We start from the raw sequence: 55,577 nt of genomic DNA, 5'->3' as shown, positions 1-55,577 counted from the left end.
AGGGCCATGCAGAGAGAGACACAAGGAATGGCTATTTCCGTCGGCAAGATCGCGCTGGAGGCGCCGGTGATCCTGGCGCCGATGTCCGGCGTCACCGATCAGCCGTTCCGCCGCCTGGTGAAGGGTTTCGGCGCCGGGCTGGTGGTGTCCGAGATGATCGCCAGCACCGCGATGATCCGCCAGATGCGGGAGTCGGTGAAGGAGTCGCGCAAGATGTCCGGCGACTGCGCGGCCGAGTTCCCGCTGTCGGTGCAACTCGCCGGCAGCGATCCTGAGATCATGGCCGAAGCGGCCCGGCTGAACGCCGACCGCGGCGCCGCCATCATCGACATCAATTTCGGCTGCCCGGCCAAGAAGGTCACCAACAAGGCCTGCGGCTCGGCCATCATGCAGGACGAGGTCTTGGCCGGCCGCATCATGGCCGCGGTGGTCGAGGCGGTCGACATTCCGGTGACGGTGAAAATGCGCACCGGCTGGAACAGCGCCAACCGCAACGCCCCGGCGATCGCCCGCGTGGCCGAGGCCTGCGGCGTGCGGCTGCTCACCGTGCATGGCCGCACCCGCTGCCAGAAGTACGCCGGCGAAGCGGACTGGGCTTTCGTGCGCGAAGTGAAGGACGCGGTCTCGCTGCCGGTGGTGGTGAACGGCGACATCGTCACCGTGGAAGGCGCCGCCGAGGCGCTCAGCCGGTCAGGCGCCGACGGCGTGATGATCGGGCGCGGTGCCTACGGCCGGCCGTGGTTCCTGCGCCAGGTGATCGACTACCTGAAGGATGGCGGCCGCACGGCGGAACCGCCGCTGGCACGGCGCATCGAGGTGATGCTGGAGCACTACGAGGACCTGCTGGCGCTGTACGGCAGCCGGCACGGCGTGCGCATCGCGCGCAAGCATCTCGGCTGGTACGCCAAGGGGATCGACGGGGCAGCGGCGTTCCGTGCCGAGGTGAACCGCGAGGACGATCCGGCCCGCGTTAAAAAAATGATCCAGGCGCTGTTTGCGCCCGGACAGCAAAAGGTGGCGGCATGATGGCGAAGGTATCCGACATTTTCGCGCGGCGGCTGACTCGCGGCGGGACGCCCGACCAGGCCTCGATCCTGGCGGCGATTTCCGTGCCGCTGTTCGTCGTCGACGAGGACGACAGTCTCACCTTCGTCAACCAGGCGGCCGAGCAGTTCTTCGATTCCTCGACCACCAACCTGGTCGGCAAGCCGCTGAGCGATATCCTGCCCGACGACAACCCGATCTTCGGCCTGATCCACCAGGTGCGCGCCGGCAGCTATTCGGTGTCGGAGTACGGCGTCACCATCTCCAGCCCCAAGATCGGCTCGCACTTCGTGTCGATTGAGGCGGCGGCCCTGAACGACCGGCCCGGCAGCGTGGTGATCTCGATCCACGAGCGCTCCATCGCGCGCAAGATCGACCACCAGCTGGTGCACCGCAACGCCGCCCGCTCGGTCACCGCGATGGCGGCGATGCTGGCGCACGAGGTGAAGAACCCGCTCTCGGGCATCCGCGGCGCCGCGCAGCTGCTGGAGCAAAACGCCAGCCCGGAAGATCACCAGCTCACCAACCTGATCTGCGAGGAGGCCGACCGCATCGTCGCGCTGGTCGACCGCATGGAGATGTTCTCAGACACCGCGCCGCTGTCGCGCGAGCCGGTCAATATCCACGTGGTGCTGGAGCGCGTGCGCCGTCTCGCCGAAAACGGCTTCGCCAAGCACGTCCACTTCGTCGAGAGCTACGATCCGTCGCTGCCGCCGGTCTACGGCAACCGCGACCTGCTGATCCAGGCGATCCTCAATCTGGTGAAGAACGCCGCCGAGGCGGTGCCGAAGGAGGGTGGTGAGATCACCCTCTCGACGCGCTATCAGCAGGGCGTGCGTCTTGCCATTCCCGGCAGCGGCAGCCGGGTCGACCTGCCGCTCGCGGTGCTGATCCAGGACAACGGCCCCGGCATCCCCGAGGACCTGCAGCCGCATCTCTTCGATCCCTTCGTCAGCACCAAGGCCGGCGGCAGCGGACTGGGTCTGGCGCTGGTCGCCAAGATCATCGGCGACCACGGCGGCGTCATCGAGTTCGACAGCCAGCCGAGGCGCACGCTGTTCCGCGTCATGCTGCCGATGGCGCCGCGCGAAGAGGGCGACGTCATCGATGCCGACGAGATGGCCGAAGAGCTGACCCCGGCATGAGCGGCGCGACGATCCTGATCGCCGACGACGACCGCGCGATCCGTACGGTGCTGACCCAGGCGCTGGGGCGCCAGGGCCACGTGGTACGCACCACCGGCAACGCCGCGACGCTGTGGCAGTGGGTGAAGGAAGGCGAGGGCGACCTGGTCATCACCGACGTGGTGATGCCGGACGAGAACGGTCTGGACCTCATCCCCCGCATCAAGAAGCTGCGGCCCAACCTGCGCATCCTGGTGATGTCGGCGCAGAACACCCTGCTGACGGCGGTCAAGGCGACCGAGCGCGGCGCCTTCGAATACCTGCCCAAGCCCTTCGACCTGCGCGAGCTGATCTCCGTCGTCGACCGCGCCCTCTCGGAGCCCGCCGGCGCCGAGGCCAAGGCTCATGCCGTCGACGCGGACGGCGAGGAGCAGCTGCCGTTGATCGGCCGCTCCCAGGCGATGCAGGAGATCTACCGGGTGCTGGCGCGGCTCATGCCGACCGATCTCACGGTCATGATCTACGGCGAGTCGGGCACCGGCAAGGAGCTGGTGGCGCGCGCCCTGCACGACTACGGCAAGCGCCGGCGCGGCACCTTCGTCGCCGTCAACATGGCGGCGATCCCGCGCGAGCTGATCGAAAGCGAGCTGTTCGGACACGAAAAAGGCGCCTTCACCGGTGCCACGGTGCGTTCGTCCGGCCGCTTCGAGCAAGCCGCCGGCGGCACCCTGTTCCTGGACGAGATCGGCGACATGCCGCTGGAAGCGCAGACCCGCCTGCTGCGCGTCCTGCAGGAGGGCGAGTACACCACCGTCGGCGGCCGCACCGCGATCCGCGCCGACGTGCGCATCATCGCCGCGACCCACCGCGACCTGCGCCAGATGGTGCGCCAGGGCCTGTTCCGCGAGGACCTCTACTACCGCCTCAGCGTGGTGCCGATCCGCCTGCCTCCCTTGCGTGAGCGCACCGAGGATATCCCGGAGCTGGTGCGCCATTTCTTCGCCGAGGCGCAGGATGAAGGCCTCTCCGGCAAGACCCTGGACGGCGAGGCGATGGACGCCCTGAAGACCTACCACTGGCCGGGCAACGTGCGCGAACTGGAGAACCTGGTCCGCCGCCTGGCGGTGCTCTACAGCCAGGAGACCATCGACCGCGAGGTGATCGAGAGCGAGCTCAGCGAGGGCAAGGCGGCCGAGAAGGCCGTGGCGGCCCCCGCCGAGTCGCTGGGCGCCGCCGTGGAGCATCATCTGCGCTCCTACTTCGCCGCCCACGAGGACGGCTTGCCGGCCTCCGGTCTCTACGACCGGATCCTGCGGGAAGTCGAGCGCCCCTTGATCGAGCTGTCGCTTTCCGCCACAAGGGGCAACCAGATCCGCGCGGCAAAGCTCCTTGGCCTCAACCGAAATACCCTCAGGAAAAAAATACGGGACCTGGACATCCAGGTGATTCGCGGCCTTAAATAGCCTGTGGCAAATATACAACAGACCGGTGAGGGCGTCGCGCCTGCGCGTGGCGACCCCATGGCCGACGAAACGACGCCCGACGCTGCGCCAGATGGTGCGCCAGACGCGGCGCCGGAAGGCGCTGACCGCTTCGCCCGGCTGATGCACTGGCTGCGGCAGATCAAGATCGAGCGGACCATCGCCCTGGTGCTGCTCGCCGCCGGTCTCTCCTGCGGCATCGCCACCTTCGTCGCCATGACCGGCAACCTGTCGGTGGCGAGCAATGCCAGGCATATCCTGCTGCTGCTGCTGGCCGACCTGATCATCAGTCTCGGCCTCGCCGCGCTGATCGCCCGCCGCCTGGCCATCCTCAGGATCGAACGCAAGAAGGGCAGGGCGGGCTCGCGCCTGCACGGCCGGCTCGTGGCCCTGTTCTCCGTCGTCGCGGTGGCACCGACCATCCTGGTCGCCGCGTTCTCCGTCATCATGTTCGACCTCGGCCTCGAGTTCTGGTTCAGCGAGCGGGTGTCCACCGCCATCAAGAATTCGCGTGCCGTCGCCGCCGCCTATCTGGACGAGCACCAGCGCACCATCGCCGCGGACGCCTTCGCCATAGCCCAGGTGCTGAACCGCGGCGGACCGTCGCTGGTCTACAATCCCGCGCTCTTCAACAGCGTGATGACGCGCCAGGCCGGCCAGCGCTACCTCACTGAGGCCGCCGTCTACGAGAGCTCCGGGCGCATGCTGGCGCGCGCCTCCAACTTCCTGCTGGCCTTCAATCCCGACATCCCGGACTGGGCCTTCGATCGCGCCCGCACCGAGGGCATGGCGATCATGACCTCGGAGGACGAGGACCGTGTGCGGGCCCTGGTGCGGCTGGATCTCGCGGCCGACGCCTATCTCTATATCGGCCGCCTGGTCGATCCGCGCGTGCTGGGCCACATGGAGAGCACGCGCTGGGCGGTCCAGCGCTACGAGGATCTGGAAGGCAATCGCTTCAGCCTGCAGATCACCTTCGCGCTGATATTCCTGGTGGTGGCGCTGCTGCTGCTCCTGGTGGCGGTGTGGATCGGCCTCGCCTTTGCCAACCAGATGACCGGGCCGATCGGCAGCCTGATCGCCGCGGCGGAACGGGTCGGCAAGGGCGATCTGAAAGCGCGCGTGCTGGGCCAGCCCCGGCGCGACGAGATCGGCAACCTGTCGCGCGCCTTCAACAAGATGACCAGCCAGCTGGAGCGCCAGCAGGACGCCCTGCTGGAGGCCAACGAACAGCTCGACTACCGCAACCGCTTCATCGAAGCGGTGCTCGGCGGGGTATCCGCGGGGGTGATCGGCCTCGACGCGACAGGGCGCATCGACCTGGTCAATCGTCTGGCCTGCGACTTCCTGGGCGAGAACGCAAAGGCGCTGCACGGCCGCAGCCTGAGCGAGGTGATGCCGGAGGTCGGCGACCTGCTGGAGCGGGCGCGCCGACGGCCCCGCAAACGCACCGAGCAGCAGCTGTCGATCCCGGATTCCGGCGGCAACGAGCGCGTCCTGCTGGTGCGCATCTCCACCGAACTGGAAGACGGCGCCATCATGGGCTTCGTCGTCACCTTCGACGAAATCACCCAGCTGCTGGCCGCGCAGCGCAAAGCGGCATGGTCGGACATCGCCCGCCGCATCGCGCATGAAATCAAGAATCCGCTGACGCCGATCCAACTCGCCGCCGAACGGCTGAAGCGCAAGTACGTCGGCCAGATCACCACCGACGCCGAAACCTTCCAGGTCTGCACCGACACCATCGTCCGCCACGTCGGCGACATCGGCCGCATGGTGGACGAGTTTTCCGCCTTCGCGCGCATGCCGGCGCCGGTGATGCGCAAAGAGAATTTGGGCAAGCTGGTCGAGCAGGCGATGTTCCTGCAGCGCACGGCACAGACCAACGTTCAGTTTACCTACAAACCGCCCAAGGAGCCGATGGTGCTGGCCTGTGACGGCCGCCAGGTCGGCCAGGCGCTGACCAACCTGCTGAAGAACGCCATCGAATCCATCGAGGGCCGCCAGCAGCGCGACGGCGAGGGGACACCGGCGGGGGCGATAGACGTCGCGCTGCGCAACAAAGGCGGCAATTGCGTTATCGAAATTTCCGACAACGGCAAGGGTCTGCCCGAGGCCAACCGCCACCGGCTGACCGAGCCCTATGTCACCACCCGCGAGCGCGGCACTGGACTCGGCCTCGCAATTGTGAAGAAGATCATGGAGGATCACGGCGGTGATCTAATTCTTCGCGATCGGGAAGGGGGTGGCGCCGTGGTCAGTCTGGTGTTCCCCTTGCGTGACGAAGCGGCCGACAGCGAGCCTGCGGACCAGAAGATGGAGACCGCGGTCGAAAGCCCGGCCGTGGAGAGAGCTGCGGGAAATGGGTAACGAAATTCTCATCGTCGATGACGAAGTCGACATCCGGATGCTGATTACCGGCGTCCTGCAGGATGAAGGCTACGAAACATGCGACGCCGGCGACAGCGACAGCGCCCTCGCGCTGCTGCGCCAGCGCCAGCCCAGCCTGGTGGTGCTCGACATTTGGCTGGAGAACTCGGCGCTCGACGGCATGGAGTTGCTGAGCGTCATCAAGCAGGAGTTTCCCAGCACGCCGGTGGTCATGATCTCCGGCCACGGCAATATCGAGACCGCCGTCAACGCCATCAAGCTCGGCGCCTACGACTTCATCGAAAAGCCTTTCAAGTCGGACCGCCTGCTGCTGGTCGTACAGCGTGCCATCGAGGCTGCGCGGCTGCGCAGCGAGAACGAGGAACTGCGCCTGCGCGTCGGCCAATCGTCCGACTTCATCGGCTCGTCGCACTGGTATCACCAGGTCAGCCAGGCGATCCGCAAGGTGGCGCCGACCGGCAGCCGCGTGCTGATCACCGGTCCCGCGGGTGCCGGCAAGGAGGTCATCGCGCGCCAGCTGCACAACTGCTCGCACCGCGCCCTGGCGCCCTTCGTGGCCTTGAATTGCGCGACCATGCATCCGGACCGCCTGGAGCCGGAATTGTTCGGTGTCGAGCCGGGGCAGGGCGACGGTGAGAACACCGCTAAGATTGGCACCTTCGAGCGCGCCCACGGCGGAACCCTGTTCCTCGACGAGGTCGCCGACATGCCGATGGAGACTCAGGGCAAGATCGTGCGGGTTCTGCAGGAACAGACCTTCCAGCGGGTCGGTGGCGACAAGCGGATCGCCGTGGACGTGCGGGTGATCGCGGCGACCAACCGCGACCTGCCATCCCTGATCGGCGAGAACCGCTTCCGCGAAGACCTCTTCTACCGCCTCAATGTGGTGCCCATCGAGGTGCCGTCGCTGCGCGAGCGGCGCGAGGACATCCCGGAACTGGTCGCCTATTTCATGGACCGCGCAGCGGAGAATGCCGGCCTGCCGGCCCGCACGCTGAGCGACGATGCCCTGGCGGCGCTGCGCGCCTACGAGTGGCCGGGCAACGTGCGCCAGCTGCGCAACGTCATCGAATGGGTCCTCATCATGGCGCCGGGCCTGCCCAGGGATGCCGTGCGCCCGGATATGCTGCCGCCGGAAATCGGCGCCTCCGCGCCGGCCTCGCTGCCCGGCGAAACGGGCGAGGAAATCATGTCCCTCCCGCTGCGCGAGGCCCGCGAAGTCTTCGAGCGCAAGTACCTGGAGGCGCAGGTCATGCGTTTCGGCGGCAACATCTCTCGCACCGCGTCCTTCGTCGGCATGGAACGCTCCGCCCTGCACCGCAAGCTGCGCTCGCTGGGCGTCGGCACGGTGGAGCGCGCCTGAATGAGCGGCAGCCGGGTCATCGGAGTCATCTAGGCAATGAAAGTCATTATCTGCGGTGCCGGCCAGGTCGGCTTCAACATCGCGCGCTATCTGGCGAGCGAAAACGCCGACGTCACCGTCATCGACCAATCGCGTGAGTTGATCGAGAAGATCACCGACTCTCTGGATGTGAAGGGGCTGGTCGGCTTCGCCTCGCATCCGGACGTGCTGGAAAGCGCCGGTGCAGGCGACGCCGAAATGGTCATCGCCGTGACCTACGCCGACGAAGTGAACATGGTCGCCTGCCAGATCTGCCATTCGATCTTCGAGGTGCCGACCAAGATCGCCCGCGTGCGCCACCAGAGCTACCTGGAGCCCATGTGGTCGGATCTGTTCAGCCGCGAGCACATGCCGATCGACGTCATCATCTCGCCGGAGATCGAGGTGGCGCGGGCCATTGAGCGGCGCCTGCAGCTGCCCGGCGCCTTCGACGTGCAGCCGCTGGCCGACGGCAAGGTGAGCCTGATCGGCCTGCATTGCAGCGAGGACACCCCGGTCATCAATACGCCGCTGCGCCAGCTGACGGCGCTGTTTCCGGACCTCCACATCGTGGTCATCGGCATCTCGCGCGACGGCAAGGGCTTCGTGCCGACACCGGATGACGACATGCGCGCCGGCGACGACGTCTACCTGGTTGCCGATACCAGCCACCTGCAGCGGACCATGGCCGCCTTCGGTCACGAGGAGAAGGAGGCGCGCCGCGTCATCATCGTCGGCGGCGGCAACATCGGCCTCAACCTGGCGCACGCGGTTGAGAAAAACCATCCGCAGGTGAACCTCAAGGTGATCGAGGTCGACAAGCGCCGGGCCGAGATCGTGGCCCAGGCGCTGCAGCGCACCGTGGTGATCCACGGCGATGCCCTCGACACCGAGATCCTGGAGGAGGCCAATGCCTCCATCGCCGAGACGGTGATCGCCGTCTCCAACGACGACGAGGTGAACATCCTCACCTCGCTGCTGGCCAAGCGCTATGGCTGCAAGCGGGCGGTGACCCTGATCAACAAGACCTCTTACGGGCCACTGGTCGGCACCCTGGGCATCGACACCGTGGTCAGCCCGCGCGCCATCACGGTCTCCAAGATTCTGCAGCACGTGCGCCGCGGCCGCATCCGCTCGGTCCACTCGCTCAGCGAGGATTTCGGCGAGGTGATCGAGGCCGAAGCGCTGGAGACCTCCAGCCTGGTCGGCGTGCCGATCCGCGAGGCGCGCCTGCCGGACGGCGTCATCGTGGGCGCCATCGTGCGCGGCGACGAGGTCATCATCCCGCGCGGCGATACCGTCACCCGGCCGAACGACCTGGTGGTCATCTTCGCGCGTTCGGAGGCGGTCAAGAAGGTCGAGAAGCTCTTTGCGGTAAAGCTCGAGTTTTTCTAGGATCGCACCGGCTTTCTTCAACCCTGCCCGAGTCGAAAGGAGAGGCTGCGGATGCCCCGTCAAGCCTACGTCAACGGCCGCTACCTGCCGCATCGCGACGCCGCCGTGCACATCGAGGACCGCGGCTACCAGTTCGCCGACGGCGTCTACGAGGTGGTGCCGGTGTTCAACGGGATTCTGGTGGACGAGGACCTGCACCTTGACCGCCTGGACCGCTCGCTCAGGGAGCTGCGCATCGTCGAGCCGATGTCGCGTCCCGCGCTGAAGCTGGTGTCACGCGAGCTGATGCGGCGTAACGGCCTGACCAACGGCTTCGTCTACATGCAGATCACCCGCGGGGTGGCGCCGCGCGACCACAAGTTCCCCAAAGGCGCCAAGCCGGCCCTGGTGATGACGACCCGCCAGGTGAAGCCGCACAGCCAGCAACTGCTGGACGAGGGGCTGAAGGTCATCACCGTGCCGGACCAGCGCTGGGACCGCTGCGACATCAAGTCGGTCTCCCTGCTGCCCAACATCCTCGGCAAGCAAGCCGCGGTGGAGGCGGGGGCCTACGAGGCCTGGCAGGTCGACGCCGACGGCATGGTGACCGAAGGCACCTCGACCAACGCCTGGATCGTGACGCCGGACAACAGGGTGGTCACCCGCGACGCCACCCATTCGATCCTCAACGGCATCACCCGCATCACGCTGCTGGAACTGATCCGCAAGGAAGGCTACGAGCTGGAGGAGCGCTGCTTCTCGGTCGACGAAGCGAAGAATGCCAAGGAGGCTTTCCTCACCTCCAGCACCTCCTTCGTATTGCCGATCACCCAGCTGGACGGCAAGCCGATCGGCAACGGCCACCCCGGCATCCTGACCGGCAAGCTGCGCCAGCACTACATGGACTACATGCAGAACCTGAAGAAAAGCGCATGAGCCTGCCGGCCCCGAAAGCCATCCTGTTCGACTGGGACAACACCCTGGTCGACAGCTGGGCCGTCATCCACCACGCCATGACGGCGACCTTCCACGCCATGGGCCAGCGGCCCTGGACCCTGGAGGAGACCCGTCAGAACGTACGCCAGTCGGCGCGCGATTCCTTCCCCCGGCTGTTTGGCGAACGGGCCGACGAAGCGACGAAGGTGTTCTACCGCACCTACGAGGCCGACCACCTGAGCCAGCTTCGCGCCCTGCCGGGTGCCGGGGAGATGCTGGCGGCGCTGGCCGCCGCCGACGACCTGCTGCTCGGCGTGGTCAGCAACAAGCGCGGCGATATCCTGCGGCTGGAGTCGGCCGAGCTGGGCTGGGACCGCTTCTTCAGCACGGTGGTCGGCGCCACCGATGCCGCCTGCGACAAACCGTCGCCGGAGGTGGTGGATTTCGCCCTGAGGGGCAGCGGCATCGCCGCCGGTCCGGCGGTGTGGTTCGTTGGCGACACCGACATCGACATCCTCTGCGCCCGCAACGCCGGCTGCACGGCGATCCTGCTGCGGGCCGAGGCCCCGGGGGCCGAAGAGTTCGACGGGCGGCCGCTTGGCGGCCACGTGGCCGACTGCGCGGCCTTCAGTGAACTCACGCTCAAAGTCCTGGCGCAAAGCGCCGGCTCAAAGCCCTTGAAAACCGAGGGGTTGAACCGCAAATAGGAGACTTCGCGTGAGCGAAGCCCGTGCCGCCCGTGGGGCTGCCGGTACCCCTACAGGATGGTTTTTCATTTCACGCAAGCCGTGTTAGGAAGGTCCGTCTGGGTTCCGCGCTTGTGCGGTGCCGCATTTCCGCCGGAGTGATGAAAAGGGCGGGCAGCGGCTGCCGCGGCAAGGCGTGCAAGGGCCAGAAACAAGATCAGACGATCGCTGTTTAAGAACAAGAACAAGGTGCGAAAATGGCCGCTGAAAAGAACCAAAGCGTTCAAGATGTATTCCTCAACCACATCCGGAAGAACAAGGTCCCGGTGACCGTTTTCCTGGTGAACGGCGTAAAGCTGCAGGGGATCGTGACTTGGTTTGACAATTTTTCCGTTCTGCTGCGCCGCGACGCGCATTCGCAGCTGGTGTACAAGCACGCCATTTCGACCGTGATGCCGGCCACCCCGGTCCAGCTCTTCGATCCCACCAAGGAAGAAGAAGCCGCCGAAGGCTGATCTTGCCGGCGGTCGCGGCAAGGCTGATTTCCCAGGCAGTGAAGGCCTGAATGCAAAGGGGCGGCGCCCCGGCGCCGCCGCCGACCCCGAAGCCCAGGGACCCCATCGTCCACGGACCGCGACCGACCGCAAAGATCATGACCGAACGCGCTTTCGTCCTGCATCCCGACATGCTGCATCCCGGCCTGCGTGCCCCCGCGGCGCGCCTGGCCGAGGCCGTCGGCCTGACCGCCGCCATCGAGGTCGAGGTGATGGGCAGCGAGGTCGTGCCGGTCAAGAAGGCCAAGCCGGCGACCCTGATGGGCGGCGGTGCGGTGGAGCGCCTGGCCGAGGAGTTCCGGCTGCTGGAAATTGACGTGGTGATGGTCGACGCGGCGCTGACGCCGGTCCAGCAGCGCAACCTCGAGCGCGCCTGGAACTGCAAGGTCATCGACCGCACCGGCCTGATCCTCGAGATCTTCGGCGCCCGCGCGCGCACCAAGGAAGGCAAGCTGCAGGTCGAACTGGCGGCGCTCACCTACCAGCGCTCCCGCCTGGTGCGGTCTTGGACCCACCTGGAGCGCCAGCGCGGCGGCTTCGGCTTCATGGGCGGCCCGGGCGAAAGCCAGCTGGAGATCGACCGCCGGCTGATCACCGAGCGCATCGTCAGGCTGAAGAAGGAACTGGACCAGGTCCAGCGCACCCGCGGCCTGCACCGCGGCGCGCGTCAGCGCGTGCCTTATCCCGTGGTCGCCCTGGTCGGCTACACGAACGCCGGCAAGTCGACGCTGTTCAACCGCCTGACGGAGGCCAAGGTGCTGGCCCGCGACCAGCTGTTCGCGACCCTCGACCCGACCATGCGGCGGGCCGTGCTGCCCTCGGGGCAGACCATCATCCTGTCCGACACCGTCGGGTTCATCTCCGACCTGCCGACCGATCTGGTGGCCGCCTTCCGGGCGACCTTGGAAGAGGTCATCGAGGCCGACCTCATCCTCCACGTGCGCGACGCCGCCCACACGGACAGCCTGGCCCAGCAGGCCGACGTTCAGGCGGTGCTGGCCGATCTCGGCATCTCGGAAGCCGCCGGGCACGTGCTGGAGGTCCTGAACAAGGCCGACCTGCTGGATGCCGCCGCCCGCGCCCACCTTGCCCAGCGCATCGCCGAGCAGGGCAACGGGGCGCTGTGCTCGGCGCTGACGGGCGCCGGCTGCGACGACGTCCTGGCGCTGATCGACCGCCACCTGGCGGCCCGGCGCCGCCAGGTCACCGTCGCCCTCAAGCTGGCCGAGGGGGCGCCGCTCGCCTGGCTCTACGACCACGGCGAGGTGCTGGCCCGGCGCGACGAGGGGCTGGCCACCGAGGTCGACGTCCGCATCGCCCAGCAGGATCTGGAGCGCTTCCTTAAGAAATTTGGCGCAAGCGTTGAAAACGCGGAGAATCTGGCCCTTCTGGTCAGCGAAGCGCCCGCCGTGCCGGAAAACCTCGTCTCCGGCGGTTGACTCCGCTTTGCCAGCCTTCTATATGCTGCGCTAGCACTCGCCGCTGGTGAGTGCTAATACCGGTCCCGCGGGTTCTTCCGGCGGGTCGGGGCTGACTGGCAGGCTCATGAGAGCCTTGAGTGAGCTTTCATCCGAACCAACAAACCAGACAGGGTAGATTCCATGAAATTCAGGCCGCTGCACGACCGTGTCGTGGTTGAACCGCTGGAGGAAGAAGAAAAGACCGCCGGCGGAATCATCATTCCCGACACTGCCAAGGAAAAGCCCATGCAAGGCAAGGTTCTTGCCGTGGGTCCGGGCTCCCGGGGCGAGGACGGCAAGCTGACCGCTCTGGACGTCAAGAAGGGCGACAAGGTCCTCTATGGCAAGTGGTCGGGCACCGAAGTGAAGCTGGATGGCAAGACCATGCTGATCATGCGTGAGTCGGACATCATGGGCGTTCTGCAATAAGGAAGAGAACCAGATATGGCTGCGAAAGACGTTAAGTTTGGCGCCGATGCCCGCACGCGTATGCTGCGGGGCGTCGACATTCTGGCCGATGCCGTGAAGGTTACCCTCGGCCCCAAGGGCCGCAACGTGGTGATCGACAAGTCCTTCGGTGCCCCGCGCACCACCAAGGACGGTGTCACGGTGGCCAAGGAGATCGAGCTCTCCGACAAGTTCGAGAACATGGGCGCCCAGATGGTGCGCGAAGTGGCCTCGAAGACCAACGACATCGCCGGTGACGGCACCACCACCGCGACGGTGCTGGCCCAGTCGATCGTCCGCGAGGGCGCCAAGGCGGTTGCCGCCGGCATGAACCCGATGGACCTGAAGCGTGGCGTCGACCTGGCCGTCGAGGCCGTGGTCGCCGAGCTGAAGAAGAAGTCCAAGAAGATCTCCACCACCGGCGAGGTTGCCCAGGTCGGCACCATCTCCGCCAACGGCGAGGCCGAGATCGGCTCGATGATCGCCGAGGCCATGGAGCGCGTCGGCAAGGAAGGCGTCATCACGGTGGAAGAGGCGAAGTCCCTCGAGACCGAGCTGGACGTGGTCGAGGGCATGCAGTTCGACCGCGGCTACCTGTCGCCGTACTTCATCACCAACGCAGAGAAGATGGTCTGCGAGATGGAGAACCCCTACATCCTGCTGCACGAGAAGAAGCTCTCCGGCCTGCAGCCCATGCTGCCGCTGCTGGAAGCCGTCGTGCAGTCCGGCCGGCCGCTGCTGATCGTCGCCGAGGACGTCGAGGGCGAGGCCCTGGCGACCCTGGTGGTGAACAAGCTGCGTGGCGGTCTGAAGGTCGCCGCCGTGAAGGCGCCGGGCTTCGGTGACCGCCGCAAGGCCATGCTGGAGGACATCGCGATCCTCACCGGCGGCCAGGTGATCTCCGAAGATCTCGGCATCAAGCTGGAGACCGCTTCCCTCGACATGCTGGGTTCGGCCAAGCGCGTGGTCATCACCAAGGAAGAGACCACCGTCGTCGACGGCGCCGGCAAGAAGAAGGAAATCCAGGGCCGCTGTGCGCAGATCCGGGCGCAGGCCGAGGAGACCACCTCGGACTACGACCGCGAGAAGCTGCAGGAGCGTCTGGCTAAGCTGGCTGGCGGCGTTGCCGTCCTGCGCGTCGGCGGTGCGACCGAAGTCGAGGTGAAGGAGCGCAAGGATCGCGTCGAAGACGCGATGAACGCCACCCGCGCCGCGGTCGAGGAAGGCATCGTCATCGGCGGCGGCACGGCCCTACTGAACGCCGCCAAGGTGCTCGCCAAGCTGGAGCCGGCCAACGACGACCAGCGTGTCGGCGTTGAGATCGTCGCCCGCGCGCTGCAGGCGCCGATCCGTCAGATCGCCGAGAACGCCGGCCATGAGGGTTCCATCGTCGTCGGCAAGATCAACGACGCCAAGGACCCGGCGCTCGGCTTCGACGCCCAGAACGGCAAGTACGTGAACATGTTCAAGGCCGGCATCATCGACCCGACCAAGGTCGTGCGCACGGCGCTGCAGGACGCGGCCTCGATCGCCGGCCTGCTGATCACGACCGAAGCCATGGTCGCCGACGCTCCCGAAAAGAAGGACAGCGCTCCGGCGGCTCCGGATATGGGTGGCATGGGCGGCATGGGTGGCATGGGCTTCTAAGCTCCCGCCTCCCGGCAGCCCCATCCTTTTCGGGCCAAAGCGTAAGGATAAGGGCCGCGGCATCGCCGCGGCCCTTTTTCCTTGCCCGCCAAGCGGCTATTTTCGGGGTCCCGACCCCGCAAGCCCGTCCGACAAAGCCAGGAGTTCCCTTGATCGACGTTGCCAAAATCGCCGCCGTGATCGAGGAGGTCGCGGCGGAGGATGTCCTGCCGCGCTTCCAGTCCCTGGCCGCCCACGAAATCGAGGAGAAGGTCGCCGGCGAACTGGTCACCGTGGTGGACGTGGCGGTCGAGGCGCGCCTGACCGCACGCCTGAAGGATCTGCTGCCGGGCTCCCTGGTGGTGGGCGAGGAGGCGGTCCACGCCGACCCGGGCCTGATGGCGCAGGTCACCGCCGATGCGCCGGTGTGGATCATCGACCCCATCGACGGCACCCGCAACTTCGCCCACGGCCGCCCGGTCTTCGCCATCATGCTCGCCCTGGTGCAGGCCGGCGAGAGCGCCGCGGCCTGGATCCTGGAGCCGGTGAGCGGTCGCTTCGGCATCGCCGAGCGCGGCGGCGGCGCCTGGATGGGCGGCCGGCGGATGACGGTCGCCGCCGCCGACACGCCGGCGCGCATGACCGGCAGCCTGCATGCCTCCAGCTATGCCCCGGCGGAGCTGGCACGCCGCATCGACCAGCGCCGCGCCGGCGTGGCCGCGGTGAAGTCGCTGCGCTGCGCAGGCGCCGAATACCTGCGCCTGGCCGCCGGAGAGACCCACTTTTCCCTCTTCACCCGCCTGATGCCCTGGGACCACGTCCCCGGCACCCTGCTGCACAGCGAGGCCGGCGGCACCGCCCTCTGCTTCGACGGCACCCCCTACAAGGCCGGCCGCTACCGCGAGACGGGCCTGCTCATGGCGCCCGACCCGGCGAGCTGGAACGCCCTGCGGGACACCCTGCTGGGCGACTGAGCCGCCCGTCCTGGCCTCACGCGCTGGGAAAAACTGGCACTGGAAGTAGACCAATGGACCGCCTACGGTGCGGGTCCAGCGGGCTGTGCGCCGGCGACCGGCGCGGCGAGATTTCCCCTATGGCCCGGTGAAACAGCGAACAAATGAACACGGAGAGGACAGGTCTATCATGCTCGTCGGCGTGCCAAAGGAAGTGAAGAACCACGAATACCGGGTCGGCCTGGTGCCCTCCTCGGTGCGCGAGCTGGTTCATCACGGCCATAAGGTCATGGTCGAAACCACGGCAGGCGAGGGGATCGGCTTTTCCGATGCCGACTACCAGGCCGCGGGGGCCCAGATCGCGCCCGACGCAGCGACGGTCTTCGCCAAGGCGGAGATGGTGGTGAAGGTGAAGGAGCCGCAGCCGTCCGAGTACGCTCAGCTGCGCGAGGGCCAGGTGCTGTTCACCTACCTGCACCTGGCGCCCGACCTGGAGCAGACCCAGGGCCTGGTGAAGTCCGGCTGCATCGCCGTTGCCTATGAAACGGTGACCAACGCGCGCGGCGGCCTGCCGCTGCTGTCGCCGATGAGCGAGGTCGCCGGGCGCATGTCGGTGCAGGTCGGCGCCCACTGCCTGGAGAAGGCGCAGGGCGGCTCCGGCATGCTGCTGGGCGGCGTACCCGGCGTTGCCGCGGCCCGCGTCGTCATCATCGGCGGCGGCGTCTCCGGCACCAACGCCGCGCGCATGGCCATGGGCATGGAAGCGCACGTCACCGTCATCGACCGCTCACTCGACCGCCTCTACGAGCTCGACATGCAGTTCGGCGCCATGCTGAACACCATCTACTCGACGGTCGACGCCATCGAGCGCCACGTGATCGGCGCCGACCTGGTGATCGGCGCGGTGCTGGTGCCGGGCGCAGCCGCACCCAAACTGGTGACCCGCGAGATGATTCGCCAGATGCGGCCGGGCTCGGCCCTGGTCGATATCGCCATCGACCAGGGTGGCTGCTTCGAGACCTCACGCGGCACCACCCACGCGGACCCGACCTACGTGGAAGAGGGTTGCGTGCACTACTGCGTCACCAACATGCCCGGCGCCGTCGCCCGCACCTCGACCTTCGCGCTGAACAACGCGACGCTGCCCTTCACGCTGGCGCTGGCCGACAAGGGCTACCGGCGCGCTCTGGCTGACGACCCGCATTTGAAGAACGGCCTCAACGTGGCCGGCGGCAAAGTCACCTACAAGGCCGTCGCCGATGCTCACGGCCTGGCCTTCATGCCCGCTGAGGAGGCCCTGGGCCTTTAGCCGGGAACGGCGGAAAACTGCCGATCCGCGAGGCGCTCTGGCCTCACGGAACGGCGGCAATTGGGTCTAGCTCGCCCTGCACGGGCAGGGCTAGACTGCACTCTAAGGTTTCGTATCAACTCGCAAAAACCGCAGGAAAGCCAGGCCGATGAACTTCATCCCGCCGATTCCGAATTCCCTCGAGCAGCACTGGATGCCGTTCACGGCGAACCGCCATTTCAAGGCGAACCCGCGCATCCTGACTGGCGCCAAGGGCATGTACTTCACCACCGATCACGGCAACCAGGTGATTGACGGCTCCGCCGGCCTGTTCTGCGTCGCCGCGGGTCACGGCCGCCCCGAGATCGCCGCGGCGGTGAACGAGGCGCTGACCACCCTGGACTACGCGCCGCCGTTCCAGTTCGGCCATCCCGCCTCATTCGAAGTGGCGCGGCGCATCGCCCAGGTCACGCCGGGCGATCTTGACCACATCTTCTTCTCCAACTCCGGCTCCGAAGCGGTGGAAACCGCCCTGAAGATCGCTCTGGCCTATCACAAGGCCAAGGGCGAAGGGCAGCGCCTGCGTCTTGTCGGCCGGGAGCGCGGCTACCACGGCGTGAACTTCGGCGGCCTGACCGTCGCCGGCATGATCAACAACAAGCGGGCCTTCGGCCTGGGCCTGCCGGGTGCCCTGCACCTGCGTCACACCCAGCTGCCGGAGCACAAGTTCACGGTCGGGCAGCCGGAGACGGGCGCGGAGCTGGCCAACGACCTCCAGCGCTTCGTCGAGCTGCACGGCGCGGACTCCATTGCCTGCTGCATCGTCGAGCCGATCGCCGGTTCCACCGGTGCGCTGATCCCGCCGAAGGGGTACCTGCAGCGCCTGCGCGAGATCTGCGATGAGCACGGCATTCTGCTGATCTTCGACGAAGTCATCTGCGGCTTCGGACGCACCGGCAAGCAGTTTGGCGCCGACAGCTTCGGCGTGATACCGGACATGATCACCATGGCCAAGGCGCTGACCAACGGCGTGGTGCCGATGGGTGCCGTCGCGGTGAACGACAAGGTCCACCAGACCCTGATGGATGCGGCGCCGGAAGCCGGCATCGAGCTGTTCCACGGCTACACCTACTCGGGCTGCCCGGTCGCTTCCGCGGCGGCGCTGGCCACCCGCGACATCTTCGAACAGGAGCAGCTCGTCGAGCGCGCCGCGAAAATGTCGCCGAAGTTCATGGAAGCGCTCTATGGGCTGAAGGAACTCGCCATCGTCACCGACATCCGCGGTTACGGCATGATCGGCGGTGTCGATGTGGCGCCGCTGGCCCAGCCGGGCGGGCGTGGCCTGAAAGTGATGCAGGAGCTTTACGATGCCGGCTGCATGGTGAAGCTGACCGGCGACTGCCTGCTGATCTCGCCGCCGTTCATCTGCGAGGACAAGCACATCGACGAGATCTTCACCAAGATCCGCGGCGTGCTCGCCAAGCAGTAAGGCGACAGACCTTTCAAACGCAAGCGGCCCGTGCCATGCACGGGCCGTTTTCGTTAGGGGCGGTCGGGAACGGCGACTATGCCGCCGCTTCCGCCTCGCGCTCGGCCCGGGCGGCGGCCGCCTTGGCGGCGAGGTCGCGGCGGATCTCGCGGCGCTGCGCCACCTCGATGGCGATCGCGCCGATCAGGGTCACGACGATGATGAGCACCGCCAGGGCGGCGAGATCTGGCTGGGTGCCCATGCGTACCTTGCCGGCCAGCACCGTGGTCAGCGTGCTCTCCGCCTGAATGGTGAAGACCGTGGTGTTGTAGTTCTCGAACGACGTCAGGAAGGCGAGCCCCATGGCCGAGAAGATCGCCGGCCTGAGGAAGGGGACCAGCACCTTCCAGAACACCTGCACGTGGGTGGCGCCGAGATCGAGCGCGGCTTCCTCCTGGGTGCGGTCGAAGCGCTGCAGGCGGGCGAGGAACACCAGCATGGTGTAGGCCGAGATGAAGGTCGACTGACCCACAATCGTGAGAAACATGCCGCTGTAGTAGAAGCTCTCGTAGTCGGCATCGACGATGGTCCCAAGGCGGTCCCAGAACACCAGGGTCGAGATGCCGAGAATGACGCCGGGCATCAGCACCGGCGACACGACGACGGTGTAGTAGACCGTCTGCAGCTTCTTGTGGACCTGGGTCATGACAATCGCCGCGGCGAGGCCGATCGGCACCGACACGGCCATGACACCGATGCCGATCCAGATCGAGTTCACGAAGCCCTCGATCATCAGCGCGTCGTCGAAGAGGGCGGGGAACCAGCGCCAGGTGAAGCCCTCCCAAGGCACCACCTGCGGGAAGTCGACGTCGTTGAAGGCGGCCATGCTCATCATGATGAGCGGGGCAAAGAGGTAGAGGAAGAAGATCAGGATATAGAAGCCGACCAGCAGCTTCTGGATGCGCCCGGAGCTCATCGTGCGATCTCCCCCAGGCTGACCTTGAAGATCTTCATCACCGCCAGCACGAAGACCAGGCAGGCGAGCAGCAGCACGATGGCGTAGGCGGCGCCCTGGGGCCAGTTGCCGCCGGTGTTGAACCAGCGGTAGATGATCTGCGTGAACCACAGGCTGGACGGCCCGCCGAGAATCTGCGGTGCCGCCAGGGCGCCGGCCGCCAGCATGAACACCAGGGTGCAGCCCGAGGCGATACCCGGCTTGGCGTGCGGCATCACCACACGCCAGTGGATGCGCCACCACGGCGATCCGAGGTCGCGCGCCGCCTCCACCTGGTTGTGGTCCAGGCTCTCGATGGCGTTGTAGAGCGGGAACACCATCAGCAGAATGTAAGCGTAGGAGAGGCCGGCATAGAGCGCCACGTCGGCGCGCATGAAGTCGATCGGCTGATCGATAATGCCGAGGGTCTGCAGGAACGCGTTGATGACGCCCGAAGTGCCGAAGAGGATGCGGAAGGCGAAGGCGCGCAGGATCTCGTTCACCCAGAACGGCAGGATGAGCAGCAGGATCATCGAGCGCGCGTAGCCGCCCTTGGCCACCTGGGCAATGTAGTAGGCGATGGGATAGCACAGCGCGAAGTCGATCAGCGTCACGAAGATCGAGGCGATGATGGTGCGCAGGAAGACTTCCAGGTGCAGGTAGTTGAAAGCATCCGACGAACCCGGGCTGCCGAACAGCAGATAGCGGTAGTTGTCGAAGGTGTAGACGTCCTCCGGCCCGCCGATCTTGGCCGGCGGCAGGTTGTGCCGAAACGAGAAGTCCAGCATGTAGGCCTGCGGCAGGACGATCATGATGACCACCCAGAACACCACCGCCACGATCAGGTAGGTCGAGATGATGATGCCGTTGCGCTGAAAGAAGCCGCTCATGCGCCGGCCTCCGGCTGCGTCCGTCCCGCCCAGCTTGTCACCCCGGACAAACGAGCGTCAGCGCGTGCGATCCGGGGTCCACGGCACTGCCCGGCTCCCGACTGTGTCTTCGTATCTCGGGCGCCTGGCCCAACGATGGATCCCGGCTCGCGCTCGCAGGCTCGCTTGGCCGGGATGACAGTTCGGGTTGCCCTACTCATCGGCCACCTCGCCCACCGGCAGGACGACCGCGCGGTCGGCATTGAAGGCGATGCTGGTCTGCTGGCCCGGGGTGAACTTGGGCAGGTTGCCGGAGTTCGTCATCGACATGACGATGTCCTTGTCGCCGTCGCCGCGTAGGAAGACGGAGAAGAAGGACCCTTCGAACTCGCTGTGCAACACCGTGCTCTGCAGCACGTTCTCCGCCGGCCGTACGCCGTTCACCAGACCGAGTGATTCCGGCCGCACGAACAGCATGGCCGGCTCTCCCACGTTCATGCCGCGCACGTTGCGCCCGCGCAGCCGCCCGAATGCCGTATCGACCAGGGCATGCTTGCCGTCGACCCCGGCGACCTTGCCGTGGAAGGGATTGTTTTCACCGACGAAGGAAGCGACGAAGGCGGTCTGCGAGTTCTCGTAGACCTCGGCGCCGGTGCCGACCTGCTGGATGACGCCCTGGCTCATCACCGCGATGCGGTCCGACATGGTCAGCGCTTCGCCCTGGTCGTGGGTGATATAGATGAAGGTGATGCCGACGCGTTGCTGGATGGCGCGCAGCTCGGTGCGCATATGCTGGCGCAGCTTCAGGTCCAGGGCCGACAGCGGCTCGTCCAGCAGCAGCACCTGCGGCTCGACGGCGAGCGCGCGGGCGATCGCCACGCGCTGCTTCTGTCCGCCGGAAAGCTCACCGACTTTCTTGTCGCCCTGACCGTCGAGGGCGATGAGGTCCAGCAGCGCATCGGCCCGCTTGCGCCGCTCCGCCTTGCCGACACCGCGCACTTCCAGCCCGAAAGCGATGTTCTCGGCGACGGACATCAGCGGGAAGAGGGCGAGGTTCTGGAAGATCAGCGCGGTCGGCCGCTTGTTGGGGCCGATGCCTTTCATGTTCTGGCCGCCGATGCGCACCTCGCCGAGGGTCGGCTCCAGGAAGCCGGAAACGGCGCGCAGGATCGTCGTCTTGCCGCAGCCGGACGGTCCGAGAAAACTGAAGAACTCGCCGTGTTCGATTTTCAGGTTCGCGTCGTCGACCGCCGTGAATTCGCCGAAGCGAATCGTCACGTGATCGAGCTCGACATCTGCGCTCATACCAGCCCGCCCCCAATGTAACGCCCGCGGGGTGCATCCCCGGCACCCGCGGAACCGCCCTGCCTCTGCCGCTCGGGAGCCGCGCTGTCACGCCTCTTCACTGGACGTTCACCGCCGGCCGCCTTCTGCGGTCGCAAATCCCACCTACGGGCCGCTGCCGGGACCCTGATGGGAAAGCGGGTCCCGACCTAACAGCCGGGACCCGTTTCACTCAAACCGATACGCCGTGCGCCGGTCAGGCGGCCACGAACTTGTCGCTGTATTCGGCGCGGATCTCGGTGTACCAGGGCTCAGACGGCGGCCACCACCACAGGCGGTCGAGCGCATCGCCCGGATAGGCCTCGCTGAAGTTCTTCTTGAACGTGGGATTGAGATACTCTTCCGCCCCAACCGCCACCGGGTTGTAACTCGTTTCGTTGGCGATGAGGCCGTTCACTTCCGCGTCGTAGACGTAGTTGATGTATTCGTAGATCTCGTCGATGTTCTCCGCGCCGATCGGCATGGACAGGCCGTCCAACCATGCAAAGGCACCTTCCTGCGGGGCCATGTAGGTCACCGGCTGGCCTTCACCTTTCAGGCGTAGAATTGGACCTTCCCACGTCTGGCCGATGACGACGTCGTTCTGCATGAGGCCGTTGATCTGCGCGTCGGCGTCGTTCCAGAACTGCTTCACCCAGGACTTGTGCTCGACCGCGAACTTGGTGATTTCCTCCCAAATGCGCCGCATGTTCGCTTCGTCCTTGTAGGCGTCGAGCATGCGGTTGGACGGCACCTTGCCGGAGGCATCGAGGTAGAGGCCGATGCCGGCCATCATGGAATGCGGGCGGCCCTGGATCTTACCCTTCATCTCCGGGGTCCAGAGGTCGCCGTAGGACAGCTTGGAGTATTCCTGCTGCCACTTGTCGGTGCGCCAGGACAGTGCCTCGGTGCCCCAGTGGTAGGGCAGGTGGTGGTTGCCGCCGTCCCAGGTCCAGGCACCGGTCGAGCCCTTGAGCATACCGGGGACGATCTTGGAGGTATCGACGCGGTTCATGTCGAAGGGTTGCAACAGGCCGAGCGGCTTCCACTCGCCGGCGCGGTCGAGGGTCGGGCCGACCAGGTCGAAGCCGCGGCCCTTGGTGGCGCGCATCTTGTTCAGCAGCTCTTCATTGGAGCCGTAGGGGGTGTGCTTGATGACGATGCCGGTCTTCTTTTCGAAGCCCTCCAGGAAGGACTTCGGCAGGTAGTCCGACCAGTTCATAACCTTCAGTTCACCCGAAGAAGCAAGCGTCTTCCGGCTGACAATGGCAGGCGCAACGGCGACGATAGCGCCACCAGCCGCCGCCTGCTTCAGCAGGTTACGGCGCGTGAAGGTCCGCACCGCGCGGTGCGTCTTCTCGCTTGATGTTGGCTTTCCAGACCTTTTCACGCTAGTTCTCCCCAAGACGTTGACACGAAGCCCGGGGCGCACGTTCGCCGCCCCTCCCGTTAGCTCAAATTTTCTAAGTGGCTTTTGAGCCTAGCTTTTGACTCTTTGACTCTGGCAGCGGCTTTGAAAACAAGTCAAGGCCAACTCGGGACAGCTGATGGTGCCAGGCGTGTACGAATGGGGCCTGCGATGCGGACGCGTCGTCTTGCTGGCGGGCGCTTGCATAGTCCTGGCCTCGGCTTCCAGCAGTTTCGCCGAGGCGCGCGGCCTTGCCGATGTCGTCTATGAATTTGCTGTTACAAACTATTGCGGAACCCTGACTCCCGCGGTCGAAGCGGGTTTCCGCAAGGAGCTTGCGCAGATCACGGCAGCGGGCGGATTCGACGACGAAACCGCCCGGCAACAGAGGATCCAGGGCTGGATCGCCGCCGAGCGCGAGTGGCGTAATCGTGGCCTTGGCGGCCAGCGCGCATGGTGCGCCGACGAGGGTCAGCAGGCGGCCCGCCACTTCCGGGCGATTGCCGGGCAGCCCTAACAACCATTGCGCCTTGCGCCCCTGGCCCTTGAGAAGGTTCCGGCGCGCTTCTAAGCTGTCGCCCGAAGGAAAAGCCAAGAAGGCAGGCCACCGTTGCGCGATTTCATCTTTCCGGTTCGCCACGACGGCGACCTCGGCCTGCAGGCCCAGCTGCGGCGCCAGCTCATCGACGCCATCCTCGACGGGCGCCTGTCGGGCAGCGACCCCCTGCCGTCCTGCCGGCGGCTGGCCCATTCGCTGAGCGTCTCGCGCAATACCGTGGTGCTGGCCTACCAGGCGCTGGCCGACGAGGGCCTGTTGATCTCGCGCGAGCGCATCGGCTACTTCGTGAATACCGACATGGTGTTCCAGCAGGCCGGCGGCCACGTGACCCTGCCGGAGCAGGAGAGCGCCACCAATGTCGACTGGTTCAACCGCCTGCGCCTGCGCCCCTCCGAACAGCATCACCTGACCAAGCCGCGCAACTGGCGGCGCTATCCCTTTCCCTTCATCTACGGGCAGCCCGACCCCAAGCTGTTCCCGGTGTCGACCTGGCGCATGTGCTCGCGCCAGGCGCTCGGCGTCGAGGCGATCCAGACCTGGACGGAAGACAACTTCAACGACGACGATCCGCGTCTCATCGAGGAGATCCGCACCCGCGTCCTGCCGCGCCGCGGCATCAAGGCGAAGCCTTCGGAGATCCTGGTGACGCTGGGCGCGCAGAACGCGTTGTTCCTCATCGCCCAGCTGCTGGCCGGTCCGGGCAAGGTGCTGGCGGTGGAGAACCCCGGCTACGTCGACGTGCGCAACATCTTCAGCCTGCACGGCACGGAGCTGCGCCCCATTCCGGTCGACAGCGACGGCATGGTGGTGGATGAGCGCCTGGACGGCTGCGCCTGCGCTTACGTGACACCCAGCCACCAGTCACCGACCACGGTTACCCTGCCGCTGGAGCGCCGCATGGCACTGCTGGAGCGCGCGCAACGCTCCGACTTCCTCATCATCGAGGACGACTACGAGGCCGAGTCCAATTTCCTGCACGCCCCGACCACGGCCTTGAAGGCGATGGACCGCAGCGGGCGGGTGATCTACATCGGCAGCTTCTCGAAATACCTCGGCCCGGGCCTGCGCATGGGCTACATGGTCGGCGCCGAGGAGTTCATCCTCGAAGCGCGGCTGCTGCGCCGCCTCATGCTGCGCCATCCGGCGACCAACAACCAGCGCACCCTGGCGCTGTTCATCGCCGGCGGCCACTACGACGCCCTGGTGCACCGTCTGCAGCGCGACTTCCGCACCCGCTGGGAGACCATGGGGCAGGGGCTGGAACGCCTGCTGCCGCAGTTCAAGCCGCGGCCGTCGTGCGGCGGCACCTCGGTCTGGCTCGAAGGACCGAAGAGCCTGGATACCGATGTCCTGGCACGCGAGGCGCTCGCCGAGGGCATCGTCATCGAGCCTGGCTCGGCACACTTTCTGTCGGCCAAGCCGCCGCGCAATTTCATGCGTCTGGGCTTTTCCTCCATCGAGCCGGAGCGCATCGGGCCGGGCCTGGAGGGCCTTAGCCGCCTGGTGGCGCGGGCGATGGAACTGGGGGCCTGAGGAAAAAGCGAAGGCGGGCGGCAATCAGCCGTTCATAACCTGGTCGATCTGCCCCTGGTCCAGGGTATCCATGTTGCCGTTGATGATCGACGAGGCGACATCGACGAAGCTTTCCAGCTTGCGGGTGACGCTCTCGATGCCGACCTGCAGCGGCCCCTCGTCGCCGGCCTCGATCAGGGTCTTGATCCGGGGCATCGCGTCCAGCACCAGGCGGTCCATCTGCTCGATGGTGGCATCGAACGCCTGGCGATAGTTCTCCGGCGCATTCTCGTAGGCGAGGATGGCCAACTCGGCGTCGGAGAAGCAGCTGTCGCGGAAGTGGTCGGCGTAGGTTTTGGGCTTCCACTCGGCGGCATCCTCGTAGCACTCGGGCATCGAGGGCACCATTTCGAGCAGCATGATGATCTCGTTGAAGTGGTTCAGGTAGTCGGTCGCCAGCAGGGTGTTCTGGTTGATGTTCTTGCCCTTCACCAGCAGGCGATAGGTGCCGGTGAAACCCGCCCCTCTGGCGCCGGCCTTGCGCGCCGTGCCGGGCACAGCGCCGGCTTCCGAACCGCCGGCCTGCTCGGCCTTGCGCTCGGTCCCGGCCAGGGCCTGAGAGGACGATGATACCATGAGTTGATTCCCCAGCCCCGGCCCAATACCGGGGCAGCTTACCTGAACTGGCCACTATTCAAGCATTTGGTCCTTTAAGTTTCCTTTCCAGAAAGGAAAAGAGCTGTAACAACCGTCAGGTGATGCGCGATTGCCAAAATGCGCGCAATCGATTCGCAATTACTTTCAAGTCAGCAGGATCAGATGAAAAGATCGCCGGCCGAATATTCGGAAATGTTTGTGTAGAACAAAGTGATTTCCTCGCCCGCGGCAATTGGTTGCAGCGCCTCCAGCTCCGCCCAGGGACCGATGTCGTCCTCGCACCAGCGTATAACGGCGTTGGGATGCTCTGAATGGTTGCAGAAGGTGAGCTGGCCGAAGGCCAACAGGCACCCGTGGTCGTCGCTGCCGAAGCGATCCGGTTCGACGAAGGTGTAGGCGAAGAGGGCGGTGCGGTCGATCACGGCGCGGTCCGCCGGCGCCAGACGCACGGCCGGGGCCCGCTCGATGCGGCTGCCGGCGGCAATGGCCTCGCAGGCCAGCAATCCGCGCCCTTTTCCCGGCACTAGTGCCAACCTGACCATGCCGCTGCCCCCTCTCTCCGGACCCCTGTTTCCGAGGCCCCCGCTTGCGCCGGCATGGTTGCATAGGCAGCCCGAAATGCAAAATTGCCCAAATGCAAAGCGCCGGGCAAGCCCGGCGCCGTTGCGCATCAGCAGTCGTGTAAAACCTGACGGAAAGACCGGGCTCAGGGCCCAGGGCCCAAGATCGGCGCCGCGCGTCGCGCGCCGCTCTAGCGGTCGGTGGCGTCGTTCAGGACCTGCAGGGTCATGCGGTTGATGTCCTCGCGGGTCAGGCCGCGGGCGGCGAGCTGGCCGGACGACAGCCGCGACAGCGTGCTGTAGACCCGCGTCGCTTCCTGCGCGCCGACGAAGGCGGCTCCGATGCGGGCAAGGGCATGGCCCAGCTCATCGAGAGCGTGGAAGCCGGAATTCTTTGTTGCAGATGCAAACATGGGAGACCTTTCAACCTCGAATAATCGCTGAACGTCAAATGAACCGTCTGAAAGATATATATAATCCGTGGTATACCACGGCAAGCCAAAAATGCTGCAATGCAATATGATTTTTGCAAGCCTGGTATACCATGGCTGCATAACTGGTAATACCAATTGTTCGCACGCTGCCGCTGCCGCCGCGCGGCGGCTACTCGACAGGGTCCGGCTGCGTGGTTCGGGGACCGTACCGCTTGCGGGCCTTCGGCGGCCTCAAGTAGGCTGCGCCCCTCTGCGATATCCATTGAACAGGCGAGATTTAGCGAGATGACGAAGGTTGCCTTCCTCGGGCTTGGCGTCATGGGCTTTCCCATGGCCGGACACTTGGCCGCCGCCGGCCACGACGTGACCGTCTACAACCGTTCCGCCGCCAAGGCCGACGCCTGGGTGGCCCAACATGGCAAGGGGCATGGCGGCGCGGCAGCGGCGACACCGCGCGAGGCCGCCACCGGCGCCGAAATGGTGTTCTGCTGCGTCGGCAACGACGACGACCTGCGCTCGGTCATCCTGGGCGACGACGGCGCCTTCGCCGGCATGGGGCGTGACAGCATCCTGATCGACAACACCACGGCCTCAGCCGAAGTGGCCCGCGAGCTGGCGGCGATCGGCAAAGAGAAGGGCATCGCCTTCATCGACGCGCCGGTCTCCGGCGGCCAGGCCGGCGCCGAGAACGGCGCGCTGACGGTCATGTGCGGCGGCGACGCTGCCGCTTTCGAAAGGGCGCAGCCGGTCATCGACAGCTTCGCGCGCGCCGTCACCCTGATGGGCCCCTCCGGCGCCGGCCAGCTCACCAAGATGGTCAACCAGATCTGCATCGCCGGGCTGCTGCAGGGCCTCGCCGAGGGCATGAACTTCGGCCTCAAGGCCGGTCTCGACATGGAGAAGGTGGTCGGCGTCATCGGTAAGGGCGCCGCCCAGTCCTGGCAGATGGACAACCGCGGCGGCACCATGTGCAAAGGGGAGTTCGAGTTCGGCTTCGCCGTCGACTGGATGCGCAAGGATCTCGGCATCTGCCTCGCCGAGGCCAAGAACAACGGCGCGCGCCTGCCGGTGACCGCCCTGGTCGACCAGTTCTACGCCCAGGTTCAGGCGCGCGGCGGCAACCGCTGGGACACCTCCAGCCTGATGCAGCTGCTGGCCAAGGACTGACTGAAGGGAAGGCGCGCCTGAAGGGGAAGGGCGCTGATGCCCCTCCAGACTTTCGTCATCGTGGCCTGCGTGTCGGGCCTCTTTGCCACGGTCATGCTCGATCTCTGGCAGCGCCTCGTTCATGCCGTGGCAGGCATCCCGCCGGCCAACTGGGCCTTCGTCGGCCGCTGGTTCGCCTACATTCCGCGGGGAAGGCTGGTGCACCGGCCGATCGCAGACACGCCGCCCATCGAGGGCGAACTGGCGCTCGGCTGGACGCTGCACTACCTCATCGGCCTGGCCTATGGCTTCGCCTATGTCGGGCTTATGGTCTACGGCCTCGACCGCCAGCCCAGCCTGCTGAACGGCTTCGTCTTCGGTCTCTGCTCGGTGATGATTCCCTGGTTCATCCTGCAGCCGGGCCTCGGTCTCGGGGTCATGGGATGGCGGACGCCCAAACCGTGGGTGCCCATGTTCAACGCCCTGGCCAACCACATCGTGTATGGCGTGGCACTCTATGCGGGGGTGTGGCTGGCCCCTGCCGCCTAAAGCGCCGTCGTACTGCAGGGCGCCATTTTTAGCCCGTCCGCCGCGGGGCGCCACCAATCCTCGCCAGGGCTCTCCGCAGCCGCGCGTAGCTTGAGGGCGCGCAGGATTATCGCTTCATAGAGGCGGCTGTAGAAGTCCTGATTGGCTGCCCAGCATTTCTTGAAAGTGTCGTAAATCGATTGGTCGAAGGGGGCTCGATACGCATTGGGCGAAAGTTCGAAGAAGTGGACGAGCGGGTCACGCTGCGGCTGCGGCAGGCAGATCAGGTCGTCGTAGAATCCCGCGTATCGAAAAATGCTTCCCAGCGTCGAGGCAAGATCGATGTAGCGATTGACGGCATCCCGGAAGCATCTGGCTTCTATCGACGATAGCGCCGTTCCTATGGTCCGGAAGTGATCCGGGTGCTGCCAGGCGTAGAGGTCCGCCATCAGCCGCGGTTGGAAGGCAAGCACGTGGATTTCGCTGAGCCGAACGGAGTCAGCATGCGTTTCCGACATCAGGGCGATCCACGGAGACACCAGCATCGCGTCAACGTCAGCAGTCGGCCATACCTGTCTTGCCTTTCCATTCGGCACCACCCAATGCGCCAAGTGCAGCACAACCTTCAGGTCTCCCTCGGCAGCGCCCTGGGCCCGCAACCGCCTGAGCGCTCCTTTCAGCGCTGCCTGGGTTGCCGCCACTTCCGTATACTGCCGGTATTCCTCAGGTGGGTAGGAGCGGGCGCTATCAAGGTTTCTGAGCTCATAGTCGTCAGCCTGCACAGCACCCCCCATCGAGGCCACCATCCCCAACGCCACCACCAGGGCAATCAGCCAAAAAACCGGACGCGAAGTTACTTCAGCCACTGCGCTCCGCCCTCTTGGCGGCCTGCCAGAGTTCTTCCAGGTCTTCGAGGCTCTGGTCCCCGGCCTGTTCCCCCACCGCGGCGAGAGCGGCTTCCATCGCGCGGAAGCGGCGCTCGAACTTGGCGTTGGCGCGGCGCAGCGCGGTCTCCGGGTCGACCTTCAGGTGGCGCGCCAGGTTGGCGACCACGAACAGCAGGTCGCCGACCTCGTCCTCCAGGCGGTCGTGGCCGCCGTCGGCGACGATCTCCGCGCGGATCTCGCCGAGCTCTTCGTCCAGCTTGGCGAAGACCTGCTCGACCTCGGGCCAGTCGAAGCCGACCCGCGCGGCGCGCTTCTGCAGCTTCTCGGCGCGCAGCAGGGCGGGCAGGGCGGCGGTCACCCCGTCGAGGGCGCTGAGGGCTTCGCCGCCGCCGTTTCGCCGGGCCTTGGCGGCGCGCTCGGCCTCCTTGCGGGATTCCCAGGTCACCTTCACGTCGTCCGGCGTCGCGGCATGCTGGTCGGCGAAGACATGGGGGTGGCGGCTCACCATCTTGTCGCCGATCGCCGCGGCCACGTCGTCGAAGGCGAAGTGGCCGGCTTCCTCAGCCATGCGCGCGTGGAAGACCACCTGCAGCAGCAGGTCGCCCAGTTCGTCCTTCAGGGCCGCCATGTCGTTCTGCTCGATCGCGTCGGCGACCTCGTAGGCTTCCTCGATGGTGTAGGGGGCGATGGTGGCGAAGCTCTGCTCCAAGTCCCAGGGACAGCCGCCGGCCGGATCGCGCAGCCGCGCCATGACGGCGAGCAGGCGGTCGATGTTGCGGGAGCGGGGGGAAGTGTCGGGTGCGGGCGGGCTGCTGTCTGTCATGAGCGCCACACTAATCAATGGCGCGCCGAAATCAACGCCGCGTCCGGCAGCCCGACCGCCGCGTTTCTCGTTAACAAACCACAAACATTTGTTGTATAAAGCTGGCAAGATGTTGAGAGCACAGCCGCTGGCGCAGGAAGACCCCGAAACTATCTTCTTCAGCCCCATCTCGCGCGATTTCTGCGCCTACTGGTGGCGCCTGGCGCAGCAGCGCGGCGGCATACCCCTACGGGACGACATCGATCCGGCACGCCTCCTGCCGCTGCTGCCGCACATCTTCATCGTCGAGAAGATCAAGGACACCGGCCGCTTCTTCTTCAGGCTGTCGGGCACCGGCATCCGCGAGATCATGGGGTCCGAGAACACCAACCACTTCCTCGACGAGCTGCTGCACGGCGAGGACCTGGTGACTGTCTCGGCCATGTTCGACCAGGTGTTGGGCGAGGGCGTCGGCATCCGCTCGATCGAGGGCCTGACCTACAGCGACCGCAGCTACCTGCGCGTCGAGATCGTCCGCCTGCCGCTGTGCAAGAGCAACGGCGACCGCCGCCTGATCCTCGGCTGCCTGTCGCGCATCGAGGACGACAACCGGCCGGATTTCGGCGGCGCGCCCCGCGGGAGTGCCGTGAAGGACAGGCAGGTCATCCATATCGCCAACGACGTGCTGCCCCGCAAGGCGTTCTAGCGTCGCTTCAGCCGGCCGGCCCCGTGGCGGGATTTGCTCTCGGCCGCGTTCTCGGCTATGGGACGGGGCGGGTTGCGATAGCCAGCCTGTTGCGCCGCGCCGTTCAGAGTTTCCTTGGCCACAGTGATTAGCGATGTCCTTTGTTCCTGATGCCCTTGCCGGGGCCAACGGTCGGCCTGCGGGGCAGGGCCCGCGCGCGATCGTCTTCGATCTCGACGGCACTCTGGTCGACAGCGTTCCCGACATTCACGCCGCCGTCGCCGCCTTCCTGGCCGAGCGCGGCCATCCGCCCCTCGACCTCGCCACGGTCACCGGTTTCGTCGGCAACGGCGTGCCGGTGCTGCTGGAGCGGGTGCTGCGGGCGGTCGGCGAGGCGGCCGACCCGGCGAGCGTGCAGGCGGCGCTGCCGCGCTTCAACGCGATCTACGGCGCCGCACCTGCCGCGCTGTCACGGCTCTACCCCGGCGTCGCGACCGCCCTTGCGACGCTCTGCGAGGCTGGCTTTTCCCTTGGTGTCTGCACCAACAAGCCCGAGGAGCCGGCCCGTCGGATGCTGAAGGACCTCGGCATCGCCGGTTTCTTCGCGGCGCTGACCGGCGGGGACAGCCTGCCGCTGCGCAAGCCCGACCCGGCGCCCCTGCGCCACACGGCCGCTCTGCTGGGCGTCGAGCTCGCCGCCGTCACCTACGTCGGCGACAGCGAGGTGGACGCGGCCACAGCCGCCGCCGCCGAGGTGCGCTTCGTGCTCTTCACCGAGGGCTACCGCAAGACGCCGGTGGCGGAGATCGCCCACCACGCGGCTCTCGGCGATTTCGCCGACCTGCCGGGCATCGTCGCCGCGCTGGCTTCCTGATCCCCGTCGCTCGCCGGCAAATCAGCGCCTCGATCTGAATTTTTCCAGGGACTTATCGGACACTCTTAGGTCCAGGAGTCACCAGATGGCGCGGGCACCGTGCGCCGGTTTCAGGCCGGGACGCTGCGACCGCGGACCGCTATAGTAGGCCGGTGACATCGGGAGAGGTCGACGCGATGACCCTGCGGCAGAAGAACGGGGGCGCCCGAATGGCGGCCCGAGCGCGCCTCGGCGCGGCGACGGTTGCATGGCTGGCCCTGGCGCCGCTGTCCAGCGGACCGGCCGCCGCGGCGCCATACAGCGTCGAAGTCGCCGAGTTCGTGGTCTCGATCAGCGACGGCGAAGGCAACCAGCGCAGCGCCGTCGGCGATATCGTGCCCTATCTGCCCAACCGGGCGTGCTTCGGCTGGCGCCTGCGCCTGGCCGAGCCGCCGGCCGTCGTGCGGGTGCGCGAGGTGCTGCAGCTGCCCGAGGCGCCGGCGTTCTGGAGCGGCGAGGACGACGCCTACAGCACCCACACCTTCTCGGCCGACCGCACCACCGCCATCACCGAGGAATACAAGGCCCCGCAGGACGGCTGGCTGGAGAGCAGCTGGTGCATCGTCGAGGGCGATCCGGACGGCGCCCACAGCATCGACGTCTATATCGAGGATGCGCTGGTGCGGCACTTCGATTTCGAAGTGAAGAAACTCCAGGAATCGCCCTAAAATAAAGAGAAATCAGGCGGCCACAACCCAGGGAAGGGCGCTCAATAGCCCGCCACCCCAGCGACCTCGCAGTCACCGAGGGTGTAGTCTTTGTCGATGCGGCAGTTATCGTTCATGTGGACATTGAGCGAGCCTTCGCAGCGCTTCAGCCGCACCCGGGCCTGATATTTCAACACAGCGGTCATCAGGCGGTCCGTAATGAAGGTCACCTCGCGCAGGTCGTGCTCCGTCACATCGCGCTTGGCGAGATGCATCATCAGGTCGTCGGCGCAGACGTGAGATTTCCATGAGACGAACTTCTGCCCGTAGCATGCTTCGTCGGCGCAGCTGTAAGTCGCCTCGATGTAAGCTTCGATCTCGTCGGCGTCGGCCGCCAACTCCTTGGCCTTGTTGTTGAGGCGCCCGCAGACGGGGCCGGAGAAGCCGTCGGCGGTCACCGAGCCGAGGCCGATGTCGCCATAGGGCGTCATGCGGGCAAGGCGATGCAGTACGTCGGCTTCCTGGTAGCTGCCGCAGGTCCGCGCGGCGAGTGACATGTAGCCGAGATACCATTCGAACTGCTGCATCTCGGTCCAGTTCGGATTGGGGCCCGGCGCCGCCAGCATACCAGCCTGGGCGGCACCGCCGCCGGCGAGAAACGCGAGCAATGAAAGGATCAAAGAAAATACGCGCATCCGACGCTCCCTGCGTGCACAACCTCGAGGCTTATTCCTTGCCGCAAGACTAGCTGAAGGCGTGAGAAGGGCGCAACGCGAAGCGGCCAACAAGGCGCGAGATTCCCGCCTTTTCAAGATATCTGTTTCGCGCATAATTTATATTATGGAAAATATTGGTATCAGTGGGAATGCTCGGCGCTCACTTGTCCCCGAACACGTGCTCCGGTCCCGGAAAGCGCCTGCTGCGCACATCGTCGGCGAAGGCCGCGATGGCGGCTTCGGCGTCGCGGCCGAGTTCGGCGTAGCGCTTCACGAACTTCGGCTGAAAGTCGGTGAACATGCCCAGCATGTCGTCGATCACCAGCACCTGGCCGTCGCAGCCCGCCGAGGCGCCGATGCCGATGGTCGGGATTGCGATCTCCTGTGTGATGCGCCGCGCCAGCGGCTCGGTCACCTTTTCCAGCACCACGGAGAACGCGCCGGCCTCGGCGACGTCCCGGGCGTCGTTCAGGATGCGCTCGGCGTCGGGCCCGCGGCCCTGCACCTTGTAGCCGCCCAGCGCGTTCACCGCCTGGGGCGTCAGGCCGACGTGGGCCATCACCGGGATGCCGCGCCGGGTCAGAAAGCCGATGGTCTCGGCCATGGTGGTGCCGCCCTCCAGCTTCACCGCCGCGCAGCCGGTCTCGGCCATCACCCGCGCGGCGTTGCGGAACGCCTGCTTCGGGCTCTCCTCGTAGCTGCCGAAGGGCATGTCGACCACCATGAGGGCCCGTTCGGTGCCGCGGCGCACGGCCTTGCCGTGCAGGATCATCATCTCCAGGGTGACGCCCAGGGTGGAGTCCAGGCCGTGCAGCACCATGCCCAGGCTGTCGCCGACCAGCACGATGTCGCAGTGGCGGTCCACCAGCCGGGCGACCGGCGTGGTATAGGCCGTGAGGCACACGATCGGCGTGGCGCCCTTGGCCCCCTTGGCTTGGGCGATCTCGGGCAGCCCCACGGGCCTTGCTGTGCCGGATACGCTCATGACCGTAAGTCTCCTCCACCGCGCGATTTTTTTTGCTTTGGCGGAGGTTTTATAGGGCGGCAGCCCGCCGCGCCAGCCCTATGCCGATCCCACGCCGAACTATGCCTGCCGGGCAGCGGTCCCGTAGGACTTCAGGAACATGCGCACGGCGCTGGCGATGGTGCGCTCGATCTGCTGCCGGTCCGGCGCTCCGCCGGCGTTGAACAGCAGCGGTTTCACCAGGTTGCCCTGACACAGATTCAGGAAGTGCGCCGCGGCCAGTTCGATGTCCTCGTCGATCGCCAGCCGGCCCGCCGCCACCTGCTTTTCCAGGTAGGCCGAGAGGCGGCCGATGCCGCAGCGCGGCCCCATCTCGAAGAACAGCTGTCCCGCTTCCGGAAACTTCTCCGCCGCGCCCATCACCATGCGGATCAGCGCGATGTGCTCCGGGCGGATCATCATCGCGATGAAGTTCTCGCCGACCTGCTGCAGCATCGCCGTGACGTCGCCGCTATCGTCGTCGAAGTTGCACAGCTGCTCGGCCGCCTCGCGGCGGTCGACCGAGACCATCTCCGTGAACAGCTCTTCCTTGTTGCGGAAGTAGACGTAGAGCGTGCCCTTGGAGACGCCGGCGGCGCGGGCGATCTTGTCCATGCTGGCGCCGTCGAAACCCTCGGCCCGGAATACCTGCCGGGCGCCCTCCAGGATCTCCCGCTTCTTGGGGCCGTCGGCCCCCGCCGCGGCGGCTTTGTGCAATTCACGCACTTGGTCGGACATTAGGATCTCTCTTCTCTGACAGGCCGTGCCGGGCTTGCGGCTCCCGGCCAGGGACCCAATATGCCATTGACCGAACGGTTCGGTCAATGCTAAAGTCCGCGACTACTGACCGAACCGTTCAGTCATTCTCAGGTAGAATCATGGGCTTAGACACAGACAGCGCGGACCAGGCAGCCAACCCGGCGCCGGCCCGCAAGGATCCGGGCCAGAGACCGGTCCGCAAGCGCTTCATTCTGCTCGCCCTGGCCGTGGTTGCGCTGGGCGCCGGCGGCTACGAGGGCTTCCACTGGTGGACCGAGGGCCGCTTCGAGGTCTCCACCGACGACGCCTACCTCGGCGCCGACATTTCGATCCTGGCCGCCAAGGTTTCCGGCCACGTGGTCGCCGTCGAGGTCGAGGAGAATCAGGCGGTAAAGGCCGGCGACGTGATCGCCCGCATCGACGACGGCGACTACCGCCTCGCCGTCCAGGCCGTCCGCGACAAGATCGCCGCCCAGGAGGCCACCATCGACCGCATCGGCCGGCAGACGGACGCCTCCAGGGCGGATGTCAACGAGGCCAAGGCGCAGATCTCCAGCGCGGAGGCGGATCTCGAGCGCACCGCGCTGGACCTTGCCCGCCAGACCACACTGGAGAAGAGCAACTTCGCCAGCCGCCAGGCCCTCGACAACGCCCGCACCCAGCACGACAAGGCCGCGGCCGACGTGAGCGCGGCCAAGGCCGCGCTTGCCGCCGCCAAGGCCAACGTCGCCGTGCTGGAGGCCCAGCGCGTCGAGGCCGAGCGCAGCCTGGAGGGTCTGAAGACCGATCTCGCCCAGGCCGAGCGCGACCTCTCCTTCACCGTGGTGCGCGCGCCCATCGACGGCATCATCGGCAACAAGTCGGTCGAGCTCGGCCAGCTGGTGCAGCCGGACACGCGCATCGCCGCCGTCGTGCCGCTGGACGACGTCTACATCGACGCCAACTTCAAGGAAACCCAGCTGGCCGGGATCCATGCCGGGCAGACCGTGGACGTCGAGGTCGACGCCTTCCCCGGCCGCCGTATCCAGGGCCGGGTCGAGAGCATCTCGCCGGCCTCCGGCGCGCTCTTCAGCCTGCTGCCGCCGGAAAACGCCACCGGCAACTTCACCAAGATCGTGCAGCGCCTGCCGGTGCGCATCCGCTTGCCGCGCGACGTGACCCAGGAGCACGGCCTGCGGCCCGGCATGTCGGTGGTCGTCACCGTCGACACCCGCACGACACCGGTCGCCACAGCTCAGCTGCCTGCAGCGAGGCCAGAGACCACGTCCACCCCGCTCGCGACCGACGCCGAAGCCGCGCGCCTGGCCGCCAGCCGCTAAGGCGACTTCGCCGTGAGCGCAGGAGCCGCCTCCCCCTCAGGAGCACTTGCCGCCCCCCTTCCCGCTTCAGGCATTCAGCCGCGGCGGATGGTGGCCTTCATCTGCATGGTCTTCGGCATGTTCATGGCGATCCTGGACATCCAGATCGTCTCGGCGTCGCTGTCGGAGATCCAGGCCGGGCTGTCGGCCAGCGCCGACGAGATCTCCTGGGTGCAGACCGCCTACCTCATCGCCGAGGTGGTGATGATCCCGCTGTCGGGATTCCTTTCGCGGGCGTTTTCCACCCGCTGGCTCTTCGTCGCCTCGGCCGCCGGCTTCACGGTCATGAGCGTGCTCTGCGCGACGGCGACCTCCATCGAGCAGATGATCGTCTACCGCGCGCTGCAGGGCTTCATCGGCGGCGGCATGATCCCCACCGTCTTCGCCGCCGCCTATACCGTCTTCCCGCGCGACAAGCAGCACATCGTCGCGCCGGTCATCGGCCTTGTGGCGACCCTCGCGCCGACCATCGGGCCGACCATCGGCGGCTATCTGACCGAGCTGTTCTCCTGGCACTGGCTGTTCCTCTGCAACCTGCTGCCCGGCATCGTCGTCACCGTGGCGACCTGGCTGCTGGTCGACTTCGACGAGCCCGAGTTGTCGCTGCTGCAGCGCTTCGACTGGTCCGGCCTCTTCTTCATGGCCGGCTTCCTCGGAAGCCTGGAGTTCGTGCTGGAAGAAGGCCCGACCAACGACTGGTTCGACGACGAGTGGATCGTGGTCTTCTCCTTCGTCGCCGCGGTCTCCGCGGTCGGCTTCTTCTGGCGCGCGCTGACCGCCGCCGAGCCGGTGGTGCGCCTGCGCGCCTACACCGACCGCAACTTCGCCGTCGGCTCGGCCTTCAGTTTCGTCCTCGGCATCGGCCTCTACGGCCTCACCTACCTCTATCCCGTCTATCTGGCGCGGGTGCGCGACTACAACGCGCTGATGATCGGCGAGACCATGTTCGTCACCGGCGTGTGCATGTTCCTCACCGCGCCCGTGGCCGGCCGCCTCGCCCGCAGCGTCGATCCGCGCCTGCTGATCGCCGTCGGCTTCCTCGGCTTCGGGCTCGGCACGTGGGAGGCCTCCAAGATCACCGTCGACTGGGACTTCTGGGAGCTGTTCTTGCCGCAGGTGCTGCGCGGCGTCTCGCTGATGCTGTGCATGGTGCCGATCACCAACGTCTCGCTGGGCACCCTGCCCCTGGACCAGGTGAAGAACGCCTCGGGTCTGTTCAATGTCTCGCGCAACCTGGGCGGCGCGGTCGGCCTGGCCGTCATCAACACCCTGCTGAACGACCGCATGGACCTGCATCTGCTGCGCCTGCGCGAGAGCGTCACCTGGGGCCGCGACGAAGCCGAGCAGGCACTCTCGTCGCTGACGGACAGCTTCGCCGGCCTCGGCCCCCTGGCGCACACGGCGGCGATCAAGGAACTCGCCGCCACCGTGCGCGACCAGGCCCAGGTGATGGCCTTCAGCGACGTCTTCCTGGCGCTCACGGCCCTCTTCGTCGTGCTGGTCCTGGCCGCCCCGCTGATGCGGCGGCCCGGTGCCGTGACGGGCGGCGCCGGCCACTGAGCGGCGCTTCCTCAGTCCCGAACCCCGAATCGACAAAGGGCCGCGCAGTGCGCGGCCCTCTGGCGGCGTCCTTCGGGAGGCCTTCCCCGGCGTGCAGGACGCCGGGGAAGTCTGCCCTAGGACGAAGTACTCTTAAGCGACAGCCCGTTCCGGGGCGCCTGAAGCAGCAAGGCCTCAGGCAGCGGCGGCCGGACGGTTGTCGTTGGCGCGGAAGCCGACCACCTCGGCCTTCTTCTCTTCCTCGAAGACCTCGGCCAGAGCCAGGCGGCGCGCCAGGGCGTCGCCCGGAACCAGGGTGCGCTGCGGGCGCGGATCGATGCCGCGGGCCACGGCGGGAATGTCGCCACGGCTGATGCCGATGTCCTCGAGCTCGCGGTCGGTCATGCCGGCCAGCACGTCGAAGGTGCGGCGATACTCGATGTAGGCCGTCAGCTTGGCGGCAGCCGACTTAACCAGAGAGGCAACGCCGGTGATCATGTCGCTGACCATGTCGGCGATCGCCTGGGCGCGCATGGCCTCGGCCCGCGCGATGGGGTCCTGAATGTTGTTGAACTGGTTCGTATCCATTGTCTTCGTCCTAAATATGGCCGCCTGTCAGAAGCGGCGAATGCCAGTGCCTGCACGGCGGCCCAAAATGTGATCCCGACGGATATCGCCGTCCAACGGCGGCTCCTGGGATGGTGGGGCGGGGTGCTTGTGATGGAGAGAATATGTGCCTGATCGAGCCATGCGACGAGCGCATATGTTGCACCGCAGCAATGCGCCAAAGTCATGGCCATTTAAAGAAAACGTAAACCATTCCAGTGCTCTATTGGCAGCACTTTGGCGCAGTTCGCGATCCCGTAAGCCTCTTCGCGCGCACCGCACAATCAGCTGAAAAATGCCGCCGACGGCACTTCCTGGCCGCCTCCCAACGCCCCCCTGTCACATTATCTTACATAGCGCTCCGTCTCCCGCCGCTCTATAATCGGCGGTAATCGGGGATAAAATCCCTGTAATAACAATGTGTTCAGGGACACGCTTCATGTTTGACCGGATTTTTCCGAAGGCCTGGGTAGTGGCCGTCGCAGGGATTCTCACCCTGGCGGTGGGGGGTGCAGCAGATCGTGCCGCCGCGGAGGTGGTGCGTTACGAGGCTCCGGAGGCGCCGCGCATCGCCGCGCTGAAGGAAATCCCATCGCTCCAGGCCCAGGTCGAGGCCAAGGCCCTGCCCCCCGTCGGCGAGCGCCTCCCGGCGGTTCCCCGCGTCTCGGTGAGCGGCCCGAACCTCTCGGTCGGCAAACCCGGCGGGGACATCCGCATGCTGGTGACCCGCGACAAGGACGTGCGCATGCTCATCGTCTACGGCTATGCGCGCCTTGTGGGCTACAACGAGGAATTGGAGATCGAGCCCGACATCCTGGAATGGATGGAAGTCGAGGACGGCCGCGTCTTCACCTTGAAGCTGCGCGAGGGCCACCGCTGGTCGGACGGAGCACCTTTCACCACCGAGGATTTCCGCTTCTTCTGGGAGGACGTCGCCAACAACGAGGAGCTCTTCCCGGTCGGCCCGGAAGTGACGCTGCGGATCGACGGCGAACTGCCGACGGTCGAGATCATCGACGAGACGACGATCCGCTACAGCTGGAAGACTCCCAATCCCTTCTTCATCCCGGCGCTCGCCGGCGCGCGCCCGCTCGACCTCTTCGTGCCGGCCCACTACCTGAAGCAGTTCCACCCGAAGTACGGCGACGCCACCAAGATCGCCGCCGCCGTGGAGGCCGCCGGCGCCCGCAACTGGGCCCAGCTCTTCAACCGCATCGGCAACACTTACAACTCCGTCAATCCGGACCTGCCGACCCTGCAGCCGTGGAACAACGTGACGGCGCCGCCGGCGACCCGCTTCGTCGCCGAACGAAACACTTACTACCACCGCATCGACGCCAACGGGCAGCAACTGCCCTATGCCGATCGCTTCGTGCTGGATGTGGTCGGCAGCTCGCTGGTCGCCGCCAAGACGGCCTCCGGCGAGGCCGACCTGCAGTCCCGCGGCCTCAGCTTTTCCGACTACACCTTCCTGAAGGCTGCCGAGGAGCGCAGCGGCTATCAGGTGCGCCTCTGGAAGACCGTGCGCGGCTCGCAGCTGGCGCTCTATCCCAACATGAACGCGGCCGACCCGGTGTGGCGCGCGCTGAACCGCGACGCCCGCTTCCGCCAGGCGCTCTCGCTCGGCATCAACCGCGGTGAGATCAACCAGGTGATCTACTATGGGCTCTGCCTGGAGGCGAACAACCTGGTGCTGCCGGACAGCCCGCTGTTCAAGGAGGAGTACGCCGAGGCCTTCACCGCCTTCGATCCCGATGCCGCCAACGCGCTGCTCGACGAGATCGGCTTGACCGAGCGCAACGGCGAGGGCATCCGCCTGCTGCCGGACGGCCGCCCGCTGGAGATCATCGTTGAGACCGCCGGCGAGAACACCGAGGAAGTCGACGTCCTGGAACTGATCCGCGATTCCTGGAAGCAAATCGGGGTCAAGCTGTTCACCAAGCCCTCGCAGCGCGACGTGCTGCGCAACCGCATCTTCGCCGGCGAGACGGTGATGGCCATGTGGTACGGCTACGAGAACGGCATCCCGACGCCTTACAGCAGCCCGGAAGAGTTCGTGCCGATCCACCAGCAGAGCTACCACTGGCCGATGTGGGGCCAGTACGCCGAGACCACCGGCAACGCGGGCGAGCCGGTCGACATGGAAAAGCCCAAGCGCCTGCTGGCGCTCTACGACCAGTGGATCGCCGCCAAGTCGCGCGGCGAGAAGGTCACCGCCTGGAACGAGATCCTCGATATCCATGCCGAGGAGATCTACACCATCGGCATCGTCGCCGAAGTGCCGCAGCCCATCGTGGTGGCCGACACCCTGCGCAACGTGCCGGAGCAAGGCATCTACAACTGGGACCCCGGCGCGCAGTTCGGCATGTACCGCCCGGAGCGTTTCTGGTTCGATAAGTAGGAGGTGCGCGCGACCTACATCACGGCAGTCGTTTTTTCGGCTGCGTTCGGATTGCTCGTGACTTTGCCGATCAACTCCGCTTCTGCCCAGGCATGCGGCGGGCCCATGCCATTCGAAACAGCCCGTGAAGCGATGGAAAGTCTCATTGCCGACCCCTCGGCAACGAGCTCCGTTCGAGGCGGGTGGGCCGTGTTTGAGAGGCGCAATGGGGACCTGACCGAGTTCTGGACGTTCACCCCGAAAGATCACCCGGCCTTTCCCAGCGTGGCCAGGAGAATGGGATGTCGAAATGCCGATGGGGCCTGGAACGTCCGGACAAATTTGATCTGTCAATCCACCAAGACAGCCTGCGATGCACTGCTGCACGAGTACATGCTGCTTGACGAGCAGATGAAGGAAAGCATCCGGAAGCGGCATGGGTCTGGCACATAGGCCGTCATATACTGGTTGTCGTCCCGGCACTTGATGCCGGGACCCATTGCCCGCGCCGTTCAACCGACGTCGACGGGAAAAGCGTTCGCCTGTTGCAAGCGCCAATGGATCCCGGGGTCAAGCCCCGGGATGACAGCGTGAAGTGCGAGTAGCCGATGTGCGCTACCGCCCGAAGTGCTCAGCCGCGGTCGCGCTGTCTGTGACCTCAATCACCTCGAAATCGACGAGGTCAGACCAGGCATCGAGCCAGGGCTGCAGGGCCGACGCCGTCTCGCAGTCCATCAGCTGATAGCAGTGCGTGCCGTCGGCGGCGACCCAGCTGTCGACGTAGGTGACACCGGCCGGCAGCATGCGCCCGCGCGCCTGGAAGCGCGCGTAAACCGGGCCGGCATCGCCCTTGCGGAAGCGCTCGATCACCATGAAGCGCATCCTTGCGCCCTTTCCCCTCAGACCTCGACAACCAGCCCATCATAGCCGGGTTCGACCCCGGGCGGGCAGCGACCCTTGAGCTCTTCGTAGTCGAGGCGCTCGTTCATGTGGGTGAGGATGGCGTGCTGGGGCTTCACCCGCGCGATCCATTCCAGGGTCTGCGCGGTGTGCGAATGCGTCGGGTGGGGGTCGTCGCGCAGGCAGTCGACCACCCAGAGCTTCACGCCGGCGAGGATGGCGAAGGCGTTGTCGTCCAGCGCGCTGGCATCGGTCGAATAGGCGATGTCGCCGATGCGGTAGCCGATCGAGGTGTCGGGCCCGTGCTCCTGCACGAAGGACTGCACCGGGATGCCGGCGACGCTGAAGGTGCCGGCGACCACGTGGTCGGTCATCAGCGCCGGATAGAGGTTGCTCGCTGTCCGGCTGGAAGCGAAGGCGTAGTCGAAGCGGGTCGTCAGCAGCGCATGGGTGCGCGCGTCCATGTAGGCGTCGATCGGCGCGCCGCGCCCATAGACGATGCCGCGCAGCTCGTCGAGGCCATGCGCGTGGTCCGCGTGCGCATGGGTATAGAGCACCGCATCGATGTCGTGGATGCCGTTGTCGAGAATCTGCTGGCGCAGGTCCGGCGCGGTGTCGATGAGGATGCGGACCGGCTTGCCGCCGGCCGGGTTCGGCGCCTCGATCAGCACCGAGACGCGGCTGCGTCGGTTCTTGGGATTGGCCGGATCGGCATTGCCCCAGTAACCGCCGGGATCGCGTCCCGCCAGGGGCACGCCGCCGGAGCCGCCGCAGCCGAGAACCGTAAGCTTCATCGTTCCGCCCTGCCCGCCGCTCACGGCCGCGCGGCGCGGGTGAAGAGGCGGAAGAAGTTGTCGGTCGTCATGTCGGCGAACTCGGCCATCTCGACGCCGCAGAGCTTTGCCATGGCATCGGCCGTGTAAACGACGTTGGCCGGCTCGTTGGTTTTGCCGCGCTTGGGCACCGGCGCGAGGTAGGGAGAATCGGTCTCGACCAGAAGGCGGTCGAGCGGCACGTTGCACACCGTCTCGCGCAGCGCCTCGGCCGACTTGAAGGTAACGATGCCGGCCAGCGAGATGTAGAAGCCGATGCCCAGCGCCGCTTTCGCCAGCTCAGGGCCTGCGGTGAAGCAGTGGATGACGCCCGGGAAAGGCCCCTTGGCATATTCTTCCTTCAGCACGGCAACCGTGTCGTCGTCGGCGTCGCGCGCATGCACGATGAGCGGCAGCCCGGTCTCGCGCGCCGCGGCGATGTGGGAGCGGAAGCTCACCTGCTGCGCGTCCCGCGGTGCATGTTCGTAGTAGTAGTCGAGGCCGGTCTCCCCGATGCCCACGACTTTGTCGTGCGCCGCCAGTTCCAGGAGTCGGTCCGGCGTCTCCTGGCATTCCTTGTCGGCCTCGTGCGGATGGACGCCGACCGAGCAGTAGACGCGCGGGAAGCGTTGGGCAATGGCTTCGATGCGGTCGAACTCGCTGAGCTTGGTGCAGATGGTCACCAGGGTCCCAACGCCGGCGTCGAGGGCACGCGCCACCACCGGCGCGATGTCGCCGTCGCGCTCCAGGTAGTCGAGGTGGCAATGCGAGTCGACCAGGGGCCGCGCGGCCACCGCTTGCGCTGCAGCGGTCACGCCGGCGCCTCCTCCTCGACGTAGCGCGGGAAGATCGGCTGCGGCGCCGGCAGCGCGGCGCCGGGGACCAGGCGGCTGTCGAGCGTGGAGAAGTCGCGCGCGCCGGCGTCGACCGCCAACTGGTCGAGCATCCTGGCCATGGCGTCGGGCATCACCGGCTGGCAGAGGATCGCCAGACGGCGGACCGTCTCGGCCAGCACGTAGAGCACCGTCGCCATGCGCGCCGGGTCGGTCTTCTTCAGGGTCCAGGGCGCCGCGTGGTCGATGTAGCGGTTGGCCGCCGACACCACTTCCCAGGTCTTGGTCAGCGCGATGTGGAACTGCTGGCGGTCCATCTCGCCGCGCAGGTCGCCCAGCAACGCCGCTGCGGCATTCAGGAGTTCCTCGTCGGCCGCCTCCAAGGCGCCCGGCTGCGGCACCTGCGCCTCGCAGTTCTTGGCGATCATCGAGAGCACGCGCTGTGCCAGGTTGCCGAACTGGTTGGCGAGGTCGTAGTTCATCCGCCCGACCATGGCCTTGCGCGAGAAGTCGCCGTCGTTGCCGAAGGGCACCTCGCGCAGCAGGAAATAGCGCACCTGGTCGAGGCCGTAGGTGGCCACCAGTTCCTTGGGCACGATGACGTTGCCGAGCGACTTGGAGATCTTCTGGCCCTCGTTGGTCCACCAGCCGTGGGCGAAGACGCGCTTGGGCGGCTCGATGCCGGCGGCCATCAGGAAGGCCGGCCAGTAGACCGCGTGGAAGCGCAGGATGTCCTTGCCGACCATGTGCACGTCGGCCGGCCAAAAAGTCTTGAAGCTCTCGGACTGCTCGTCGGGATAGCCCACCGCGGTGATGTAGTTGGTCAGTGCATCGAGCCAGACGTACATGATGTGGGCCGGCGCATCCGGCACCGGAATGCCCCAGGAGAAAGTGGTGCGGCTGATCGAGAGATCCTTGAGGCCGCCTTTGACGAAGCTGATGACCTCGTTGCGCCGGCTCGCCGGCAGGATGAAGTCCGGGTTCTCGTCATAAAGCTTCAGCAGCCGCTCGCCCCAAGCGGAGAGCTTGAAGAAGTAGGACTCCTCCTCGACCCATTCGCACTCGGCGCCCGAAGGCGCGATCTTGGTGTTGTTCGGTCCGTCGGTCAGCTCGCTCTCGGCGTAGTAGGCCTCGTCGCGCACCGCGTACCAGCCGGCATAGCTGCCGAGGTAGATGTCGCCGGCGGCGACCAGCTGCTTCCACAGCGCCTGGCAGGCAACCTTGTGACGTTCCTCGGTGGTGCGGATGAAATCGTCGTTGGAGAAGTTCAGCAGCGCGGAGAGATCGCGGAAGTTCTGCGACACACGGTCGGTGAAGCTCTGCGGATCGACCCCCGCCTTCGCCGCCGACTTTTCCACCTTCTGGCCGTGCTCGTCGGTGCCGGTCAGGAAGCGCACGTTGAAGCCGTCCAGGCGCTTGAAACGCGCCAGCACGTCGCAGGCCAGCGTCGTGTACGCGTGCCCGATGTGCGGGTCGTCGTTCACGTAGTAGATCGGGGTCGTGATGTAATATGCCGGCTTGCCTGCCGTCATCGCGGATCTCCAAAGGGCTCGGCTCCCGCGCAGGGCGCGCACGACAGCAAAGGCCCGGCTCTAGGGCGCCGCGTTCTCCAGGTCCAGAAAGGCGCTCAGGACTGCCTGCTTCCGGTCGAGATTGGCCGCCTCCGTCCGGGCGAAAAGACGGCTGATCTTCTCCCACAGGCCAAGCCATTGCGCAAGGGGGCGGCCCTCCAGCAGGCGGCGGGCCAGGGCCGCTTCCCCGTCCACCACCTCGGGCGCCGGACGGCCGGTGGAACCGGCCCGGATGAAGCGTCCGAGCCACCAGATCAGCAGCTCCATGCCGGTCTGAAAGGCCTGGGGATCCTTCCCCTGGCCCCACTTTTCCGCCAGCTTGTGGAGGCGCTGGACGTCCAGCCGCGGCAGGGTGCCCAGAAGCCCGATGAGCTCCCGGTAGAGATCGAGACCGCCGTGGGCGGCGAGCGCCAGGGCCCGCCCGATGCTGCCGTCGGCCAGGCGCGCCAGGGCGGCGACCTCCTCGGCCGCGAGGTCCGGGTGGTGCCGCGCCAGCAGGTCGGCCACGACCGCCTCGTCCAGCGGCGCCAGGGGCAGCTGGCAGCAGCGCGAGCGGATGGTCGGCAGGAGGCTGCCGGGCGCATGGCTCACCAGCAGCAGGACACACTGCGGCGGCGGCTCCTCCAGGATCTTCAGCAGCGCATTCGAGGCGTTGCGGTTCATTTCGTCGACCGCGTCGACGATGGCGACCCGCCAGCCGCCCTCGCCGGCGGTCATGCGGGCGAATGAAAGGAGGCGGCGCACATCTTCCACCGGGATGACGCTGCGCGGCTTGCCCTTGTCGTCCTCGCCGCGCTCCAGGGTCATCAGGTCGGCATGGCCGGCGGCGGCGACGCGGCGGAACACGGGATGTTCAGCGGGCACGTCGAGGCTGTCCGGAGCGCCACCGAACAGGCCTCCGCCCTGGCAGTCGGGTGCCAGCAGAAAGCGCGCAAAGCGGAACGCGAGCGTCGCCTTGCCAACGCCGCGCGGGCCCGACAGCAGCCAGGCGTGCGGCAGCCGCCCGGAGGCATGCGCGCGCAGCAGCACGCCCTCCGCCGCCGACTGTCCGCGCAGCTCGGACGTCCGGCGCGGGTGCGGCCATGCGGTCTCTTCCGTGGTCTCGTCCTTCTTCATGCCGGCACGCCCAGCCGCTCGCTCACCGCCGCGGCGACACGCGCCGCCACCGCATCGGCGTCGCCCGCGGCATCGATCAGCACGCAGCGCGCCGGCTCGCGCGCGACGATGTCGTGAAAGCCCGCGCGCAGGCGCTGGTGGAAGGCGATGTCCATCTGCTCGTAGCGGTCTTCGGCCACCGCGGTGCCGCCGTTGCGGTGCTTGGCGCGCTTCAGGCCCTCCTCGACCGGGAGGTCGAGCACCAGCGTCAGATCGGGCATCCAGTCGCCGACCGCCAGCCTGTAAAGGGTCTCCACCGCCTCACGGCCGAGGCCCTGGGCGTAGCCCTGGTAGGCCATGGTGGAATCGACGAAGCGGTCGCAGACCACCCAGGCGCCCCGGGCGAGCGCCGGCTCTATGGTCTGGCGCAGGTGATCGCGGCGCGCGGCGAAAATCAGCAGCGCCTCGGTCATCGGGTCCCAGCGCGCCGCTTCGCCGGTCACCAGCAGCTTGCGAATCTCCTCGGCGCCGGCACTGCCGCCCGGCTCGCGGGTTTCGACGACTTCCAGGCCGCCGGCACGCAGCCATGCGGCCAGGCCGCGCTGCTGGGTCGACTTGCCTGCCCCCTCGCCGCCTTCCAGCGTGATGAAGCGCCCTCTTGCGTTCACGGCAGGGGGCTCAGGGGGCGCCGAGCAGGAGAAACTTCACGCTGGCGGCGATGCGGCCGAAGGGGCCGAGCTGCTCGACGTCCGTGCCGGCCTGCAGCGGCACCTCCACCGGCACGCCGTCCGGCCAGGTGACGCGCAGCTTGGCGATCTGCTGGCCCGCCGGCACTGGCGCCGGGATCGGCGAGTCGTAGACCACCGCCACCTGCATGCCGTTGCGATCGCTGCGCGGCAGGGTCACCTTGAGGTCCGAGGGAATCACCAGCGGGACGGTCTCCTCGGCGCCCAGCCACACCGGCGCCTCGTCGACGGTATCGCCGGCCTTGAACAGGGCATAGTTGTCGAACTCGCGGAAGCCCCAGGAAAGCAGCCGGTCGGACTCGTCAGCCCGCGCCTGCATGGAGGGCAGGCCGTTGACCACCAGGATGAGACGACGCCCGTTCTGCACCGCCGAAGCGGTCAGCCCGTAACCGGCGTCCTCGGTATGACCGGTCTTCAGGCCGTCGGCACCGATGTTGCGATAGAGCAGCGGATTGCGGTTGCCCTGGCGGATGTCGTTCCAGGTGAACTCCTTCTCCGCGTAGTAGTGATAGTGCGTGGGATGATCGAGGATGATGCGCTTGGCAAGAATGGCGAGCTCGCGGGCCGTCATCAGGTGGTTGGGATCGGGCCAGCCGGTCGAGTTACGGAAGGTGCTCTTGGCCATGCCCAGCTCGCGCGCCTTCTCGGTCATCAGATCGGCGAAGGCCTCCTCGCTGCCGGCAAGGCCTTCGGCCAGCACGATGCAGGCATCGTTGCCGGATTGCACGATGACGCCGCGCAGCAGGTCCTCGACGCGCACCTGGTTGCCGACCTCGACGAACATCTTGGAGCCGCCCTTGCGCCAGGCCTTCTCGCTGACCGTCAGCTTGTCGTCGAGGCTGAGGCGGCCGTCGTCGATGCGGTCGAACACCATGTAGGCGGTCATCAGCTTGCTCATCGAAGACGGCGGCATCAGCTCGTCGGCGTTCTTGTCGAGCAGCACGGCGCCGGTGTCGAAGTCGACCAGGAAGGCCTGCGAGGCCTGGGTATCGATGGTCGCGGCGGCCCGGGCAGCACCGGGCAGGACGGCACCGGAGAGACCGGCGGCGAGACCGAGGGCGAAGAGGAAGCGTGTGTAGCGTTTCATGGATAGGAAGACTCCGCTATGCCTTGCGGCGGCACGGGCGCTGGGCACCGGCCATGAGAGAGTTTCAGCCGCAAATGTGTCGGCATCATGATTGGGCAAGGCCGTTCAATCGACCACCACCTGCGCATCTTTAAATCCGTTCTCCAACAGCAGCTCGAGCATCCGGTCGGCCTGTTCGACGCTCGCTACGGGACCGAGCCGGACCCGATAGAAAGCGTCCTCGCCGACCAACGCCTTGGCGATCTGCACGTCGCCCAGGGAGGACAGCCGGGCGCGCAGGCGCACCGCGTTGCCGACTTGGGTGAAGGCGCCGGCCTGGACATAGATCTCCGTGCGCCGCACCGGCACCTGGGTGACCACCGGTTCCTGGTCCGGCAGCGTCGCCGTACGCAGGCGTTGCGGCCCGGCGTCCGACAGCGCTGCGCCGGTCTGCGCCGGCTCGGCGGATGCGGTGCGCAGCGGCGCCGGTTGCGCGGCGCCCCCGCCGACCGGCGGCAGTTCCTGCACCGCGACGTTTTCCACCGGCACCGCCGGCGGTGGCGGCGCCCCGCCGGCCGTGCCGCCGCTCGCCAGCATGGCCAATTGGCGGCTCTCGGTCTCGAGAATCTGCACCCGCACCTTGGCGGTGCCCTGGTTGGTGAAGCCCAACAGCTCCGCCGACCGCTTCGACATGTCGATGATGCGGCCGTGGGCGAAGGGGCCGCGATCGTTCACGCGCACCCGCACCGATCGGCCGTTCTCCAGGTTGGTGACCTGCACCAGCGAGGGCAGCGGCAGCGTGCGGTGTGCGGCGGTCATGGCGTTCTGGTCGTACAGTTCGCCGTTCGCCGTGTACTTGCCGTGAAAACCGGGGCCGTACCACGACGCGATGCCGGTCTCGTCGTACCCGAAATCCTCGCGCGGATAGTACCAGACGTTGGCGATCTGATAGGGCTTGCCGACCTTGTAGGTCCCCGTCTGCGGCACCGTGGTGGCGGTCGCGGCGGGCTCGTCCAGGCGCTTGACGTTGTGAACCGCCAGCTGAGTCTCGGCGCAGCCCAGCAGCGTACCGAGCAGGGCGAGCAAGAGCGCGCCACGTCTCAGGCCAGTCGCCTTCATTTTGTGCTCCGCATCCGTACCCCTACCCGATCTTGTATCCTATGAGTCTTGCCCCGGCGAGACAACCCGCACGGGCCCTATTGGCTCGCCCCGCCGGTGGCCGCGCGCAGCCGCTGGATGATCTGCTGGGTCGGGTAGCCGTCGGCCGGCAGCCCCAAGGACTGCTGATAGGCGCGCAGCGCCTCGCGGGTCATCGGGCCGACCAGGCCGTCGGGCGTGCCGGCTTCGTAACCGAGCTGGTTCAGCATCGCCTGCATCTCCTCGATCGCCTTCAGGCTCAGGGGGTCCTCGTCAGGCAGCGAGGCCGGGCTCAGCGCCGGGGCGCCGTCGATGCGGTCGGCCAGGTGGCCGACTGACAGCGCGTAGAGAATGGAGCGGTTCCACACCAAAATGGTGCGGAAGTTCTCGTAGACCAGGAAGCCCGGGCCGCCGTGGCCCGCCGGCAGCACCAGCGAAGCCTCGAGCCCGTCGACGGCCGGCAGCGGGCTGCCGTCGTGGCTGCGCACGCCGAGGGCCGCCCACTCCGCCAGCGGCTTCTGCACCGAGAGATTGGCGAGACCGTAGTCAAAGCCCGCCGGCAGCGTCACCTCACGGCCCCAGGTCCGGTCGCCGCGCCAGCCTTCCTGCGACAGGTAGTTGGCGGCCGAGGCGAAGATGTCCGGCAGCGAGTGCCAGATGTCGCGGTGGCCGTCGCCGTCGTAGTCGACCGCGAAGTTCACGAAGGTCGAGGGGATGAACTGCAGCTGCCCCATGGCGCCGGCCCAGGAGCCGGTCATCTCGCCGACGCTGATATGGCCCTCGTCGAGAATCTGCAGGGCGTCGAGCAGCTGGGCGCGGAAGAAGTCGTGCCGGCGGCCCTCGTGGGCAAGGGTGGCCAGCGCCGCGATCACCGAATAGCCACCGGTGTGCTGGCCGAAGTTGCTCTCCAGACCCCAGAAGGAGACGAGGAAGCGCGGCTGCACGCCGTATTCGGCGGCGACCTTGTCCAGCAGCACGCGGTGCTCGTCGAGCAGGCGCCGCGCCTGGGCGACGCGCGCGTCGTTCACGGTGGAGCGCATGTAGCGGGTGAAGGTCAGGGTGAACTCACGCTGGCTGCGGTCACGCTCGATCACCTCGGGCAGCGGCTGCAGGCCGGCAAAAGCCTGGTCCACCGTCGCGGCACGGATGCCGCGGCCGACGGCGTCCTGCTTCAGGCCTGCCAGGAAGCTGTCGAAGTCAGCCTCCGGGCCCGCCGGGGCCGGACTCGCAGAGGTCTGGGCGCAGGCCGCCAGCGGCAGCAGCAGGACGGCGAATACTGGACCGGCGGCGGACCGCAGGACCCTGCCCAAGGTCTTGCCGATGCCCGAGGTCATACGCTGAAATGTCACTCGCCTTCTCTCCCAGACTGCGTTTGCTACTGCGGACCGGCGGCGCCCCACGGGCGGGCGCCCCAATCGGCGCCTCCATTTGCGTCCCGGGGCCCCTCGCGCGTTGCCGGGGCGACGCGGGCGCGAAGCGGATGCGTTTGCAGGGCACTTGTGCCATAAGCCTGTTAACCTTGGCAATCCGCCCGCCCCTTTGCTTTCGCGTTCCGCTCCCATGACAGCTTCCCTGCCGCCTTCACCCGCGGCGTCCAGCATTCCCGGCGACCGACCGCTGGTCGGCATTCTGCTGATGCTGGGCGCCATGTCGGTGGTTCCCTTCATGGACGCCATCGCCAAGCAGTTGAGCGGCCACCTGCCGGTCCTGCAACTGGTCTGGGCGCGTTACTTCTTTCATTTCTGCCTGATTTTCCCGGTCGTGCTGCTGCGCTACGGGCCGCGCCGGATGATCCCGCCGCGGCCGCTGCTGCAACTTGTGCGCGGCGGCCTGCTGCTGGCCTCGACCATCCTGTTCTTCGCCGCCATCGCCGAGATGCCGCTGGCCGATGCCCTGGCGCTCATCTTCGTCTCGCCGCTGCTCGTTACCGCCCTGTCGCCCTGGGTGCTGGGAGAGAGCGTCGGCCCGCGCCGCAAGCTCGCCGTGCTGGTCGGATTCCTCGGCGCCCTCCTGATCATCCGCCCGGGCGTCGGCGCCATCCAATGGCCCGCCCTGCTTGCGCTGGGTGCCGGCGTCGTCTTCGGTCTCTACCTGCTGACCACCCGGCGGCTGGCCGGCTCCGCGCCGCCCCTGGTTACCCTCACCTATTCGGCGGCGGCCGGCGCCCTGATCATGAGCTTCGTCGCCCCCGTCGTCTGGGTCGTCCCCAGCCCGACCGATCTCGCCGGCATGGTGATGCTGGGCGCGATCGCGGCGGGCGGCCATTTCCTGCTCATCAAGTCCTTCGACTTCGCCCCCGCTTCGCTGCTGGCGCCCTTCACCTACAGCGAGATCATCGTGACCACGCTGCTGGGCTTCGTGTTCTTCGGGGATTTTCCGGATTCCTGGACCTGGGCCGGCATCGCCGTGATCATCGGCAGCGGCGTCTACATCTCGCTGCGCGAGCGGGTGCGCGGCGCGCGCCCCTCGGCCCCCACGAAGACCGTGCTCTGAAGGCCTCAGTTGCTCTCGGTCACTTCCAGGGTGACGGTGTCGCCGGCCAGCACATAGACCACCTTGCCGTCGGAGGCTTGGTAGGTCCATTTCTCGAGCGGGCCGAGCTTCGACACCTCGCTCGGCTCGCCGAGGGCGGCCTCCAACTGGTCGCGGGTGTCCGCGCCCTTGGCCTTCTTGATGAGGTCCGCCTTGCTCGGCGCGAAGCAGGCGGCAAGCGCCAGCAGGACCACGAGGGCGGCGAAGGTTCTCACGAGTTTCATCTGTCGGTGCGTTCCGTTGGTGTCGGCGGTCGCCCCTGTCTAGCCGCAGCCTCAAGCCGCGGCAAGGCCGAGACGGCTGGAATGGCCGAAGCCCGAAGTGGAGCAGAAAAAAGCCCCGCCGGGGAAGGCGGGGCTTTTGAGAGGTCGATGCAATCAATTTCAGGAGACGGTCGATGAACCGTGATTTCAGTATTGGGCCCGCATGGTAAACAAAAGGTTAACGAAACCCGAAAATTTCTTAAAATTCGTTATTTGGTCCGATGGTAGACGCGACAATCGGTGCTACCCTGACCGCGGAACAGATAAACCACTTGTTTTTCAGACATTTGCGCGGGGTCATAGAGGCTGCTATGGCCGCCGACCGCCGCGCCGAAAGTGCGCCCATCGACCACGCCGACCAGGTACTGATCGCGTTTTTGGCGAAACTGGCGCCGGTTGCAGGCGCGGCTGAGATCGGCATTGATGACCCAGCGCTCCAAGAGTTTGCCATCGTCGCGCACGATGACGTTGGATCCGGCGCGGACCTGCTTGGGGCGGTCGAAGATCGAGGAGCCGCCGCGCAGGGATTCGCCGGGCCTGGCGTAATGGCTGGGGTCGGTCGCCATCAGGTCGGCCGCCACGGCACGGACGCCCGGCACCGCACTGCCCAGCAGCACCAAGGCCGCCAGAAGGCCGATAGATGTCAATAACTTAACCAAGGCTACCTACCAGGACATGGCAAAAAATGACTCCTCCTGAGCCGTCCCTAGCGTAACGCAGTTCCGCTAGCCTCGGGTTAAGACCCTTGCTGAATCGGCGGTTAACCGGACGTGAAACCCAGCCCGCGCGAGAAGCGTAGGTGCTGGAAGAGGTTGACCGATTTGAGAGAAGGATACCGCCGCATGCTCGACCTGGATGCCCCGGCCCAACGACGCGCCGCCGGCGAGTCGACACCTGGCCCCGCGCCTGCCCCTGGCCCGGCGCCCGCCGCGCCGCCTCCGGTGATGCTCGGCGGTGTCGCCACTGCCGCGCCGCGCCATCTGCTGCGCCAGGAGGACGTGGTGCGCCGAGTCCGCGCCCTGTTCGGTGAGCGGCGCCTCGACATCGAGCGCCTGCTACCGGCCTTTGGCAACGCCGGCATCGAGACGCGGCATTCCTGCGTGCCCATCGAGTGGTACCTGGAGCCGAGCGACTGGAAGACGCGCAACGCCCTTTTCATCGACAATGCGATCGACCTGCTGGCCGAAGCCGCGGAGGCCTGCCTCGCTCAGGCGGGCCTCTCCTGCGATGCCATCGACGGCCTGGTCACCGTCTCCACCACCGGCATCGCCACCCCAAGCCTCGACGCCCGCCTGATGGAGCGCCTGGCCTTCCGCCGCGATGTCGCCCGCTTGCCGGTCTTCGGCCTCGGCTGCGCCGGCGGCGTGCTCGGCCTGTCGCGCGCCGCCGCGCTGGCGCAGAGTCTTGCCGTCGGCCGCAAGGACGGCGCCAAGGTGCTCTGCCTGGTGGTCGAGCTTTGCGGCCTTACCTTTCGCGCCAACGACCCTTCCAAGAGCAACGTCATCGCCGCCGCCCTCTTCGGCGACGGCGCCGCGGCGGTGCTGCTGGAAGCCGCGCCCGACGGCAAGATGGCCGCAGGCAGCGCCAAGCTCGGCCCAGCTGGCGAATACACTTGGCCGCAGTCGCTCGACGTCATGGGCTGGGAGATGGAGAACGACGGCCTCGGCGTGCTGTTCTCGCGCGACATCCCGGCCCACATCCACGAGCGCATGGGCCCGGCGGTCGACACCTTCCTCGGCCGCCACGGCCTGTCACGCGACGCGATCGACGGCTACATCTGCCATCCCGGCGGCGCCAAGGTGATCGGCGCGCTGGAGGAGGTCTTCGGCCTGCCCGAGGGCGGCCTGAGCGCAGCGCGCGGCGTGCTGCGCGACTACGGCAACATGTCGGCGGTCACCGTGCTCTTCGTGCTGGAGCGCCTGCACAAGGCGGGCCTGAAGGGCCGCTACCTGATGACGGCCCTCGGCCCGGGCTTCACCGCCGGCTTCCAGATCCTGGAAGCGTGAACTCATGAGCGTGCTTTGGATCGTCCTGCTGCTGGTGGCGGCGCAGCGGCTGGCGGAACTTGTCTACGCCCGCCGCAACACGCGCTATCTGCTGGCTGAGGGTGCCTACGAGGTGGGGGCCGCGCACTATCCCTTCCTGGTCGCCGTGCATGCGCTCTGGCTGCTGTCCCTCGCGCTTTTCATCCCGGCGGAGACCCAACCGGTCTGGTGGCTGCTCGGAGTCTTCGTCGTGCTGCAGGCCCTCAGGCTCTGGGTGCTGGCGACTCTCGGGCGCTTCTGGACCACGCGGATCATCACCCTGCCCGGCGCGCCGCTGGTGCGCCGCGGCCCCTACCGCTTCCTGCGGCACCCGAACTATCTGGTGGTGGCGGGCGAGATCGCCGTGCTGCCGCTGGCCTTCGGGGCATGGGAGATCGCGGTGATCTTCTCCCTCGCAAACGCCGCCGTGCTGGCGTGGCGCATCCGCTGCGAGGAGCGTGCGCTCATCGGGCGCCCCCTCGCCCGATGAGGCGCCAGTAGGCCTCGCCGAGGAGGCCACGCGGCAGGAAGATCATGCACAGCACGAAAACGAGACCGAGGCCGAGCAGCCAGGCGGGGCCCAACAGATCGCCCAGCGCGTTCTCCGCCAGGCGCACCGCGATGGCGCCGAGAAACGCCGTGATGAGGGCGCGGCGGCCGCCGAGCGCCACCCAGATCAGCACCTCGGTGGAGAGGTTGAAACCGATCAGCGGCGGTGAGACGAAGCCGAACTGGGCGGCAAAGAGCGCCCCGGCGAAACCGGCCACGGCGGCCGACAGCGTGAACACCGCGAGTTTCAGGGCGCGGGTGTCGTGGCCGAGAAAGCCGGTGCGCGCCTCGTCGGCGCCTACCGCGCGCAGCACCACGCCGCGGCGCGAGCGCACCAGGGTTTCCAGCAGCCCGTAGATCACAAGCGCCGCGATCAGCGTGCCGTAGAACAGCGGCAGCGGATCGTAGAGCTCGTAGCTGAGGCCGAAGGCGCCGAGGTTCACCGGCGGCACGCTCATCAGCCCGTTCATGCCGCCGGCGTAGGGCCAGCGCGTCATGATGCGCTCGGCCACCACCGCCACCGCCAGCATGACGATGGCGAGCTGCGCGCCCTGCAGACCCCGCCCGTAGAACAGGAAGCGCCCGAGGATGTTGGCGGCCAGCGCCGGCACAATGAGCGCCAGGGCCACGCCGAGGTAGCTGGACGTCCAGGACTCCAGGCCCGGCAGCATGCCGAGAGTGGTGAGGCTCATGGCGTAGGCGCCGAGACCGAAGAAGACAGCGTGGCCGAAGGACAGGAGGCCGCACTGCCCCCAGATGAGCGCCAGGCTCATGGCGAAGATGCCGTAGGTCAGGTACTGCGCGATCTGTCCCACCTGCCATTCACCGACCGCCAGCGGCAGCAGCGCGAGGCCGCCCCAGACCACGACGTCCACGGCAAGTCGGCGGTCCTTCACGAGCGCTTTCACTGGCGCCCGCTCCCGAGAATGCCGGTCGGAAAGAGGCGGATGGCGACGACGGCCATGGTGAAGACCACGACCTGGGCCAGCACCGGCGACCACAGGCTGGCGGTGACGCTGTCCGTCGCGCCGATAAGGCCGGCGCCCAGCACCGGTCCCGCCAGGTGCCCCGCGCCGCCGACCAGGATGGCGAGGAAGGCCGGGATGAGGAAGCCGAGGCCCATCTGCGGGTCGACACTCATGATCGGCGCCATGACGGCGCCGGCGAGCCCGGCGAGTGCCGCGCCATAGGCGAAGGTCGCGCGGTCGAAGGCGCGGGTCGAGAGGCCGAGGCAGGCGGCGGTGTCGCGGCTGGCGATCACCGCGCGCGCGGCAAGGCCGAAGCGGGTGCGGAAGAAGAGATAGAACGTTCCCCCGACAACCAGCAACGCCACCGCCATGATGAACAGGCGGTAGGCCGGATAGGGCGTGCCGAGAAGGTCGAGCTGGAAGGCAAAGGGGGCCGCGGTCGACTGCGCACCGGGGCCGAAAAGCAGGATGACGCCCTGCTTGATCATGATCGAGAGGCCCCAGGTCGCGAGGATGGTGTCGAGGAAGCGATGATAGATGTGGCGGATCACCAGCTCTTCGATGAGCAGGCCGACAATCCCCA

Annotated in this window: 55 protein-coding genes (1 of these 55 running past the window's edge); 29 read left to right on the top strand and 26 right to left on the bottom strand. The window is 66.9% G+C overall.

Annotated elements, in window-relative coordinates; translation table 11 throughout:
* The first annotated feature begins 27 nt into the window (after positions 1–27).
* The 15 genes from dusB (at position 28) to WDC82_RS19385 (ending at position 18,234) form a co-directional block, all read left to right on the top strand.
* Positions 28–1,026, top strand: coding sequence for a tRNA dihydrouridine synthase DusB (gene dusB, locus WDC82_RS19455; protein WP_340119053.1), 999 nt, complete (start codon positions 28–30; stop codon positions 1,024–1,026).
* Positions 1,026–2,189 (top strand): ATP-binding protein, encoded by a 1,164-nt coding sequence (locus tag WDC82_RS19450; protein WP_340119052.1) that lies wholly within the window; start codon positions 1,026–1,028, stop codon positions 2,187–2,189. Before dusB ends, WDC82_RS19450 begins: the two co-directional genes overlap by 1 nt.
* Positions 2,186–3,631, top strand: a complete 1,446-nt coding sequence (gene ntrC, locus WDC82_RS19445) for a nitrogen regulation protein NR(I) (RefSeq protein WP_340119051.1) — start codon at positions 2,186–2,188, stop codon at positions 3,629–3,631. Before WDC82_RS19450 ends, ntrC begins: the two co-directional genes overlap by 4 nt.
* Before the next feature lie 57 nt (positions 3,632–3,688).
* Positions 3,689–6,019, top strand: a complete 2,331-nt coding sequence (locus WDC82_RS19440; protein WP_340119050.1) for a PAS domain-containing sensor histidine kinase — start codon at positions 3,689–3,691, stop codon at positions 6,017–6,019.
* Positions 6,012–7,403, top strand: a complete 1,392-nt coding sequence (locus tag WDC82_RS19435) for a sigma-54 dependent transcriptional regulator (RefSeq protein WP_340119049.1) — start codon at positions 6,012–6,014, stop codon at positions 7,401–7,403. Before WDC82_RS19440 ends, WDC82_RS19435 begins: the two co-directional genes overlap by 8 nt.
* A 36-nt stretch (positions 7,404–7,439) precedes the next feature.
* A complete protein-coding gene (gene trkA, locus WDC82_RS19430; protein ID WP_340119048.1) occupies positions 7,440–8,816 on the top strand; it encodes a Trk system potassium transporter TrkA in 1,377 nt (458 codons plus the stop codon).
* A 51-nt stretch (positions 8,817–8,867) separates the two neighbouring features.
* Positions 8,868–9,731 (top strand): D-amino-acid transaminase, encoded by an 864-nt coding sequence (locus WDC82_RS19425; RefSeq protein WP_340119047.1) that lies wholly within the window; start codon positions 8,868–8,870, stop codon positions 9,729–9,731.
* Complete coding sequence (locus WDC82_RS19420; protein WP_340119046.1) at positions 9,728–10,438, top strand: HAD family hydrolase; 711 nt, start codon at positions 9,728–9,730, stop codon at positions 10,436–10,438. Before WDC82_RS19425 ends, WDC82_RS19420 begins: the two co-directional genes overlap by 4 nt.
* 236 nt (positions 10,439–10,674) lie before the next feature.
* Positions 10,675–10,932, top strand: coding sequence for an RNA chaperone Hfq (gene hfq / locus WDC82_RS19415; RefSeq protein WP_193370637.1), 258 nt, complete (start codon positions 10,675–10,677; stop codon positions 10,930–10,932).
* A gap of 137 nt (positions 10,933–11,069) precedes the next feature.
* The gene (gene hflX, locus WDC82_RS19410) at positions 11,070–12,410 is read left to right on the top strand and encodes a GTPase HflX (protein ID WP_340119045.1); all 1,341 of its coding nucleotides are present in this window, start codon (positions 11,070–11,072) and stop codon (positions 12,408–12,410) included.
* Between the two features lie 162 nt (positions 12,411–12,572).
* Positions 12,573–12,860, top strand: a complete 288-nt coding sequence (groES, locus tag WDC82_RS19405) for a co-chaperone GroES (protein ID WP_340119044.1) — start codon at positions 12,573–12,575, stop codon at positions 12,858–12,860.
* A 15-nt stretch (positions 12,861–12,875) separates the two neighbouring features.
* Positions 12,876–14,525, top strand: a complete 1,650-nt coding sequence (gene groL / locus WDC82_RS19400; protein ID WP_340119043.1) for a chaperonin GroEL — start codon at positions 12,876–12,878, stop codon at positions 14,523–14,525.
* Positions 14,526–14,674: 149 nt separating this feature from the next.
* Positions 14,675–15,478, top strand: a complete 804-nt coding sequence (locus WDC82_RS19395) for an inositol monophosphatase (protein ID WP_340119042.1) — start codon at positions 14,675–14,677, stop codon at positions 15,476–15,478.
* A gap of 169 nt (positions 15,479–15,647) precedes the next feature.
* Positions 15,648–16,766 (top strand): alanine dehydrogenase, encoded by a 1,119-nt coding sequence (ald, locus tag WDC82_RS19390; protein ID WP_340119041.1) that lies wholly within the window; start codon positions 15,648–15,650, stop codon positions 16,764–16,766.
* A 148-nt stretch (positions 16,767–16,914) separates the two neighbouring features.
* Positions 16,915–18,234 (top strand): aspartate aminotransferase family protein, encoded by a 1,320-nt coding sequence (locus WDC82_RS19385; protein ID WP_340119040.1) that lies wholly within the window; start codon positions 16,915–16,917, stop codon positions 18,232–18,234.
* Positions 18,235–18,310: 76 nt separating this feature from the next.
* Here the strand turns inward: WDC82_RS19385 and WDC82_RS19380 are convergent, their stop codons facing one another.
* The 4 genes from WDC82_RS19380 to WDC82_RS19365 form a co-directional block, all read right to left on the bottom strand.
* The gene (locus WDC82_RS19380) at positions 18,311–19,189 is read right to left on the bottom strand and encodes an ABC transporter permease (protein ID WP_340119039.1); all 879 of its coding nucleotides are present in this window, start codon (positions 19,187–19,189) and stop codon (positions 18,311–18,313) included.
* Entirely contained in the window at positions 19,186–20,097 is a 912-nt protein-coding gene (locus WDC82_RS19375) for an ABC transporter permease (RefSeq protein ID WP_340119038.1), read from the bottom strand. The genes WDC82_RS19380 and WDC82_RS19375 overlap by 4 nt, the downstream gene beginning before the upstream one ends.
* Positions 20,098–20,289: 192 nt before the next feature.
* The gene (locus WDC82_RS19370) at positions 20,290–21,381 is read right to left on the bottom strand and encodes an ABC transporter ATP-binding protein (RefSeq protein ID WP_340119037.1); all 1,092 of its coding nucleotides are present in this window, start codon (positions 21,379–21,381) and stop codon (positions 20,290–20,292) included.
* A gap of 235 nt (positions 21,382–21,616) precedes the next feature.
* The gene (locus WDC82_RS19365) at positions 21,617–22,741 is read right to left on the bottom strand and encodes an extracellular solute-binding protein (RefSeq protein ID WP_340119036.1); all 1,125 of its coding nucleotides are present in this window, start codon (positions 22,739–22,741) and stop codon (positions 21,617–21,619) included.
* Between the two features lie 205 nt (positions 22,742–22,946).
* Between WDC82_RS19365 and WDC82_RS19360 the strand changes: the two genes are divergently transcribed.
* Complete coding sequence (locus tag WDC82_RS19360; protein WP_340119035.1) at positions 22,947–23,324, top strand: hypothetical protein; 378 nt, start codon at positions 22,947–22,949, stop codon at positions 23,322–23,324.
* Positions 23,325–23,417: 93 nt separating this feature from the next.
* Complete coding sequence (locus WDC82_RS19355) at positions 23,418–24,899, top strand: PLP-dependent aminotransferase family protein (protein WP_340119034.1); 1,482 nt, start codon at positions 23,418–23,420, stop codon at positions 24,897–24,899.
* Positions 24,900–24,923: 24 nt separating this feature from the next.
* On the opposite strand, the gene WDC82_RS19350 is transcribed toward WDC82_RS19355, so the two are convergent.
* The 3 genes from WDC82_RS19350 to WDC82_RS19340 all read right to left on the bottom strand — a co-directional run bounded on the left by WDC82_RS19350 (position 24,924) and on the right by WDC82_RS19340 (position 26,508).
* A complete protein-coding gene (locus tag WDC82_RS19350) occupies positions 24,924–25,514 on the bottom strand; it encodes a hypothetical protein (protein WP_340119033.1) in 591 nt (196 codons plus the stop codon).
* Positions 25,515–25,693: 179 nt separating this feature from the next.
* Positions 25,694–26,077 (bottom strand): SET domain-containing protein-lysine N-methyltransferase, encoded by a 384-nt coding sequence (locus WDC82_RS19345; RefSeq protein ID WP_340119032.1) that lies wholly within the window; start codon positions 26,075–26,077, stop codon positions 25,694–25,696.
* 209 nt (positions 26,078–26,286) lie between these two features.
* A complete protein-coding gene (locus WDC82_RS19340; protein WP_340119031.1) occupies positions 26,287–26,508 on the bottom strand; it encodes a hypothetical protein in 222 nt (73 codons plus the stop codon).
* 306 nt (positions 26,509–26,814) lie between these two features.
* Between WDC82_RS19340 and WDC82_RS19335 the strand changes: the two genes are divergently transcribed.
* Together WDC82_RS19335 and WDC82_RS19330 are read left to right on the top strand one after the other, a co-directional pair.
* Positions 26,815–27,696, top strand: a complete 882-nt coding sequence (locus WDC82_RS19335; RefSeq protein WP_340119030.1) for an NAD(P)-dependent oxidoreductase — start codon at positions 26,815–26,817, stop codon at positions 27,694–27,696.
* A gap of 36 nt (positions 27,697–27,732) precedes the next feature.
* Positions 27,733–28,224: a DUF2938 family protein gene (locus WDC82_RS19330; RefSeq protein WP_340119029.1), complete on the top strand. Its 492-nt coding sequence runs from the start codon at positions 27,733–27,735 to the stop codon at positions 28,222–28,224.
* On the opposite strand, the gene WDC82_RS19325 is transcribed toward WDC82_RS19330, so the two are convergent.
* Positions 28,221–29,069 (bottom strand): hypothetical protein, encoded by an 849-nt coding sequence (locus WDC82_RS19325; RefSeq protein WP_340119028.1) that lies wholly within the window; start codon positions 29,067–29,069, stop codon positions 28,221–28,223. The two genes, WDC82_RS19330 and WDC82_RS19325, sit on opposite strands and share 4 nt — an antisense overlap.
* Positions 29,062–29,913: a nucleoside triphosphate pyrophosphohydrolase gene (mazG, locus tag WDC82_RS19320; protein WP_340119027.1), complete on the bottom strand. Its 852-nt coding sequence runs from the start codon at positions 29,911–29,913 to the stop codon at positions 29,062–29,064. The genes WDC82_RS19325 and mazG overlap by 8 nt, the downstream gene beginning before the upstream one ends.
* A 109-nt stretch (positions 29,914–30,022) precedes the next feature.
* Between mazG and WDC82_RS19315 the strand changes: the two genes are divergently transcribed.
* The 3 genes from WDC82_RS19315 to WDC82_RS19305 all read left to right on the top strand — a co-directional run bounded on the left by WDC82_RS19315 (position 30,023) and on the right by WDC82_RS19305 (position 32,158).
* Complete coding sequence (locus WDC82_RS19315; protein ID WP_340119026.1) at positions 30,023–30,598, top strand: PAS domain-containing protein; 576 nt, start codon at positions 30,023–30,025, stop codon at positions 30,596–30,598.
* Between the two features lie 133 nt (positions 30,599–30,731).
* Positions 30,732–31,451, top strand: a complete 720-nt coding sequence (gph, locus tag WDC82_RS19310; RefSeq protein WP_340119025.1) for a phosphoglycolate phosphatase — start codon at positions 30,732–30,734, stop codon at positions 31,449–31,451.
* Between the two features lie 209 nt (positions 31,452–31,660).
* Complete coding sequence (locus tag WDC82_RS19305) at positions 31,661–32,158, top strand: hypothetical protein (RefSeq protein WP_340119024.1); 498 nt, start codon at positions 31,661–31,663, stop codon at positions 32,156–32,158.
* A gap of 41 nt (positions 32,159–32,199) precedes the next feature.
* On the opposite strand, the gene WDC82_RS19300 is transcribed toward WDC82_RS19305, so the two are convergent.
* The 3 genes from WDC82_RS19300 to WDC82_RS19290 all read right to left on the bottom strand — a co-directional run bounded on the left by WDC82_RS19300 (position 32,200) and on the right by WDC82_RS19290 (position 34,594).
* Positions 32,200–32,832, bottom strand: coding sequence for a hypothetical protein (locus tag WDC82_RS19300; protein ID WP_340119023.1), 633 nt, complete (start codon positions 32,830–32,832; stop codon positions 32,200–32,202).
* A gap of 181 nt (positions 32,833–33,013) precedes the next feature.
* Positions 33,014–33,838 carry a 3-methyl-2-oxobutanoate hydroxymethyltransferase gene (gene panB / locus WDC82_RS19295; protein WP_340119022.1) on the bottom strand — a complete coding sequence of 275 codons (825 nt, stop codon included), beginning with the start codon at positions 33,836–33,838 and terminating at the stop codon, positions 33,014–33,016.
* A 99-nt stretch (positions 33,839–33,937) separates the two neighbouring features.
* Positions 33,938–34,594, bottom strand: coding sequence for a TetR/AcrR family transcriptional regulator (locus WDC82_RS19290; RefSeq protein WP_340119021.1), 657 nt, complete (start codon positions 34,592–34,594; stop codon positions 33,938–33,940).
* A 140-nt stretch (positions 34,595–34,734) separates the two neighbouring features.
* On the opposite strand from WDC82_RS19290, the gene WDC82_RS19285 reads away from it, so the two are divergent.
* Positions 34,735–35,934, top strand: coding sequence for an HlyD family secretion protein (locus tag WDC82_RS19285; RefSeq protein ID WP_340119019.1), 1,200 nt, complete (start codon positions 34,735–34,737; stop codon positions 35,932–35,934).
* 87 nt (positions 35,935–36,021) lie between these two features.
* Positions 36,022–37,533, top strand: coding sequence for a DHA2 family efflux MFS transporter permease subunit (locus tag WDC82_RS19280; protein WP_340119018.1), 1,512 nt, complete (start codon positions 36,022–36,024; stop codon positions 37,531–37,533).
* A gap of 174 nt (positions 37,534–37,707) precedes the next feature.
* Here WDC82_RS19280 and WDC82_RS19275 read toward each other — a convergent pair whose 3' ends face one another.
* Positions 37,708–38,100 (bottom strand): RSP_7527 family protein, encoded by a 393-nt coding sequence (locus WDC82_RS19275; protein ID WP_340119017.1) that lies wholly within the window; start codon positions 38,098–38,100, stop codon positions 37,708–37,710.
* A gap of 457 nt (positions 38,101–38,557) precedes the next feature.
* On the opposite strand from WDC82_RS19275, the gene WDC82_RS19270 reads away from it, so the two are divergent.
* Together WDC82_RS19270 and WDC82_RS19265 are read left to right on the top strand one after the other, a co-directional pair.
* Positions 38,558–40,519 (top strand): ABC transporter substrate-binding protein, encoded by a 1,962-nt coding sequence (locus WDC82_RS19270; RefSeq protein ID WP_340119016.1) that lies wholly within the window; start codon positions 38,558–38,560, stop codon positions 40,517–40,519.
* Between the two features lie 3 nt (positions 40,520–40,522).
* Positions 40,523–40,951 (top strand): hypothetical protein, encoded by a 429-nt coding sequence (locus WDC82_RS19265; protein WP_340119015.1) that lies wholly within the window; start codon positions 40,523–40,525, stop codon positions 40,949–40,951.
* Between the two features lie 162 nt (positions 40,952–41,113).
* Here WDC82_RS19265 and WDC82_RS19260 read toward each other — a convergent pair whose 3' ends face one another.
* From WDC82_RS19260 to WDC82_RS19220, 9 genes are all read right to left on the bottom strand, one after another.
* Positions 41,114–41,371: a DUF3303 family protein gene (locus WDC82_RS19260; protein ID WP_340119014.1), complete on the bottom strand. Its 258-nt coding sequence runs from the start codon at positions 41,369–41,371 to the stop codon at positions 41,114–41,116.
* A gap of 26 nt (positions 41,372–41,397) precedes the next feature.
* On the bottom strand, positions 41,398–42,192 hold the full coding sequence (locus WDC82_RS19255) for an MBL fold metallo-hydrolase (protein WP_340119013.1): 795 nt from the start codon (positions 42,190–42,192) through the stop codon (positions 41,398–41,400).
* A gap of 20 nt (positions 42,193–42,212) precedes the next feature.
* Positions 42,213–43,025 carry a TatD family hydrolase gene (locus WDC82_RS19250; RefSeq protein WP_340119012.1) on the bottom strand — a complete coding sequence of 271 codons (813 nt, stop codon included), beginning with the start codon at positions 43,023–43,025 and terminating at the stop codon, positions 42,213–42,215.
* On the bottom strand, positions 43,022–44,575 hold the full coding sequence (gene metG, locus WDC82_RS19245) for a methionine--tRNA ligase (RefSeq protein WP_340119011.1): 1,554 nt from the start codon (positions 44,573–44,575) through the stop codon (positions 43,022–43,024). The genes WDC82_RS19250 and metG overlap by 4 nt, the downstream gene beginning before the upstream one ends.
* 60 nt (positions 44,576–44,635) lie before the next feature.
* A complete protein-coding gene (locus tag WDC82_RS19240; RefSeq protein ID WP_340119010.1) occupies positions 44,636–45,730 on the bottom strand; it encodes a DNA polymerase III subunit delta' in 1,095 nt (364 codons plus the stop codon).
* Positions 45,727–46,377 (bottom strand): dTMP kinase, encoded by a 651-nt coding sequence (gene tmk, locus WDC82_RS19235; protein ID WP_340119009.1) that lies wholly within the window; start codon positions 46,375–46,377, stop codon positions 45,727–45,729. Before tmk ends, WDC82_RS19240 begins: the two co-directional genes overlap by 4 nt.
* A 10-nt stretch (positions 46,378–46,387) precedes the next feature.
* Positions 46,388–47,542 carry a D-alanyl-D-alanine carboxypeptidase family protein gene (locus WDC82_RS19230; RefSeq protein ID WP_340119008.1) on the bottom strand — a complete coding sequence of 385 codons (1,155 nt, stop codon included), beginning with the start codon at positions 47,540–47,542 and terminating at the stop codon, positions 46,388–46,390.
* A 105-nt stretch (positions 47,543–47,647) separates the two neighbouring features.
* The gene (locus WDC82_RS19225) at positions 47,648–48,640 is read right to left on the bottom strand and encodes a septal ring lytic transglycosylase RlpA family protein (RefSeq protein ID WP_340119007.1); all 993 of its coding nucleotides are present in this window, start codon (positions 48,638–48,640) and stop codon (positions 47,648–47,650) included.
* 77 nt (positions 48,641–48,717) lie between these two features.
* Positions 48,718–50,007, bottom strand: a complete 1,290-nt coding sequence (locus tag WDC82_RS19220; protein WP_340119006.1) for a lytic murein transglycosylase — start codon at positions 50,005–50,007, stop codon at positions 48,718–48,720.
* A 211-nt stretch (positions 50,008–50,218) separates the two neighbouring features.
* Between WDC82_RS19220 and WDC82_RS19215 the strand changes: the two genes are divergently transcribed.
* Positions 50,219–51,151, top strand: coding sequence for a DMT family transporter (locus WDC82_RS19215; RefSeq protein ID WP_340119005.1), 933 nt, complete (start codon positions 50,219–50,221; stop codon positions 51,149–51,151).
* A 5-nt stretch (positions 51,152–51,156) separates the two neighbouring features.
* Here WDC82_RS19215 and WDC82_RS19210 read toward each other — a convergent pair whose 3' ends face one another.
* Both WDC82_RS19210 and WDC82_RS19205 read right to left on the bottom strand, forming a co-directional pair.
* A complete protein-coding gene (locus WDC82_RS19210; RefSeq protein WP_340119004.1) occupies positions 51,157–51,414 on the bottom strand; it encodes a hypothetical protein in 258 nt (85 codons plus the stop codon).
* 248 nt (positions 51,415–51,662) lie between these two features.
* Complete coding sequence (locus tag WDC82_RS19205; protein WP_340119003.1) at positions 51,663–52,073, bottom strand: hypothetical protein; 411 nt, start codon at positions 52,071–52,073, stop codon at positions 51,663–51,665.
* A 222-nt stretch (positions 52,074–52,295) separates the two neighbouring features.
* On the opposite strand from WDC82_RS19205, the gene WDC82_RS19200 reads away from it, so the two are divergent.
* Both WDC82_RS19200 and WDC82_RS19195 read left to right on the top strand, forming a co-directional pair.
* The gene (locus WDC82_RS19200) at positions 52,296–53,459 is read left to right on the top strand and encodes a 3-oxoacyl-[acyl-carrier-protein] synthase III C-terminal domain-containing protein (RefSeq protein ID WP_340119002.1); all 1,164 of its coding nucleotides are present in this window, start codon (positions 52,296–52,298) and stop codon (positions 53,457–53,459) included.
* Positions 53,460–53,463: 4 nt separating this feature from the next.
* A complete protein-coding gene (locus tag WDC82_RS19195) occupies positions 53,464–53,967 on the top strand; it encodes an isoprenylcysteine carboxylmethyltransferase family protein (protein ID WP_340119001.1) in 504 nt (167 codons plus the stop codon).
* Here the strand turns inward: WDC82_RS19195 and WDC82_RS19190 are convergent.
* Positions 53,942–54,934: a branched-chain amino acid ABC transporter permease gene (locus WDC82_RS19190; RefSeq protein ID WP_340119000.1), complete on the bottom strand. Its 993-nt coding sequence runs from the start codon at positions 54,932–54,934 to the stop codon at positions 53,942–53,944. The two genes, WDC82_RS19195 and WDC82_RS19190, sit on opposite strands and share 26 nt — an antisense overlap.
* Positions 54,931–55,577 carry the 3' portion of a branched-chain amino acid ABC transporter permease gene (locus WDC82_RS19185; protein ID WP_340118999.1) on the bottom strand. Its footprint extends 211 nt past the window's final position, so only the last 647 of its 858 coding nucleotides appear in the window; its start codon lies off the right edge, out of view; its stop codon occupies positions 54,931–54,933. The genes WDC82_RS19190 and WDC82_RS19185 overlap by 4 nt, the downstream gene beginning before the upstream one ends.

Origin of the sequence: Pelagibius sp. 7325 (assembly GCF_037652055.1) — a bacterium.
Taxonomy (GTDB): domain Bacteria; phylum Pseudomonadota; class Alphaproteobacteria; order Kiloniellales; family Kiloniellaceae; genus Pelagibius.
This window is presented reverse-complemented; position numbering and strand designations above follow the sequence as displayed.

Bases quoted from the DNA above. Each gene is read 5' to 3' on its own strand.
- WDC82_RS19375 (WP_340119038.1), bottom strand. From the start codon at position 20,097: ATGAGCGGCTTCTTTCAGCGCAACGGCATCATCATCTCGACCTACCTG.
- metG (WP_340119011.1), bottom strand. From the start codon at position 44,575: ATGACGGCAGGCAAGCCGGCATATTACATCACGACCCCGATCTACTAC.
- WDC82_RS19270 (WP_340119016.1), top strand. From the start codon at position 38,558: ATGTTTGACCGGATTTTTCCGAAGGCCTGGGTAGTGGCCGTCGCAGGG.
- WDC82_RS19215 (WP_340119005.1), top strand. From the start codon at position 50,219: ATGACAGCTTCCCTGCCGCCTTCACCCGCGGCGTCCAGCATTCCCGGC.
- WDC82_RS19225 (WP_340119007.1), bottom strand. From the start codon at position 48,640: ATGAAGGCGACTGGCCTGAGACGTGGCGCGCTCTTGCTCGCCCTGCTC.
- groES (WP_340119044.1), top strand. From the start codon at position 12,573: ATGAAATTCAGGCCGCTGCACGACCGTGTCGTGGTTGAACCGCTGGAG.
- WDC82_RS19420 (WP_340119046.1), top strand. From the start codon at position 9,728: ATGAGCCTGCCGGCCCCGAAAGCCATCCTGTTCGACTGGGACAACACC.
- hflX (WP_340119045.1), top strand. From the start codon at position 11,070: ATGACCGAACGCGCTTTCGTCCTGCATCCCGACATGCTGCATCCCGGC.
- WDC82_RS19440 (WP_340119050.1), top strand. From the start codon at position 3,689: ATGGCCGACGAAACGACGCCCGACGCTGCGCCAGATGGTGCGCCAGAC.
- trkA (WP_340119048.1), top strand. From the start codon at position 7,440: ATGAAAGTCATTATCTGCGGTGCCGGCCAGGTCGGCTTCAACATCGCG.
- WDC82_RS19350 (WP_340119033.1), bottom strand. From the start codon at position 25,514: ATGGTATCATCGTCCTCTCAGGCCCTGGCCGGGACCGAGCGCAAGGCC.
- WDC82_RS19255 (WP_340119013.1), bottom strand. From the start codon at position 42,192: ATGAAGCTTACGGTTCTCGGCTGCGGCGGCTCCGGCGGCGTGCCCCTG.
- WDC82_RS19285 (WP_340119019.1), top strand. From the start codon at position 34,735: ATGGGCTTAGACACAGACAGCGCGGACCAGGCAGCCAACCCGGCGCCG.
- WDC82_RS19210 (WP_340119004.1), bottom strand. From the start codon at position 51,414: ATGAAACTCGTGAGAACCTTCGCCGCCCTCGTGGTCCTGCTGGCGCTT.
- WDC82_RS19290 (WP_340119021.1), bottom strand. From the start codon at position 34,594: ATGTCCGACCAAGTGCGTGAATTGCACAAAGCCGCCGCGGCGGGGGCC.
- WDC82_RS19340 (WP_340119031.1), bottom strand. From the start codon at position 26,508: ATGTTTGCATCTGCAACAAAGAATTCCGGCTTCCACGCTCTCGATGAG.
- WDC82_RS19195 (WP_340119001.1), top strand. From the start codon at position 53,464: ATGAGCGTGCTTTGGATCGTCCTGCTGCTGGTGGCGGCGCAGCGGCTG.
- mazG (WP_340119027.1), bottom strand. From the start codon at position 29,913: ATGACAGACAGCAGCCCGCCCGCACCCGACACTTCCCCCCGCTCCCGC.
- WDC82_RS19230 (WP_340119008.1), bottom strand. From the start codon at position 47,542: ATGAAACGCTACACACGCTTCCTCTTCGCCCTCGGTCTCGCCGCCGGT.
- WDC82_RS19435 (WP_340119049.1), top strand. From the start codon at position 6,012: ATGGGTAACGAAATTCTCATCGTCGATGACGAAGTCGACATCCGGATG.
- hfq (WP_193370637.1), top strand. From the start codon at position 10,675: ATGGCCGCTGAAAAGAACCAAAGCGTTCAAGATGTATTCCTCAACCAC.
- WDC82_RS19330 (WP_340119029.1), top strand. From the start codon at position 27,733: ATGCCCCTCCAGACTTTCGTCATCGTGGCCTGCGTGTCGGGCCTCTTT.
- WDC82_RS19335 (WP_340119030.1), top strand. From the start codon at position 26,815: ATGACGAAGGTTGCCTTCCTCGGGCTTGGCGTCATGGGCTTTCCCATG.
- WDC82_RS19425 (WP_340119047.1), top strand. From the start codon at position 8,868: ATGCCCCGTCAAGCCTACGTCAACGGCCGCTACCTGCCGCATCGCGAC.
- WDC82_RS19300 (WP_340119023.1), bottom strand. From the start codon at position 32,832: ATGCGCGTATTTTCTTTGATCCTTTCATTGCTCGCGTTTCTCGCCGGC.
- WDC82_RS19380 (WP_340119039.1), bottom strand. From the start codon at position 19,189: ATGAGCTCCGGGCGCATCCAGAAGCTGCTGGTCGGCTTCTATATCCTG.
- WDC82_RS19450 (WP_340119052.1), top strand. From the start codon at position 1,026: ATGGCGAAGGTATCCGACATTTTCGCGCGGCGGCTGACTCGCGGCGGG.
- WDC82_RS19240 (WP_340119010.1), bottom strand. From the start codon at position 45,730: ATGAAGAAGGACGAGACCACGGAAGAGACCGCATGGCCGCACCCGCGC.
- WDC82_RS19315 (WP_340119026.1), top strand. From the start codon at position 30,023: ATGTTGAGAGCACAGCCGCTGGCGCAGGAAGACCCCGAAACTATCTTC.
- ald (WP_340119041.1), top strand. From the start codon at position 15,648: ATGCTCGTCGGCGTGCCAAAGGAAGTGAAGAACCACGAATACCGGGTC.
- dusB (WP_340119053.1), top strand. From the start codon at position 28: ATGGCTATTTCCGTCGGCAAGATCGCGCTGGAGGCGCCGGTGATCCTG.
- groL (WP_340119043.1), top strand. From the start codon at position 12,876: ATGGCTGCGAAAGACGTTAAGTTTGGCGCCGATGCCCGCACGCGTATG.
- WDC82_RS19305 (WP_340119024.1), top strand. From the start codon at position 31,661: ATGGCGGCCCGAGCGCGCCTCGGCGCGGCGACGGTTGCATGGCTGGCC.
- WDC82_RS19345 (WP_340119032.1), bottom strand. From the start codon at position 26,077: ATGGTCAGGTTGGCACTAGTGCCGGGAAAAGGGCGCGGATTGCTGGCC.
- WDC82_RS19275 (WP_340119017.1), bottom strand. From the start codon at position 38,100: ATGGATACGAACCAGTTCAACAACATTCAGGACCCCATCGCGCGGGCC.
- ntrC (WP_340119051.1), top strand. From the start codon at position 2,186: ATGAGCGGCGCGACGATCCTGATCGCCGACGACGACCGCGCGATCCGT.
- WDC82_RS19280 (WP_340119018.1), top strand. From the start codon at position 36,022: ATGGTGGCCTTCATCTGCATGGTCTTCGGCATGTTCATGGCGATCCTG.
- WDC82_RS19260 (WP_340119014.1), bottom strand. From the start codon at position 41,371: ATGGTGATCGAGCGCTTCCGCAAGGGCGATGCCGGCCCGGTTTACGCG.
- gph (WP_340119025.1), top strand. From the start codon at position 30,732: ATGTCCTTTGTTCCTGATGCCCTTGCCGGGGCCAACGGTCGGCCTGCG.
- panB (WP_340119022.1), bottom strand. From the start codon at position 33,838: ATGAGCGTATCCGGCACAGCAAGGCCCGTGGGGCTGCCCGAGATCGCC.
- WDC82_RS19200 (WP_340119002.1), top strand. From the start codon at position 52,296: ATGCTCGACCTGGATGCCCCGGCCCAACGACGCGCCGCCGGCGAGTCG.
- WDC82_RS19370 (WP_340119037.1), bottom strand. From the start codon at position 21,381: ATGAGCGCAGATGTCGAGCTCGATCACGTGACGATTCGCTTCGGCGAA.
- WDC82_RS19385 (WP_340119040.1), top strand. From the start codon at position 16,915: ATGAACTTCATCCCGCCGATTCCGAATTCCCTCGAGCAGCACTGGATG.
- WDC82_RS19360 (WP_340119035.1), top strand. From the start codon at position 22,947: ATGGTGCCAGGCGTGTACGAATGGGGCCTGCGATGCGGACGCGTCGTC.